41 protein-coding genes, 1 tRNA gene and 1 riboswitch are annotated in these 42,732 nt (G+C 49.2%); of the genes, 32 read left to right on the forward strand and 10 right to left on the reverse strand.

Features of this window, described 5'->3' with window-relative positions:
* The first annotated feature begins 48 nt into the window (after positions 1-48).
* The 4 genes from EKM83_RS10610 (at position 49) to EKM83_RS10625 (ending at position 5,627) form a co-directional block, all read left to right on the forward strand.
* On the forward strand, positions 49-933 hold the full coding sequence (locus EKM83_RS10610) for an MFS transporter (protein ID WP_225418662.1): 885 nt from the start codon (positions 49-51) through the stop codon (positions 931-933).
* Complete coding sequence (locus tag EKM83_RS10615) at positions 920-1,750, forward strand: alpha/beta hydrolase (RefSeq protein WP_125577252.1); 831 nt, start codon at positions 920-922, stop codon at positions 1,748-1,750. Before EKM83_RS10610 ends, EKM83_RS10615 begins: the two co-directional genes overlap by 14 nt.
* A gap of 582 nt (positions 1,751-2,332) precedes the next feature.
* Positions 2,333-3,385, forward strand: a complete 1,053-nt coding sequence (locus EKM83_RS10620) for an alpha/beta hydrolase fold domain-containing protein (RefSeq protein WP_125577254.1) — start codon at positions 2,333-2,335, stop codon at positions 3,383-3,385.
* 37 nt (positions 3,386-3,422) lie between these two features.
* Entirely contained in the window at positions 3,423-5,627 is a 2,205-nt protein-coding gene (locus EKM83_RS10625; protein ID WP_125577256.1) for a glycoside hydrolase family 65 protein, read from the forward strand.
* 76 nt (positions 5,628-5,703) lie between these two features.
* On the opposite strand, the gene EKM83_RS10630 is transcribed toward EKM83_RS10625, so the two are convergent.
* Positions 5,704-5,982 carry a hypothetical protein gene (locus EKM83_RS10630; RefSeq protein WP_164505655.1) on the reverse strand — a complete coding sequence of 93 codons (279 nt, stop codon included), beginning with the start codon at positions 5,980-5,982 and terminating at the stop codon, positions 5,704-5,706.
* Positions 5,966-6,166 (reverse strand): hypothetical protein, encoded by a 201-nt coding sequence (locus EKM83_RS13370; protein ID WP_164505656.1) that lies wholly within the window; start codon positions 6,164-6,166, stop codon positions 5,966-5,968. The genes EKM83_RS10630 and EKM83_RS13370 overlap by 17 nt, the downstream gene beginning before the upstream one ends.
* A 194-nt stretch (positions 6,167-6,360) precedes the next feature.
* On the opposite strand from EKM83_RS13370, the gene EKM83_RS10635 reads away from it, so the two are divergent.
* The 6 genes from EKM83_RS10635 to EKM83_RS10660 all read left to right on the forward strand — a co-directional run bounded on the left by EKM83_RS10635 (position 6,361) and on the right by EKM83_RS10660 (position 10,808).
* A complete protein-coding gene (locus tag EKM83_RS10635) occupies positions 6,361-7,437 on the forward strand; it encodes a hypothetical protein (RefSeq protein ID WP_125577259.1) in 1,077 nt (358 codons plus the stop codon).
* Positions 7,438-7,663: 226 nt separating this feature from the next.
* A complete protein-coding gene (locus tag EKM83_RS10640; RefSeq protein ID WP_225418661.1) occupies positions 7,664-8,494 on the forward strand; it encodes a histidine phosphatase family protein in 831 nt (276 codons plus the stop codon).
* A gap of 84 nt (positions 8,495-8,578) precedes the next feature.
* The gene (locus EKM83_RS10645; RefSeq protein ID WP_125577261.1) at positions 8,579-9,133 is read left to right on the forward strand and encodes a DUF2441 domain-containing protein; all 555 of its coding nucleotides are present in this window, start codon (positions 8,579-8,581) and stop codon (positions 9,131-9,133) included.
* A gap of 178 nt (positions 9,134-9,311) precedes the next feature.
* Positions 9,312-9,740 (forward strand): hypothetical protein, encoded by a 429-nt coding sequence (locus EKM83_RS10650; protein WP_125577263.1) that lies wholly within the window; start codon positions 9,312-9,314, stop codon positions 9,738-9,740.
* A gap of 7 nt (positions 9,741-9,747) precedes the next feature.
* Positions 9,748-10,245, forward strand: a complete 498-nt coding sequence (locus EKM83_RS10655) for a hypothetical protein (protein WP_125577265.1) — start codon at positions 9,748-9,750, stop codon at positions 10,243-10,245.
* A 68-nt stretch (positions 10,246-10,313) separates the two neighbouring features.
* On the forward strand, positions 10,314-10,808 hold the full coding sequence (locus tag EKM83_RS10660) for a GNAT family N-acetyltransferase (RefSeq protein ID WP_125577267.1): 495 nt from the start codon (positions 10,314-10,316) through the stop codon (positions 10,806-10,808).
* Here EKM83_RS10660 and EKM83_RS10665 read toward each other — a convergent pair.
* Positions 10,797-11,111 carry a DMT family transporter gene (locus EKM83_RS10665; protein WP_125577269.1) on the reverse strand — a complete coding sequence of 105 codons (315 nt, stop codon included), beginning with the start codon at positions 11,109-11,111 and terminating at the stop codon, positions 10,797-10,799. The two genes, EKM83_RS10660 and EKM83_RS10665, sit on opposite strands and share 12 nt — an antisense overlap.
* A gap of 2 nt (positions 11,112-11,113) precedes the next feature.
* Entirely contained in the window at positions 11,114-11,437 is a 324-nt protein-coding gene (locus EKM83_RS10670; RefSeq protein ID WP_125577271.1) for a DMT family transporter, read from the reverse strand.
* Positions 11,438-11,493: 56 nt separating this feature from the next.
* A riboswitch (guanidine-I (ykkC/yxkD leader) is annotated at positions 11,494-11,587 on the reverse strand.
* A 182-nt stretch (positions 11,588-11,769) separates the two neighbouring features.
* On the opposite strand from EKM83_RS10670, the gene EKM83_RS10675 reads away from it, so the two are divergent.
* From EKM83_RS10675 to EKM83_RS10700, 6 genes are all read left to right on the forward strand, one after another.
* Positions 11,770-12,882, forward strand: a complete 1,113-nt coding sequence (locus tag EKM83_RS10675; RefSeq protein ID WP_125577273.1) for a glycerol dehydrogenase — start codon at positions 11,770-11,772, stop codon at positions 12,880-12,882.
* A gap of 451 nt (positions 12,883-13,333) precedes the next feature.
* Positions 13,334-14,209: a fructokinase ScrK gene (gene scrK, locus EKM83_RS10680; RefSeq protein ID WP_125577275.1), complete on the forward strand. Its 876-nt coding sequence runs from the start codon at positions 13,334-13,336 to the stop codon at positions 14,207-14,209.
* Between the two features lie 19 nt (positions 14,210-14,228).
* Positions 14,229-15,230, forward strand: a complete 1,002-nt coding sequence (locus EKM83_RS10685; protein WP_125577277.1) for a zinc-dependent alcohol dehydrogenase family protein — start codon at positions 14,229-14,231, stop codon at positions 15,228-15,230.
* 90 nt (positions 15,231-15,320) lie between these two features.
* The gene (locus EKM83_RS10690; protein WP_225418663.1) at positions 15,321-16,028 is read left to right on the forward strand and encodes a fructose permease; all 708 of its coding nucleotides are present in this window, start codon (positions 15,321-15,323) and stop codon (positions 16,026-16,028) included.
* A 13-nt stretch (positions 16,029-16,041) separates the two neighbouring features.
* Positions 16,042-16,434: a VOC family protein gene (locus EKM83_RS10695; RefSeq protein WP_125577281.1), complete on the forward strand. Its 393-nt coding sequence runs from the start codon at positions 16,042-16,044 to the stop codon at positions 16,432-16,434.
* 464 nt (positions 16,435-16,898) lie between these two features.
* Positions 16,899-17,531 carry a pentapeptide repeat-containing protein gene (locus EKM83_RS10700; protein WP_125577283.1) on the forward strand — a complete coding sequence of 211 codons (633 nt, stop codon included), beginning with the start codon at positions 16,899-16,901 and terminating at the stop codon, positions 17,529-17,531.
* Here the strand turns inward: EKM83_RS10700 and EKM83_RS10705 are convergent.
* Positions 17,523-18,500: a LacI family DNA-binding transcriptional regulator gene (locus tag EKM83_RS10705; protein WP_125577284.1), complete on the reverse strand. Its 978-nt coding sequence runs from the start codon at positions 18,498-18,500 to the stop codon at positions 17,523-17,525. The genes EKM83_RS10700 and EKM83_RS10705 overlap by 9 nt on opposite strands.
* Before the next feature lie 206 nt (positions 18,501-18,706).
* Here EKM83_RS10705 and EKM83_RS10710 point away from each other — a divergent pair.
* From EKM83_RS10710 to EKM83_RS10725, 4 genes are all read left to right on the forward strand, one after another.
* A tRNA-Gln gene (locus EKM83_RS10710) sits at positions 18,707-18,778 on the forward strand.
* A gap of 127 nt (positions 18,779-18,905) precedes the next feature.
* The gene (gene rihA, locus EKM83_RS10715; RefSeq protein WP_125577286.1) at positions 18,906-19,841 is read left to right on the forward strand and encodes a pyrimidine-specific ribonucleoside hydrolase RihA; all 936 of its coding nucleotides are present in this window, start codon (positions 18,906-18,908) and stop codon (positions 19,839-19,841) included.
* Between the two features lie 129 nt (positions 19,842-19,970).
* The gene (locus EKM83_RS10720; RefSeq protein WP_125577288.1) at positions 19,971-20,651 is read left to right on the forward strand and encodes a YoaK family protein; all 681 of its coding nucleotides are present in this window, start codon (positions 19,971-19,973) and stop codon (positions 20,649-20,651) included.
* A 225-nt stretch (positions 20,652-20,876) separates the two neighbouring features.
* Positions 20,877-22,793 carry a MucBP domain-containing protein gene (locus EKM83_RS10725; protein ID WP_125577290.1) on the forward strand — a complete coding sequence of 639 codons (1,917 nt, stop codon included), beginning with the start codon at positions 20,877-20,879 and terminating at the stop codon, positions 22,791-22,793.
* 84 nt (positions 22,794-22,877) lie between these two features.
* Here EKM83_RS10725 and EKM83_RS10730 read toward each other — a convergent pair whose 3' ends face one another.
* Positions 22,878-24,620 carry an aryl-sulfate sulfotransferase gene (locus tag EKM83_RS10730; protein ID WP_164505657.1) on the reverse strand — a complete coding sequence of 581 codons (1,743 nt, stop codon included), beginning with the start codon at positions 24,618-24,620 and terminating at the stop codon, positions 22,878-22,880.
* Between the two features lie 336 nt (positions 24,621-24,956).
* On the opposite strand from EKM83_RS10730, the gene EKM83_RS10735 reads away from it, so the two are divergent.
* From EKM83_RS10735 to EKM83_RS10745, 3 genes are read left to right on the forward strand one after another with little or no spacing between them, the layout of a single operon-like run.
* A complete protein-coding gene (locus tag EKM83_RS10735; protein WP_125577292.1) occupies positions 24,957-26,135 on the forward strand; it encodes an acyltransferase in 1,179 nt (392 codons plus the stop codon).
* The gene (locus tag EKM83_RS10740) at positions 26,116-27,642 is read left to right on the forward strand and encodes an AMP-binding protein (RefSeq protein WP_125577294.1); all 1,527 of its coding nucleotides are present in this window, start codon (positions 26,116-26,118) and stop codon (positions 27,640-27,642) included. The genes EKM83_RS10735 and EKM83_RS10740 overlap by 20 nt, the downstream gene beginning before the upstream one ends.
* Positions 27,639-28,625, forward strand: a complete 987-nt coding sequence (locus tag EKM83_RS10745; protein WP_125577296.1) for an aliphatic sulfonate ABC transporter substrate-binding protein — start codon at positions 27,639-27,641, stop codon at positions 28,623-28,625. The genes EKM83_RS10740 and EKM83_RS10745 overlap by 4 nt, the downstream gene beginning before the upstream one ends.
* A 291-nt stretch (positions 28,626-28,916) precedes the next feature.
* On the opposite strand, the gene EKM83_RS10750 is transcribed toward EKM83_RS10745, so the two are convergent.
* On the reverse strand, positions 28,917-29,975 hold the full coding sequence (locus EKM83_RS10750) for a CdaR family transcriptional regulator (RefSeq protein ID WP_125577298.1): 1,059 nt from the start codon (positions 29,973-29,975) through the stop codon (positions 28,917-28,919).
* Positions 29,976-30,536: 561 nt separating this feature from the next.
* Between EKM83_RS10750 and EKM83_RS10755 the strand changes: the two genes are divergently transcribed.
* From EKM83_RS10755 to EKM83_RS10795, 9 genes are all read left to right on the forward strand, one after another.
* On the forward strand, positions 30,537-31,487 hold the full coding sequence (locus EKM83_RS10755; protein ID WP_125577300.1) for a hydroxyacid dehydrogenase: 951 nt from the start codon (positions 30,537-30,539) through the stop codon (positions 31,485-31,487).
* Between the two features lie 29 nt (positions 31,488-31,516).
* Positions 31,517-31,969: a YhcH/YjgK/YiaL family protein gene (locus tag EKM83_RS10760; protein WP_125577302.1), complete on the forward strand. Its 453-nt coding sequence runs from the start codon at positions 31,517-31,519 to the stop codon at positions 31,967-31,969.
* Between the two features lie 54 nt (positions 31,970-32,023).
* A complete protein-coding gene (locus tag EKM83_RS10765) occupies positions 32,024-33,457 on the forward strand; it encodes a DASS family sodium-coupled anion symporter (protein ID WP_164505658.1) in 1,434 nt (477 codons plus the stop codon).
* Positions 33,458-33,667: 210 nt separating this feature from the next.
* Complete coding sequence (gene garR / locus EKM83_RS10770) at positions 33,668-34,549, forward strand: 2-hydroxy-3-oxopropionate reductase (RefSeq protein WP_125577306.1); 882 nt, start codon at positions 33,668-33,670, stop codon at positions 34,547-34,549.
* Between the two features lie 86 nt (positions 34,550-34,635).
* Positions 34,636-35,964, forward strand: a complete 1,329-nt coding sequence (locus EKM83_RS10775; protein WP_125577309.1) for an enolase C-terminal domain-like protein — start codon at positions 34,636-34,638, stop codon at positions 35,962-35,964.
* Between the two features lie 19 nt (positions 35,965-35,983).
* A complete protein-coding gene (locus tag EKM83_RS10780; RefSeq protein ID WP_125577311.1) occupies positions 35,984-36,889 on the forward strand; it encodes a dihydrodipicolinate synthase family protein in 906 nt (301 codons plus the stop codon).
* 10 nt (positions 36,890-36,899) lie between these two features.
* Positions 36,900-38,042 carry a glycerate kinase family protein gene (locus EKM83_RS10785; RefSeq protein WP_125577313.1) on the forward strand — a complete coding sequence of 381 codons (1,143 nt, stop codon included), beginning with the start codon at positions 36,900-36,902 and terminating at the stop codon, positions 38,040-38,042.
* 189 nt (positions 38,043-38,231) lie between these two features.
* Positions 38,232-38,963 carry a MerR family transcriptional regulator gene (locus EKM83_RS10790; protein ID WP_125577315.1) on the forward strand — a complete coding sequence of 244 codons (732 nt, stop codon included), beginning with the start codon at positions 38,232-38,234 and terminating at the stop codon, positions 38,961-38,963.
* A 41-nt stretch (positions 38,964-39,004) separates the two neighbouring features.
* A complete protein-coding gene (locus tag EKM83_RS10795) occupies positions 39,005-39,874 on the forward strand; it encodes an arginase family protein (protein WP_125577317.1) in 870 nt (289 codons plus the stop codon).
* A gap of 56 nt (positions 39,875-39,930) precedes the next feature.
* On the opposite strand, the gene EKM83_RS10800 is transcribed toward EKM83_RS10795, so the two are convergent.
* From EKM83_RS10800 to EKM83_RS10810, 3 genes are all read right to left on the reverse strand, one after another.
* Positions 39,931-40,656 carry an ABC transporter ATP-binding protein gene (locus tag EKM83_RS10800; protein ID WP_125577319.1) on the reverse strand — a complete coding sequence of 242 codons (726 nt, stop codon included), beginning with the start codon at positions 40,654-40,656 and terminating at the stop codon, positions 39,931-39,933.
* A complete protein-coding gene (locus EKM83_RS10805) occupies positions 40,656-41,477 on the reverse strand; it encodes an ABC transporter permease subunit (RefSeq protein ID WP_125577321.1) in 822 nt (273 codons plus the stop codon). Before EKM83_RS10805 ends, EKM83_RS10800 begins: the two co-directional genes overlap by 1 nt.
* Positions 41,478-41,648: 171 nt before the next feature.
* Positions 41,649-42,167, reverse strand: coding sequence for a transcriptional regulator (locus tag EKM83_RS10810; RefSeq protein ID WP_125577323.1), 519 nt, complete (start codon positions 42,165-42,167; stop codon positions 41,649-41,651).
* Positions 42,168-42,732: the final 565 nt, after the last annotated feature.

Here is a 42,732-nt window from a genome sequence, read left to right on the forward strand (position 1 = left end):
CAGCGATAATTTCTGTGGTAAGTTCATTCATGGGGAATGCCTCCTGTGATGTTTTCTGTGGTTACTAAATATCATAAGGGAAGGCATTCCCTATTTCTATACAATTTAGAAATCTTTTGTGCGTTTACACAAGATATTTTACGCTCTCTGTTCTTCGGTGCGTTTGCCAATCTGCGGGAAAAGGATGACATCGCCGATCAATCCGCCGATGCCCCAGAAATCAAAGGTCACCTGTCCATTGGGGAATCCTTGAAGGGCGCCGTTAAGAACAAGCCTTGGGTCGTTTTGAGTCTGAGTTTCATCCTGTTACAGACGTTCTGGGTTATCCGGATGCAAACGGCGGTCTACTACCTGACTTACGTTTACCGGCGGGCTGACCTGGTCGGCGCCTTCAACGGCCTGGTTATCGTCGCGGTCATCGGGAACATTTCCATTCCATTCTTAAGTAAATTTATGAAGCACCGGAACGTTATGATTCTGTCGATGGCGGTCTTTGCGGTTGGTGAAGCCATCATGCACTTCAAGAGTATTCCGCTTCTGTTTGCCGGCAACATCATTGCCTTGATTGCCATGGGGGCAGCGTTCTCCATCTCCTTCGTTATGATTGCGGATACGGTGGAATACGCCCGTTCGGAAATGCACATCGACGAACCCGGGATCCTGTCTTCCGTCCCAATGGTCGGCGCTAAATTAGGCATGGGCTTCGGTGGCCTGGTTTCCGGTTGGCTACTGTCCTGGGGTGGCTTCCAAGCCACGGCCAAGATTCAAGGCGCCAAGGCGTTAACGGCCATCAGTACCAGCTTCGTTTGGTTACCAATCATCTTAGCACTGGCAATCTTGGGCATCCTGTTTGTCTTCTACCAATTGGACGAAGACGAAATTGCCTCCGCCAAGGCAGTTAGTACGGAAAAATTAGACGATGAAGATATTTAACTTCACGCTCGGCCAGCCGGACTTCCCGGTGACCGTCACCTACTATCAACCGGCCGCCATCGCTGACTTTAACCAGCCACCGCGGCGGCCGTTGGTGATTCTACTGCCGGGGGGCGGCTACCGGTTCTACAGTGACCGGGAAAATGAAATCGTGGCGCTCCAGTACTTGGCGGCGGGCTATGCGGTGGCGGTCGTGGCTTACCGGCTAATTGACCAGCCACCGGTCTACCCGACGGCGCTATACCAACTGGCGCAGGTGGTTGCGGCATTTCACCGACACGCTGAGACGTACGCCATCGATGCCCAGCGCATCCTACTCGTTGGCTTCTCGGCCGGGGGGCATTTGGCGGCGTTGTACGCGGACCTGTGGCCGCAGCTAGCGCAAACGTGTCGGGTGCCCAGTCGTGACTGTGCCGTTCAGGCCGTCGTGTTGGCCTATCCGGTCATCGGCTTGCGGCTGGGGTGGCCGCCTGATTCGGCCACGCGCCAAGCAATTAGCGGGACTTGGGACCTCACTGAAGCAGATCAATTGGTCACAAGCCAGAATCCACCGGCGTTCGTGTGGACCACGGCGACCGACGAACTGGTGCCGCCACAAAACGCGCAGGCGTATGTACAAGCGCTCCAGCACGTGGGGGTGCCGGTGGCCTTCCACCTGTATCCGCGCGGGCCGCACGCCTTGAGCCTGGCCCGGTCCATCACGGCCTTTCCGGCGGGGACTGATCAGGATCCCACGTTTGGCGCCCGCTACGTCGAGCCAGAAGTCGCCACCTGGTTCCCAGCGCAACTGGCCTGGCTCCAGCGCGTGTTGGGGTAGATCTGCCTACCGTTCGCCAAATATGGGCTGGAACGCGGTAGGCGGACGGGGCGAGCCAAAGCCCGGTCTCGCCACCTCGCTTTGAGCCGAAGTTCGCGTCTCAAAGACGCCAGTTGCCTAAGCGGCATGAACCGCGCCGCTAAGGCAACTCCTACGGCTGAGCCCATATTTGGCGAACTCTCGGCTACAGTGGTGTGAGTCAAACAGTGGTGAATGAGCCGACAGTCTTGCCGGAGGTCGGCAGGGTGGAGCCAGCTGTGACGACGGTGTTGGCTGAGGTCTTGTCTCAGCCTACAGCGTGGGGCGACTTGGGAGACTGGTGTATTTTGCCAGGCTGCCAAGCGAACCGGAAGCCCGCGCTTGGGCTGCAGGTGTCCCCCATAGCAGGCGGAACCCTGCCAGCCGCAGGCACAGGCGAGGAGCTCAATGAGACACCTGTTGGGTTTACACCAGCAAAAATTGGTGGTAAAACGTAGCCAAGCGCACTAGGCAAATGGGGATTTACTAGGCGCTACCAGTTGGATGGGGCAATTGGCGCGAAACATTTCGGAGTAAAGTCATTTTTGAAAAGGGGTAATCATCATGTTGAATGATACGACAACCAAACAGTCTTTGGGGTACAACGATGAGTTGCAGCGACTGCAGAACATGCGTGTGACGAGCGTGGAAGATGGCGTGACCAGCTGGATCAAAGAGCGGGACCCCATCCATACGTTTGAGCCATTAGTTTGGGAGACTGTGGCGGAGATTGAAGAAAACCCGCAATTACCAACGGATCTCTTCAGCTTGCGGCAAGGGACGGAAACCTCGGGTCAACGGGACCTGACGAATGTAGAAATGAAAGTAGAAATGCAACAAATCGTCTCCATGAACCGCCGTGTCCGGGTCATTCGAATTGCCCGGATGGACCGGCTGACCGCGGATAAGGCGCTGATTTATTTCCACGGTGGCGCTTACTACGGCGGAACGCCCGAGGATGTCTTGCTGGCTTTGAAGTTTGTGGCTGAACAAGCCAATTGCGTGGTCTACAACGTGGATTATGCGTTGGCCCCCGAGCAAGCTTACCCGGCTGGCATTCTCGATGGCTTAGCTGTAGTGGCGGCGATGACCAAGTCCTACTCAGAGATTTCGCTGGGTGGCGACTCTGCTGGCGGTTCGATTGCCTTGGCCGTCAGTCAGCTGTGCAAGTCCATGGGAATTTGCACGATTGCTAGTCACTTGTTGTTCTACCCGACGCTGATTCAGGGGTCGGATCTCAACGGGCCACTGTGGGACGACCGCAGCATTCCTATCATCGACGAGCAGCGAGACGCGTTACACCGCAGTTACCAATTGTTTGAACAGCTGGACACCATCATGAGCGGATACTACGTGGCGGACCAGCCGGTGGATTTGACGGCGCCACTGCTATCACCGTTATTGGCAGACCCCAAGACTTTCCACAAGGTCACGGTGTTGGTCGGCGAATACGATCCGTTCCGGCTACAAGATGAGGCCTTTATCAAGAAGGTCGGCCAAGCCAACGATGACGCGACCTACTTCCGGTACGGCGGCATCAGCCACGCCTTCCTGAATTTCACGGGAAATGTACCAGCAGTGGAAGACGCCTTAGCGACGGCGGCACGATTGATTTAACTATCAGGGCAAGTAACAGTTATTGGGGGAGATTATTTTGACTTTACGCGACTACCATTTGACGTTACATGACGTAGCGGACCACCAACCAGAATACTTGGAAACGATCTTCTCGCTGGCTAACGGGCACTTCGGCGTCCGCGCCAATGACCCGATTACGGGCAATCCCATCACCGGGACGCTCATCAACGGGTTTTACGAAACGGCGCCTATCACGTACGGTGAAGCGGGTATCGGCTACGCCACGCAACACCAGACAATTTTAAATTTACCCGACCTGCGGCACATCCACGTGGCCACCGCGACGGGGCATGACTTCACGACCAGCGAGCGGACCGGTGTCGACCTAGATTTGACGACCGGCGCGCTGGTGGAACATTATACGTTGAAAACATTACAAGGCGAAACGATTACGCTAACGATGAAATCAGCCATCGGCCAAAAGCAAACGTCATTTTGGGCAGCTAGCTACCAGTTCACGGCGGGCAACTATACCGGCGGCCTGGTCGTCAGCAAGGCCATTGCGGTACCCGCCGAGGCTGAAGCCATCGTGTCCGCCGACCCACGGAAGACGCGGATGGCGGGGCTGCCGATTTGTGAGACCAAATTTGTCAGCCGCGACCTGCAGCGCTATCACGTGAAGACGCGGCAAACTAAACAGGCCGTGACGATTTACCTGGGTATTCTGACTGAGGGCGGCAGCCTGTTGCGGCAGGTGGTCGACCTCAGTGATGACAGCGACCACACCTTGACCTATGAAGTCTACGTGGGCGAGATGGGCCAACAAAATACCATCGACCCCGCCGCGCCGTTCATGGCCAATTCCTTGTCCGCGTTGTTGGCGGACAGCCGCGACTTCTGGCAAGACGTGTGGAACCGCAGTGAAGTCACGGTTGGCGGCAATGATGAGTTGGACTTAGCCATCCACTACAACCTGTTCCAGCTGAATCAAGCGGCTGGCCGGGATGGTCGGACCAACATTGCGGCTAAGGGCTTGAGCGGCTCGGGCTACGAAGGCCATTACTTCTGGGACACAGAAATGTACATGTTGCCATACTTCATTTACACGAACCAAAAGATGGCCCGGCAACTCCTGTTATACCGGTATCAAACGCTGCCGAAAGCCCGGCAACGGGCCCGGGCATTGGGCGTTTCACAAGGCGCGCTGTTTGCTTGGCGGACCATCAACGGGGAGGAAGCCTCAGCCTACTTCCCCGCTGGGACCGCCCAGTACCACATTGATGCGGACGTTGCCTACGCCGTGGGCAAGTACTATGAAATCACGCGAGACATCGACTTCATTGAGCAATGTGGCTTTGAAATGGTATTGGAAACGGCCCATTTCTGGGAGTCGTTTGGTTCCTGGCACCAAGTGGGGACGCAAAACCGGTTTGAATTTCACACGGTGACTGGCCCCGACGAGTACACGGCGTTGGTCAATAACAACTATTACACGAATCGGTTAGCTAAGCACAACTTTGAGTTGGTCATCTATTTGGCCCACGAAATCTTAAAGGACGACCCTCACGGTTTGGAGAAATTTGGCATCGGCACGCCGGACCTGGATGTCTTTGAAAATCTGGCCCGACACGTTTACCTGCCATACAGCCAGGAATTACGGATCAACGAGCAGGATGACAGCTTCTTGAGTAAGCCTCGCTGGCCGGTCGACCGGTCAACACCGGAGAATTTCCCACTGTTGCTGCACTATCACCCGTTGACAATTTACCGCTACCAGATCGCCAAGCAAGCGGACACGCTACTAGCAGACTACCTGTTCCCAGAGGACTTGTCGGTCTCCCAATTGAAGCGCGAATACCACTACTATGAGGGCGTTACGACCCATGATTCGTCGTTGTCCCGGTCCATCTTTAGCATCCTGGCCGCGCGGATGGGTGACCCAGAAAAGGCCTACCATTACTTCATGGACACGGCGCAAATGGACCTAGTGAACTTGCAAAAGAATACGGCGGATGGCCTACATTTAGCCAATCTCGGCGGCAGCTGGTTGGCGTTAGTGGCTGGCTTCTCGGGCTTCTACGTCCAAGATGAAGTGGTCCACTTTGCCAATCACTTGCCTAAGGAAATTACCCGTCTGACCTACCGCATGAAGATTGCGGAAAGTGTCTTGGAAATTGAATTGACAGCGACGACCACCAACGTCACGGTCATCAGCGGCCCCATTCCAACGTATGGTGTCAGCGTGAATGGCCATCTGATCTCGCTGGAAAAGGTGAGCTAGTGGCCGGCATAAGTAGAATAGAAATGAAAAGCAGCGACTCTCACGAGATTGGTCGGGAGTGGCTGCTTTGGCGTGGTTAATGAACGCGATAGTAATAGCGAATGGCGTGTTGCATGGGGTGCTTAGGATTGAAAGTTGGGTAGTCGTTTCGCAGTGCTGACCGGCCGTGGTGTTTGACCTTCTTAAGTAAGTGATCGTCATTGCTTTGGCTCAGGCCAACGGACCAATACCCTTTGGCGTTCTTGTGCCTGCTGACGATGAGGGAAGTGATGCCCAGGCGTTTGTTGATCTTGTTACCGCGGGCCGTGTACGAAGCAGCCGTATTTTTGTGACCGTTTTTATGATAATTGGTCACGGTCAACGTGTACTTGGTGATTTTCAACCGGGCTTAAAGTGTTTTGCCGAGTTGTGAGTGAGCCAGGTACCGCGAAGTGACTGGGGGTGGTGACGTAGTGAGCGGCTGTGGCAGAGGTGCTGGTGGTCAGCTCTAAAATTCCCGTAGATAGCAGGACTAGTAGAACGGATCTTAAAAATGTCATGGTGATTTCTCCTCAGATGATAGGCTCAATATACCATAGGAAACTTGATTTCTGAGAAACTAACAAGGGGATTGACTGGACGTCTGGGTCATCAGGTGAGCTGGTAATCTAAATCAGATATGATATACTATTTGCATGAAAAATCAGGCGGTAAGTACCGCAATGGCCCGCCCGAGATAGGAGACCGACGCTTCATGAATGACGTTATCGACTACTTCCAGTCCATTAAGATTCGGGGGATGGGCTGGATTCTATTAGGTTGCTTATATCTATTCGCCAACCAACCCCTCCTGATCATCGTTTACCTCTACATCGCGGCGGTGATGGTCTTGCGTACCTGGCTGGCCAATTTTCCCCACTTAGCCAAGGTTGGCTTGACTGCGGTGTATGGGCTCTTGATGGTGATTCAGATCGTCTTTGTTTCGGTTGGGGTCTTTCCGTTACGCGGCTTCTTTCCCGCTTATTTGCTAGCTAAATTAGTAGGAGTGCTGCTAGTCGTTTTGCCGCTATGGGTGGAACGATTTGTGACGACCAACAATCAGACCGTCTTTTACCTGCCCACGGTGGAGGAGGCCGCTACGGTCAGCTTTGATGAGTTGCGACAGAGCGCTGACAAGCTCAACGACCTCTTTAATAGCGCCACCGAGGCTAGAGAAAAGGTGTCCGTTGACCACGTGAAGACCATCATCGAGGACTTACCGCGCCACAGCGCCGTTCATTACATCAACCACGGGACCTTGACGCCGGCTTACTTTGCCGCGGTTCAGGCCACGATGACGGATGCACGCATCTACTTAGCGGTTTCGAATACCGGGAGTGCGGCTAGCGAGATGATTTCCGTGTTCACGCGCAAGCAGTTCAACCACGTGTCGCTGGCATTTGACCGGGACTTGAAGACCATCATCAGTTACAACGGTGGCGATAACGTCTATCCACCCGGCATGAATGCCGAGACACTGGAGTTTTTCCATCAAAAGGCGGGTGCGTCACTGTTGGTCTACAGCCTACCGGTGACACTTGGCCAAAAGCAGGCCATAGCCGATAAGATTGCCGAAATCAACCGCGAGGGTAGCGCCTACAACATGATTGGCTTGGTATCCAAGCACTCCGCCAAGCCCAATATCATGTTTTGCTCGCAGTTCGTGTACACGATGCTCAAACAAGCGGGGGTCGCCTATTTCGAGATGAAACCTGGTGAGGTCCGCCCGACGGATTTGATTGAACAAGATTATTATAAAAAATTGAAATTTGAGTATGAATTAAAATTTTAAGTGCAGTCAATCATGTGTGTCGCCAACGCCCAGTTGGTTACACACGTTTTTTGGCGAATTGGAAGCACAGAGGTGGGTGGAATTTTTGGCAAATAGGCGTTGTGCTCCGGTAGACTTTATGCTAAATTTATACATGTAAGCGCTTGCTAAAACGTTTAACCTGGCTGACTAAGCCGGCAATTTTAGTGATAGTTCTTATAATTTTATACATATACGGAGGAGATTCATGATGAAGTTCGGTAAGCAAGTCCTGAGTGTCTTAGCAGTTACAGCGGGGGCCGTGGCCATGATTGGTGGCACCACCACTGCGCAAGCCAAGAAAAAGACGACGACCAAGCCCGTTACCATTTACTTGACCCGCCACGGGGAAACGACTGGGAACGTGATGGGCCGGGTCCAAGGCTGGAGTGACTTCCCACTGACCAAGAACGGGACCAAGGTGGCCAACGACCTCGGCCGCGGATTAAAGGGCAAGAAGTTTGTCGCTGCTTACGCTGGGAACCTGACGCGCCAACAAGTCACGGCTAAGCACGCCCTGAAGTACTCGGGCAACAAGAAGGTCAAAGTCAACGTTTCCAAGTACCTGCGTGAAGGTGGCTACGGTAGCTTTGAAGGTGACAGCATTGCTGCTGACAACGCCTTGATCGCCGGCGTTTATGGCTTCAAGAACGGTGACGAAATGATGGCTAAGCAAGGTAAGAACTACTGGACCAAGCTCCAAGACGCTTACTACAAGTTGGACAAGAAGAACAGTCAAAAGACGAAGTTGGTCAAGGCTGACCGTGCCGAAAGTTCCAAGCAAGTTGAAAAGCGGATGGCTAAGGAAATGAAGACCATCGCCAAGGCTACCAAGAAGCGCGGTGGCGGTAACGTGCTGGTCGTTAGCTCCGGGATGTCCATCAACGAATACCTCTCAACGGTTACCAAGAAGTACAAGGGCACGCCGCTGAAGAACGTTTCCGTAACCAAGCTGGTTTACAAGAACGGTAAGCTCAGCGTTTCTGGGAACATCGGCTCCATGTACTACGCCAACAAGGGTGCTAAGCTCGCCAAATAAATAAATTCATAAAAGCGCGTGACCAGATCCCTGGCCCGCGTTTTTGCGTATAATGGAATTAATTATTTAAGCGAGGTGAGGGTCATGCCAGTCTTCTATCATTTAATCACGCGCCAAGCCGTCCATGAGCGGCAGGTCTTTGATTTTTCACAGGGTCAGGCCAACATTCAGGCCAAAGTGTTTTGGGGTCACGGTGACCAGCTGCCGTGGGACCAGCTACTCAAGACGCCGCGGTTAGCGCTGACGCCGACGCAGACTACGCAGTTGCGCCGCGACCGGGATCGCCAAGTCCATGCCTTGCGAGAAACGGTGTTGGAATTGGTCCGGTTGCGCGACCACTCCGACTACCCGTCCCGGTTAGCTTGCTTGTTTGCCGCGCGGACCTATGATCATGCGCTGGCGTGGCGTGATTTATTTGAAAAGAACGGCCGTCACGTCTTGCAAATGGTCCAGGTCACCACGACCGGGCCTACGTTTGCCGGGGATGTCAGCCTGTTGCCGAGAATTGATGGAGCTGCGGTGAAGGATCAGCTGGCGCAAGCTCAGCACTATTGGGACGCGCCAGCCGCTAAGGAACAGCTCAGCGAGGTGCTGTTGGGCGGGCGTAGTGTCGTGACACGGGTCGTGCGGACGTTTTAACGATAACAGAATTTGTGGGTCGGTTTATACCGGCCTTTTATATTGATTATTAATCTCATGTATAGCCGGAATATTATAAAATTTATGGAGTGAAATGCTTGCTAATCGCTAGCCAGTCACTTAAGATAGTAAACATCAAGTGTCGTGGTAGCCTGGATTTTGAGAGGAGCTGGCGAGTTTGCAAATGAAACGAGTATTGTGGTTAAGCCTATTGATGACAGTGTTGGGGAGCGTGGGGGTCACGACTGGCGCCCAAGCGGCCACCTGGCATCATGGCACGCCGAAAGTTTTACGGGGCCTGTACCAATCGACTACCCCGGTTGGCAAGTATTCGGCGGCGGGATTTGCGCCGATAATTACGGTTACGGCGAAGAGTTTTGGCCTGAGTATCTCGAACGATCCGCTCCAATTAGTGAAGCACCTCAAGTATCAACACGTGCATGGCCATTACCAATTTAAGGGGATGCTCCAGCACATCGGTTTTGTGAAGGGTGGCAAGGTGACATTCGGCCTGAAGAAGAAGGGGCACAGTCTGTACTTCATGCAGCAGCGCAGCAATAATTTTGCGATGCCGGACCGTTTTAAACGCACCGCGCACGTGAAGTGATAGACTGATGAAACGCTATATTAGCTTACTCTTATTACTGGCGGCCTTGGGCGGTGGCCTAACCACCACGCAGCCGGCGATGGCCCAAGGAAAACGGACGTTGCGCTACTTTCCCCAACGATTTCGGGGGACTTGGTATACTTACGATGGTGGTCGGTACTACCAGGTGAAAATAACAGCAACAAAAATGCGGAGTAGCAATTGGACTTATGATCTGCATTCAAGGCCGGTAACTGTGGCGGGGGACCCCCGATCTAAACGGTATCAACACTGGATTATTGCGATGGTCGGAAAAAAGTGGCTGTGGACCTACGGCTGGAATCAAGGTGCTGGTGCTGGCAGTTATTATAGTGAACGTCACCATCGTATTCACGGCAAGACTTACGATACCTTACAAATAGCTAGTGGCGCTGGTGCCTGGGTCGATGATTACGCCTATCGTAGCAAATTTGCAGCTAAACATTTTGCGAATAAACGATTTGGTGATGAAAATTACCGTTCTTAATTCATAATCCTATGGGTGCTCTGGTTCGGTGTATACTAATGCCAGATAATCTTTAGGAGGAAATACGCATGACTGTCACCATTAATCCCGCACAACCGCAAGACCTCGCGCAAATCATGGCCATTGAAAAAGCTGGCTTCACTCCCGCCGAGGCGGCCAGCGAAACCAGCATGGCTGAACGGATTCAGTTGATTGCGGACACCTTTTTGGTCGCTAAGGAAAGCGACGTGGTGCTCGGCTACATTGTTGGTCCAGCCTTTGATCAGCGCTATTTGACCGATGCCTTATTTGAAAAATCAACGCCCAACAACGTTACGGACCCGTACCAGACGGTGTTGAGCTTGGCGGTTAGTCCGGATTACCGCCAAGCGGGGTTAGGTAGCCAATTGCTCACAGCACTGGCGCAAGTTTCGCGGCACCAGCACCGCCAAGCCATCACCTTGACTTGCCTACAACGGTTAGTCCCGTTTTACGAACGCAACGGCTACGTCAACGAGGGCGTTTCCGCTTCGGCGCATGCTGGTGAGACTTGGTACAACCTGGTGTTGCCGTTAACCGATTAGCTTGAGGCCAATCGTTGCGCCCAGAATTACGGCGACCCAGAGGAGCTTACGCCAGTCCTTGGATTCGTGGAAAAATAACATTCCCGTGATAACGCCGCCTGCCGCACCAATACCGGTCCAAATTGCGTAGGCCGTGCCCATGGGAAGTGTCTTTAGCGCCAATTCTAGACCACCAAAGCTGCAGGCAAAGGCAATGATCATTAAGGCCCATAGCCACCCTTTCTTCGCGTGCAAGGCCCAGTTCATGAAGGTCACGCCAAGCATTTCGCTCAGCCCAGCAAAAATCAAGAATAACCATGCCATGATTAGCGACCACCTTTCGTGGTAAATTGCAACCCGCCGATGCCGATGAGTAAGAGGCCAATCAAGGCAATCTTTGCCAGACTGACGGGTTCACCAAAGGCGAGCATGCCCACACTGGTGGTCCCCAAGGTACCTAGTCCGACAAAGATGGCGTAGGCCGTACCAGCGGGAATGTGTCGGCTGGCTCGAATCAGAAAATAAAAACTTAAATAAACGGCGATAGCGGTCAGTAACCATTCCCATAGCGTTGTCGCGTGCTTGAACCCCACGACCCAACTGACTTCAAAGACCGCACCAAAAATGACGGTCACCCAATGTTGCCACATAAAAAGATCCTCCTTGTACAGAAAAAGCCCGAGAAATTTTGTCAGTCATTGACAAAATCTCCCAGGCTTTTTCCCTTCCGTGTCTGCGGCTTCAGCCACAGGTTCTCTCTCGGACCAGACCCAATTGGCGGAACCCTAGAGAACAAAAGTATTCAGTTTGATTCAGTAGCGCTAGTCTAGCACATCTGAGAAAATGAGGCAAGGACATTGGAAAATGTTTGATGTTAACCGTTTTCATCTTTATAATAGAAGATGTTGTGAATAACCTCACACAAAAAAACTAGCATTCAACCAATCACAACTATCACAAAAACAGTTAGGAGCGATTTTAAATGACACAAATGTTTGGGAGTCCCGCTTCATATGTTCAAGGTAAGGGTGTTTTGTTTGATAGTGTTCAATACTTAGAAAAATTAGGGCGCAAACCCATTTTGATGGCGGACACCGCTGTCTACAAAATCGTTGGGGATCAGTTCAAAGATTACCTCACTGAAAATAAATTTGACGTACACAAGGTCATCTTCCGCGGTGAGGCTTCACCAGAGGAAATCGACCGGATCACGGGCATCGGGAGCGATTTTGGCGCCGATGTCGTGATTGGTTTAGGTGGTGGGAAGGCTTTGGATTCGGCCAAGGCCATCGCTGACAACTTGAAGGTGCCAGTGGCCATTTTGCCATCACTGGCTTCGACGGATGCGCCATGCTCACGGCTGTCGGTTATTTACCATGAAGACGGCTCCTTTAAGGCTTACCGGTTCTATGACAAGAACCCTGATTTAGTCTTGATCGATACTCGTTTGGTGGCCGGTGCGCCAGCCCGGTTATTGGCTTCCGGGATTGCGGATGCCTTAGCCACCAACGTTGAAGCCCAAGCTGTGGCCAAAGGAAATAGCGACAACATGTTGGGCGCTAAGCAGACCTTGGTCGGTAACGCGATTGCCCAAAAATGTGAAGAGACGCTGTTCAAATACGGCCGGTTAGCGGTGGCTTCCGTCAAGCAACACGCCGTTACCAATGCCTTGAACAAGATCGTTGAAGCCAACACCTTGATGAGTGGGGTGGGCTTTGAAAGTGGCGGTCTGTCCGCAGCCCACGCCATTCATGATGGCTTGACGGCGCTGGATGGTCCCATCCACGAACTGACCCACGGGGAAAAGGTTGCTTACGGCACCTTGACACAGCTCTTCTTGGAAGGCCGGTCTGAAGAAGAATTCGACCGGTACTTGGCCTTTGACCTGTCCTTAGGCCTGCCAACGACCTTGGCCGACTTGAAGATCCCGGATGTGACCGATGAAGAACTCTTGAAGGTCGGTGAACAAGCCACGGCACCAGCAGATACCATGGACCGGATGCCATTCGAAGTCACCCCAGACGACGTGGCCCAAGCCATGCGTGGGGTCGACGCTTACAGTCGGGCTTATCAAGCAAGAAAAAGTGCGGAATAGGGCAGTTAGCTAGCGAGTGTTAACGGCTTAAGCCAATGGCCCTGAACTCGGGTCGCTTACCTAGTGGCGTTAAGCAAAACCAGTTGCTCTAAGGAGCCCATTATGGCACCCCCCAACCACAACTTAAAAGTAGCATCACCAAAGCGTTTCGCCCCAACCGGCGGAGCGCTTTTTGCGATGGAAACGAAATGAAAGCGTTACCAGAAGCTGAACAACTTTGCCAATTTCGTCGAATAAGTGACTAATTTCACGATAAATACAATCGTTTGTATTTCGATAATCATGCGATTTTGGCGCGTTTTCTGAAAATTTCGATCGCAAAAACGCCTTAAAAATCCGCCGGGAGGTTGCTATACTGAAAACGATTTAAAAATGACTGTATCAGTCATCATAACTTAGATAAAAGGTGCCGCGGGTCACGGCCCCCGGCGTAAATATGGAGGTAGCAAATATGCAACTCGGAAGTATTGAAGCTGGGGGAACCAAGTTTGTTTGTGCAATCGGTAACGAAGATTATCAGACCAAAGACAAGGTACGGATTCCAACCACGACCCCGGAAGAAACCTTAAGCAAGACCATCGCGTACTTTAAACAGTTCCCGGAACTAAAGGCGATTGCCATTTCATCTTTTGGTCCCATCGAACTGCGGCGCAACTCGCCAAAGTACGGATATATCACCAACACGCCTAAGCCCGGCTGGGCCAACACGGATTTCGTGGGTCGACTCAAGCAGGAGTTAGACGTGCCGATGTACTGGACGTCTGACGTGAATGGGTCAGCGTACGGTGAATACGTGATGTCCACTCTGTTCAACGAAAATATCAACTCGTTAGTTTACTTCACGATTGGGACCGGCGTGGGGGCCGGCGCCATCATTAACGGACATTTCGTTGGCAGTCTGGGCCATCCAGAAATGGGTCACGTCCGGTTGAAACGCCATCCCGACGATTTGGATTTCGCGGGGATCTGCCCGTTTCACGGAGATTGCTTGGAGGGCTTGGTCAGCGGGCCAACGTTCGACGCGCGGCTGGGGAAACCCGGTAAGGACGTTCCATTGACCGACCATGTTTGGGACATCATGGCTTACTACGTTGCGCAAGCAGCTTTGCAAGTCACGTTGATGATGCGGCCTGACAAAATCGTCTTTGGTGGCGGGGTTGTCAGTGAAGCCTTCCTGAAAAAGGTGCGGCACGAATTTTCTGAGTTATTGAATGATTATGTCAATGTCGGTAAGCTCACGGATTACATCGTGATGCCGAGTGTCAAAGACAATGGTTCAGCCACGCTAGGCGATTTTGCCTTAGCGCTTAACGAGTACAACAAGTAAGAGAGGGAGAATTTTAATTATGAAAGCCTTAGTTTTAACTGGAACCAAAAAGATGGAGATCCAAGACGTTGCCAAGCCAGAAGTTAAGGCCAACGAAGTGTTGGTCAACACCGCTTACGCTGGAATTTGTGGGACTGACCGGGCCCTTTACGCCGGCCTGCCTGGCTCCGCGGATGCTGTGCCGCCAATCGTGTTAGGTCATGAAAACTCCGGGATCGTTGCGGCTATCGGTAGTGACGTCACCAACGTAAAAGTCGGCGACCGCGTCACGGTTGACCCTAACATTTACTGTGGCCAATGTGAATACTGCCGGACTGACCGTCCAGAACTGTGTGACAACCTGTCCGCCGTTGGGGTTACTCGCGATGGTGGTTTGGAAGAATCCTTCACGGCACCTTCATCCGTCGTTTACCCAATTCCTGACAACGTGTCCTTAAAGGCCGCTGCCACGACTGAACCCATCTCCTGCGCGGTTCACGGGATGAGCTTACTGAGCGTTAAGCCTTACCAAAAGGCATTGGTCATCGGCGATGGTTTCATGGGGCAATTATTCGTTCAATTATTACAAGCTTACGGGGTGCACCAAGTTGATTTCGCCGGTATCGTTGACGAAAAGCTGGCCTTCAACAAGGAAAAATTTGGCGTGACTAACACCTACAACACCACGCGTGACAGCATTCCTGCCGACTACGACGTTGTGATTGAAGCCGTTGGTTTGCCACAGACCCAAGAACAAGCCGTTGAAGCAACTAAGAAGGGCGCCCAAGTCCTGATGTTTGGTGTGGGTAAGCCTAACCAAACCTTCTCCATGAACACTTACGAAGTTTACCAAAAGCAATTGAAGATCCAAGGCGCCTTCATCAACCCATACGCCTTTGAAGATGGGATTGCTCTGTTATCCAGTGGCCAATTGGATGTTGAATCCTTGATCAGCCACGAAGTTAGTTTGGAACAAGTTGAGGATGTCTTAAACGGCAAGGTCGCTGGTGTCAGCAAGGCCGTCGTTAAAGTCAGTGACTAGTAAAGGTAAGGGATTATTGTGAAAGTTGAAGCAGCAAGCGATTTGAATACGGGTGCCGACGTTACGGTAAGTAACCAGCGGACGATTTCCATGTCCAAGGCGATTGCCTACTTCGCACTGTCACTGGTCATTAACTCGGCCGGTAACGTGTTGACGTTGGTCACGAGCGCTAAGATTCACCCGTCCTTCTTGGGGGCGGCCTACTGGTCCGCAGCCGAAGCCAACTTGGGAACGGCCTTCCACTGGAACCTGTTCTGGGCATTTCTGATCATGGGCTTCTTGACGGCGGTGTTAAATGCCATCTTGATTCACCACTGGGATTGGAAACGAATCGCCGGGAACATGGTCTTCATGGTGCCATTCTCCGCGTTGATTCAAGTGTTTGAGGACTTCTTTGATGGCAAATACCCGGCGTTGTTCGCGGGCTTACCAGAAGCGCACGGCACGGGGATGGTTATCCTGTACGTGGCCTTGAACTTCCTGGGAGTTGCGTTCATCGCGGTCGCTATTTCCATCTACCAACGGGTCAACCTGGTGTTGCACCCCGCGGATGACTTGATGCAGATCCTGCGTTTCCGCTACTTCAAGGGCCAAGCAGCCAAAGCGATGTGGGCGTCATACATTCCGCCGACCATCATGGCCATCATTGCTTTGGTCGTCACGCGGCAATTTACCAACTTCGGTTTAGGAACGGTCTTTGCCTTCCTGGCCCAAGGTGGGATTACCGGGGTCGCCGACAGAGTGATCTTCCCGAAGCTGAAACACCAAGCCGTTGATGTCGGCCAAAAGATTGAATAGGAGAAAATGCAAAATGGCAGTTCAAGATTTTATTACTGGAATTCAACACGTGGGTATTCCCACGGCAGACTTAGACAAGACGATGGCGTTTTACGAATCGTTAGGCTTTGAACGTGCGGGCTTATTCCCCAACGGTGACAACCGGTGCGCCTTCATGCGCCTGGGCAACCTGACGATTGAAACGTGGGAAGGCGACCCAACCAATCCAACGGCTGGCGCCATCAACCACATTTCATTGAACACCACCGATGTCGACAAGGCCTTCGCCGCCGCTAAGGAACAAGGCTTAGACTTGGTCAACGACGAAATCCAATCCATCCCATCATTCTGGGATAAGGGGATTCGGTTCTTCAACATCTTGGGACCGAACCACGAAACGATTGAATTTTGTGAGATTTTGAAATAAGAGTGTGGAGCGGAACCAGCTGCCCTGAGGAACACGTTTCAAAAGCCGCCAGTTTCCGGATATGCAGGTCGAGAGTGGCCATAATGCACTGAACCAGCGCCGTCGAGCCACTCCCGACCGCCGTCAATCAACAGTAACAACCTCACCAATCCCTTTTCCAAGCACCTCATCAATCTTGTGAAAAAGTAAGTCCACTCCCTTCGCGTGGACGAATTGGTGAGTATACTAAAAGCGAGCTACCCCAGCCAGGGTGGTTCGCTTTTTTTCGGGATTTTTCCTGATGAGTCTTAGTTTACGGGATGCTTGGATGGATGGCAAGCGGAGATGGGATAGCCAGGAATTGGTTGAATTAGAAGACAATTTGACCGCTCAGACTATCGTTGGCCGAGTCATTTGTGACGGCGGAAAAGGGGTTCCAGTTTCTCCCAACCTCCCGTATACTAGACCCCAAAGGAGCTGAAAACATGAACGCACCTAAAATTCCCACCGAAACCCTGATACCTCAGTCTTTTTCGACTATCGCTCAGGCTGAGGACCACCTGTTGGCCCAGGTCGCAATGAAACAAGAAACCATCACGGCACAACGCCTGGAACACCCGCTGATCGACCAATCAACGCTGACTGGCATGGTGTTCAGGGGCGACGTCTTCAGCCGCTTTGAAGTGACCGACACCATTTTTCACAACTGTACGCTGGTCAACTGCGACTTTGACGGCATCAGCCTGTTTCGCGTGCGTTTTGAGAACTGCAAACTGGTCGGCACGACCCTGGATCACGGCACACTAAAAGAGGTCACGTTTGTGGACTGTGACCTCTCGCTGACAAATTTTAATGAAGCTAAGCTCACCCAGGTCGCGTTCCAGCGGAGCAAGCTCACGGAACTGAACTGCTTGGAGAGTACGCTGAAACAGTGTCAATTCAGCGATTGCAACTTGGACCAGGCCGACTTTTCAGCAACGTCGTTGAAACACCATGACCTGAGCACCTGTCGTTTTGACACGCTACGGGTCACCGATTGGGCGGTCCGGGGCTGTCGGTTCAATGACACCCAGGCAGCGTACCTGGCCCGGCTATTTCTCGGCATTACCTTAGCGTGAAATGGTCGTTGCGGCCAACCGAATTTCCTCTGGCAACAGGTCGGGGTCGTCGATCTTAGCGACTAGCCGGTCAATGGCCGTTTGGCCCAACTCGGCAATGGGTTGCCGGGCCGTGACGATGCGCTGGGGCAGAAAGTCAAACCAGTCTTGATCATCGAAGCCGCCCAACTGGAGATTGGGGACGTCCAGGTCGGGGAGCTTGCGCAAGACGCTTTGCATGATGGTATTGTCCGCAACGAATAGACCATCACATTTCTGATTGACCACTAACTGTCGGGTCATCTGCTGGACATTGCTGTTGTCCGTGCGGGCGGTGGCCTCGATAGCCGCGTCCGGTTCAATACCAGCCGCGGTCAGTGCCTCTTGGTAGCCTGTCAACCGCTCACTAGCGGTAAAGGAAACGGCGCTATTGATAATGCCGACGCGCTGGGCACCTTGGTTGATCAGCTGGGTGACGATGGCGCGGGTGCCCTGGACGTTGTCGACCAACACCCGGTCGTATGGTGCGTGATTGGGGGTCGGGGGCATGCGGTCCACGAAGACGGCCGGGGTAGGGCCCAGGATGGCGGCATAGTCGGTGGGGCCACCCGCACTGGTAATAATCACGCCGTCAACTTGCTTTTCTAATAATAAGTTAAGGCCGCTGGCTTCCTTGGCTAGATTCTCATCCGTGTTGACCAAAATCACGTCGTATCCCGCGCGTGAGGCCGCATCTTCAATGGCCCGACTCAGATGGGTGAAGAAGGCATTGAGAATGTCGGGGATGATCAGGCCGAGCGTGTGCGTTTGCTGGACCCGTATGCTGCGCGCCAAATCATTGGGGTGGTACCCCAGATTACTGGCAATATTTTGAATCTTTTGGCTCGTGTCTCGCTTGACCCGCGGACTGTGGCTCAGCGCTCGTGAGACGGTTGCTTCTGAAACGCCCGCTGCTTTGGCAACATCTTTAATCGTAACTTTTCCAGTCAATGTCTTCACCTCATATAATTAATAATCGTTTATCAATATTAATAATAGTGGTCATTGGTCCCATTTTGCTTACATAATTTATGGTAACGGTTTGATTTGACCGGCGCAACTAAATTTGTCGGCAAAAATTTTCAAAAAAGACTTGCGTTATCCCCCTACTTAATGATAAAATTTATTTCTGTTGGGTCAGTGATGACTACAATTCTTGGGCTATAGCCAAGTGGTAAGGCAACGGGTTTTGATCCCGTGATGCGCTGGTTCGAACCCAGCTAGCCCAATCAGATAGAAGTATGTGGGTCCTCGTCGTGACGGTGCGTTGCGATGAGGATTTTTTTGACCGCCAGTGGAAAGCACTGTCATTTTCCTTTAAAATGGACTTAGTAATCCACAGAGGAGCGAAGATTGATGACAACCAAGATTATTTTAGACTGCGACCCCGGCCATGATGACGCCTTAGCGATGATGCTGGCGCTGGCCAATCCAGAAATTGAACTGCTCGCCGTGACCACCTCGGCCGGCAACCAGACGCCGGAGAAGACGTTAAACAACGCCATGCGCCTGTTGACGCTGATGCACCACCAAGAAATCCCGGTGGCTGGCGGCAACCGAACACCGCTGTTAAAACCGCTAGAAACGGCTGGCAATGTCCACGGTAAAAGTGGGCTGGACGGCGCCGAGCTACCTGACCCAGATTTTGCCGTGCAGGACATGACCGCTATCGAGTTGATGGCCCAGACGTTGCGCGCAAGTGCCGAACCGGTGACGATGGTCGTGACCGGACCGATGACCAATTTGGCCTTGTTCCTCCGCGTTTACCCCGAATTAAAGGCCAAGATCGCCCGCGTCGTCTTCATGGGCGGAGCCATGGGGCTGGGCAACTGGACGCCGTCGGTCGAATTTAACATTTACGTTGACCCCGAGGCCGCCAAAATCGTGTTGAACGCCGGTATCCCGCTGACGATGGCACCACTCAACGTGACCCACAAGGCTCAAATTTTAAAGCCAGAGATCGAAGCCATCGGCAAAATTGCTAATCCGGTCGCCCACGCGTTTTACGGCTTACTGAACTTCTTTGAGCTGTACCATGAAAATCCCAAATGGGGCTTCAAAGGCGCGCCGCTTCACGACCCGTGCACGATTGCCTGGTTATTACACCCGGACATGTTCCAGAGCGAGTTGATGAACGTGGACGTTGAAACGCAAGGTGAACTGGTTCGTGGCGAAACGGTTTGTGATTACTACGAGCTGACCGGTAAACCGAAAAATACCGACGTGCTTTTAAATCTCGACCGGGAAGCCTTTATTCGGTTGATTACCACGTCTTTAGAAACTTTTAACTAGCCACGCTAACCCTTGGCCCACCAGTGACGACTGCCCGTTATCGGTGGGCTTTTTGGCTGTCCTGAGAAAAACTTAAACAATTTCCCTTATACTGAAAGAACGAAATTTTTGTGTAGAGGAGGAAGTTAAGTGAGACAGAAAGCTTTTCCAGCACATGAGGAGTTGATCTTCGGCAGTGGGTTGACCATGTTGGCCGGGGCGCTCGATGCTTACTCTTACTTGGAACACGGCGCCGTGTTTGCCGGCCTCCAGACGGGAAACCTGATTCTGTTGGGCATCAACTTTGGACATTTACAACTGGCACAAATGGGTCGGTACTTGACGGCGTTATTGGCCTTTGCCTTAGGGACGGCGCTGGCCCGCTTATTGCAGCATTTTTTAGCCCAACGAAAGTTGAGTCCACAGAGCGTGGCGTTATGGCTTGAGTTTGCCATTTTAATCATTGCTTTAGCCACGACTAACGTGATTCCGGATTGGGCGGCCACGGCGCTACTGTCCTTGGCGGCGGCCGTGGAACTCCAGGAATTTCGCCGCATCAAGGGGGCGCCGTTCACGCCACTGATGATGACCGGTAATCTGCGCACGGCTACAGAGTCATTGGTCGACGGCTTCCGCTACCACGACCGAGAAGCCCGCGGTAAGGCCAAGGATACCTTTGCCGTGCTGGGGAGTTTCATCGTCGGCGCCGTGTTGGTCGCGGCCTTCAGTCACCTGCTGGCCGGGTACACTATTTTGGTGCCCATCTTGTTGGTGGCCGCGCTGATTTTTTGGCTTTACCAGCAGAACCATCGGCGACGGTGGAAACATTGATTGGTAGTTCATCGAGAGGGTTAAAAGGTGCCTTTAATTAGGCCATCTATAAATCTATAAATTTGAAATTGGCTAAAAATTTTCTTGGGGCATAAAATTTTTAGCCGTTTTTTTGCGCAAATTATTAAATGTAACTTTAATCTACATGACTAATTGGTGCTATTATAAAAATGTAATTAATATTAAAATGTTGATGGGTAACGTTCATCAAAAAGGGGTGGCGTTTTGAACTGGAAGAAAGGAATATTCGTTTATGTTTTTGCTGTTTTTTTATTAGGTCTTGTTGGCGGATTTAGCCAGATTCAGAATGGACCGACATTTTTAGGAGAGGTAACAGCAAACGCTGATACTGTGAATCAGGCTGAGGGGGTTGATGGAACCTGTCAGTGGTATTTAACACAGGATGGCGTTTTACATATTGGTGCAGGGAAGTTAGCAGAAACAGCTTCCAAACTCGAAACGATGGATGCCAGTCAGATTGGGTATGTAATTGCTCAGTCGCTACCAGGGGAATCAGGCGAACCGACAGACAAAGAAGCAATGGCTGCAGCAATGTTAGTGAAACGAGTCGTTTTGGATGGTAAGGTACAGGCGCCAGTTAATTCAGCCTATCTGTTTGCCCAAATGGGAAATGTAACTGGGTTTGATAATTTATCGGATTTGGATACCAGTCAAACGACTGACATGTCACATATGTTTTGTAATAATTTTTCCTCAACGGGAACGGATGTGCTAACTACACTAGACCTTTCAAGCTTCAATACAGCAAAGGTAACTAATATGGAACTGATGTTTTATGGTTTGGGCCTGTATCACATTGATTTATCCAGTTTTGTTACATCGAAGGTAACCAGTATGATGTCAATGTTTAATCATGATTCTAATTTACAAACTGTAAATCTATCCAGTTTCGATGGTTCTAGTTTTGAAGGTCAGGCAACTTATTTCATGTTTTATAATGACAAATCTCTTAAAAAGATTGTGCTAGGACCAAAGATGGTATTTGACGCAGATAGTCCATATCTGAATAGTATGAGTAGTGATCGCACTACCTACACTGGTAAATGGCAAGCGGTAGGTACGGGCTCAGACCGGAACCCATTGGGGACGAAATTCGATTCATCTACAGATATTGTTAACCTATACAAGGGGAGTTCGCGGCCCTCTGAAATTGAAACCTATGTTTGGGAACCGGTAACGCGGCAAACACGGGTTACCGCCAAATATGTGAACGAAAGTGGCAAGCAAATTGCTGATGATGCTGCGACGACGTATGGGGTAATTGGTGAAAATAATCCCGGATACACAACAAAGCAGTTAGCCATAAAGGGCTATACCTTCGATAAGGTTGTGGGTGACGCGAGTGGTGCGTACCCGAATATCGATACAACCGTGACCTATGTTTATAAAAAAAGCGCAGTAGCGACCTCAGCAACTGGTTCTAACACGGCGTTGGTAGCCGAGCCGGTAACTGTTCAGTTCATGGATGAGAATGGGCAGAAATTGGCGGCAAGCGAAACGCTCACGGGTAGTTGTGGGGCGACTTATCAGGCAAGTCAGCGTAGTCTAAAGGGCTATACCTTAATGAAGGACTCAGGGAACACAACAGGAGAATTCACAACTGAACCACAAATAGTTACGTATATTTATCGGCGTGTGCAACCACTTAAGGCAAGTCGAGGATATACAGTCGTTTCTCCTGTTAAGACGATAGGTTTGTACCGCACCAAGAACTTTAAAGCTAAGCGACGTATCCACTGGTACTTACAAAAGCCACGAACAAAGTGGCCGATGTTTATCGTGACTAGTGAATCGATTTCTAACCAGGGACATTTACGTTATCACGTTAGGGATGTGAACCACGGTTCAAAGACCTTTGGCAAAACCGGCTACATCACTGCCAAAGCTCAGTACGTCGTTTCAACGTATTATGAGCGTGTCCCGCAAACTGTGAAAGTATTGAGAACATCAGGATTGAATAGCTATCGGCAAGCCGGTTTAAAGAAACGCGTTCATCATTCTCGTAGCAAACAGGTTTTGAAGGTAAAGAAGCTTGTTCACTATCACCGAACGACGCGCTTTCAGCTCACGAATGGCCAATATGTTTCAGCTAATAAAAAGCTGGTAAAAGCTATCAAATAATTTTCAAGATTAAATAAATTTCAATCCAACCCAAAAAACACCCCTGAGAAAAATTCTCAGGGGTGTTTCACGTGAAACAAAATATTATTTTGTAGCGTCAAATTGGTAATCGGCACTGTAGAATGGTACCCGGTAAGCCCGGTAGGCGTAGGCCTTGTCCGCCGCACTCTTCATCGTGGCGTTGAAGACTTGCTTGCCTGACTTGGTGACTTCGATGACGTTACTTTGCGCACCGTTGTGCTTGTAACCGAAGTCAATCAGCGTGTTGCCATTTGGCTGCCGTTCGGCGTAACCGATGACGTAGGTGAAATTGTCCTTCCCCAGTGACTTCCCGTAAGACCAGGTCGTCTTGATGGTCATCTTCTTGGCGTCCACGTGATATTGCACGGCTTGGGAGTACTTCCCAGACGTCTGCTTATTCCCGTTCGTAACGGCAATGTTGTTGTCGTACAACAGGAAGTCTTCGCTGTTCGCGGAGTTCTTACCGCCGTTGTTCAACAGGTAGATCCCGTGTTGACCACCGGTGATGACCGTGCCCTTTTCTGGCTTCAACAGGTATGGCCGATAAGCCTTAGGCCAAGTGGACTTCTTCTTACCAGAGTAGATCCACTTGATGTGGTCGGTCTTGTAGTCCAGCTTCATGATCATGTCTTGGTTCCGGCTAGAAATGACGATGGACTTGTCATTCTTGTCATAGTCCACGGCGTTTTGGTGGAGCCAGTCAATCTTCCCGTCGGCGCCCTTCGCGTACTTGGTCCACATGGATTTCGGCAATAATTTCTTCATGTCGATGACCTTCACTATTTTTCCCGTCTTGTGGGAAACTTCGACCATGGTGTCTTCCTTGTACTTGGACCCGTCAGAAACGGTGGCTAAGAAGTTATGGTTGGGCAGTTCGACCAAGTCATGGTGAATGACCGTGGTTTCGCTGTTGGCCTTGGCCGCAGCCTTACTGATGCTGGCGGCGTCAGAACTACTGGTGTTGGCGGCAAAACTGTATTCTTTGTAGACCCGACCTAAGTAGTCGGTTTCAAGTAAATCGTTATAAACGTCGGAGTTGACGTCCTTCTTCGACAGCATCATGATGTGACCGCCTGTCCACTGTTCAATCGTGTGTTGGGAGTAGTCGGTGCTGTACCACCGCACGGCGCCGTCTGCGTCAATCGCAAAGGGTTGCTTGGTGGTCCGGTTCATGATGGTCAGCTTGTTTTTGCCGATTTCCATCTTAGATTTGTCCACGTTTTTAGTTGTAATCGTGGCGTTGGCGACGTAGGTCGGTAATTTACCCGTCTGCATCTTCAGCGTCTTGGTCTGGGTCTTGCCATCTTTGTTGGTGGCGGTAATCTTCACCGTGTTGTTGGTAGCCGCGTACAGGCCGACGACCGGAACTTGGTGCGTCGTGGTGTAGCCACCCTTAACGGTGTTGGTGATCGACGTTTTGTCGGACTTGCCCACGACCGTGTAGCTGACCTTTTCGGCGTCTTTCGTTTTAAATGTCACTAAGGCGGACAGGGGGGACGTCTTGTACGGGTTGACCTTGACGTAAGGACTGTCCAATGTGTACTTACTGTTTTGCGCTGCTGCTTTATAGGTTGCGGTCAAACTTTTCTGACTGTCTTGACGCGTCGTGATGAGCTTGGTATCCAGATTCTTCTTGATCTGGGTATCCGTCAACACGGACTTATTCGTCTTGATCTTGTAGCTCGCCGCCGATGAGGTTGACGCGCTCTCGGAACTAGAACAACCGGCCAAACCGACTGTCAGAACTGCCAGGGAGGCAACAGCAAGCGTTACCATCCGGGGGTGTTTGAATTGCAAATGAGCCATCTCCTTTAAAAATTGTCGAAAAAATGGGGGAGTGGTCACTAAGACCAAGCTCCCCCAACGCTATGTAACACTTAACAATATAACACTTTTGCCGACGGCACTTTGTTAATAAAAACTGACTCTTTTGTGAACAAATTGTGAACTTTATGAATTCTACTATAACTAGCGGATTATAAAGCGTAATGTAAAACTTGACTGGTCTTTTTAAGCAAGAAATAACGTTATCTAAGAAATTCTTATTTTCTGTTTAGAAAACCATCAGGACGTCAGGGTTAATCAGATGATATAACTAAAGACGTATTAATTACGGGGCGACCCGTTAGAAGAGGTGAGACCGTGGCCGAACGGAAAAAACGGCGGTATTTACATGAAGTTGATCTCATGCGGGTCATGTTTATCGGTGGGGTGTTGCTCAATCACACCACGACGGCATTTGAGAACCGCTTAGTCGATACCACGAATAGTCAATTACTGTTGGAAGCGACCCACTTGGCCCTGCATTTTACCCGGATGGGCTTTATGTTCATGACGGGGTTGGTGTTGGTCCTCAATTATTACAACCGTGACCATCAATGGCTGCGCTTTTGGAAGAAACGTTACATCAGTTCAGGGATCCCCTATATTGCCTGGAACGCGATCATCATGATCGTGGCGACGTTGATTGCGAGTGGCGGCATTGATTGGCCGAAATATTGGGCCCATTTGGGGAACGCGTTGCAGTATGGGAATGAGTATTACATGTATTATATTGTGGTGACTTTCCAGCTGTACCTGCTGTTCCCGGCAATCGTGTATATGTTCAAGAAATTGCCGACCCACCATCTGGCCATCATTGGAATCAGTGGGGCCGTGCAGTTGTTCTTGATCACTGGGATCAAGTACTGGTTGCCCCACATTGATACCAGCAATTGGCTGTGGTGGTTCCGAGCTTACGGCAACAACGTATTTGTTTACCAGTTCTACTTCGTGGTGGGGGGCTTCGTGGCCATTCACTACGACGACGTGGTGGCCTTCATTGAGAAGAACCACAAGTTCATCAACTGGATGGCGGGCCTACTGGCGATTGGCACGGTCTTCTTATTCTTCGGTGACCGCGATATCTTACAGTTGAGCCGCAAAGCCGTCTTCTCCGTGCACCAGCCGTTCATCTTCATTTACGACTGCTTTATGATTTTATTTGTTCTCTGGTTCGGCCTGCAGTACGCCAAAGCGCGCCAACACGGCTTACCAGACTGGCTAGACAACCTGATTCAGGCCTTCTCCAAGGTTTCCTTCGGGATTTATCTCTGTCAAAGTTTACCGATCTTTGCCTTAAATGCCATTTTGGCCCACATCAGCTTGCCCGCTTGGGTCTTACTACTCTTGCTGCCTGTCGGTTACCTGTTCGTAGCCGGTGGTGCGCTGCTGATTTCATGGTTCTGCTTCAAGGTACCGCCATTCGGTATCCTGATTGGCCGGCCCCAATGGCACTTGTTCTCGAAAGGAGCACGTTCACATGTCAAAAGTAACGCTTAAATTAACCAATCAATTAAAAATGCACGCTAACGACCAAATCATCAAGGATGAGGCCCGCGACCAATGGTATACCGGTGCGGAACTCGCGGCTGACGTCGATCAACTCGACGACCAGTTACGCGGCCTGCACGTGGGCCACGGTGACGTGGTTTACGTTTGCCTGCCAAACTCGGGGATGTATCCCGTCTTGACGCAAGCCATCTGGGAAATCGGCGCCATCATGAACCCGGTTTCGGCCAACACACCAGCGGCAGAAATGTTAGCTGACTTGAAGGAACACGACTACGCCGCTGTTATTGTGGCCGATGACTTAGTCGACGCCGTGTTAGCTGACCGGCAGACGCAACGGGCTGATTTGAAATTAAACACGGCCGACAACTTGACGGTCATTCGCGACACCCAGGTAGCCGGTCACGTGGCCGCAACGCCAACCGAAGAGGATCTGGCCTTGATTTTGCACACGTCTGGGACGACTGGTAAGCCTAAGCGGGTTGGCTTGACCCATGACTTGATTCGGCACGGCGCCCAACACGATATCGACGCCCACCGGTTAACGGCCGCCGACACGACGCTGATTACCATGCCAATGTTCCACATCAACGCACAGGTCGTCTCCGTCTTATCGACACGCCTGTCTGACGGTAAAATGGTCATCACGCCGAAGTTCTCCGCGAGTCGTTTCTGGCTACAGGTTCAAAACAACGGTGTCACTTGGGCTTCCGTGGTCCCAACGATCATTAACATCCTGCTCTTAAACGACAAGGCCAAGGCGGCTTACAACGACCAAACCCATTTGCGCTTCGTACGTTGTTCTTCCTTCTCCTTGCCACTCGAAAAGCTGACCGACTTCGAAGACACGTACCACACGCGCATCTTGGAAGGTTACGGCATGACCGAGACTGCCAGTCAATGCACGTTGAATCCCTTTGATAAGCCGAAGGTTGGTTCCGTGGGGTTACCCGTGGGCACTGACATGGCCATCTTGATCGACGGTAAATTTACTACGACACCCGGTCAATCCGGTGAGATTGCGGTGCGGGGTGATCACGTCATCAAGTCTTACCTTGATCCCCATCCAGATTCCTTCAAGGATGGCTGGTTCCTGACTGGTGATTTGGGTTACTTCGATGACGACGGTTACCTCTACATCAACGGCCGGAAGAAGGACATCATCAGCGTTGGTGGCGAAAAGGTCGCCCCAGCACGGGTGGAAAACGTCTTGAGTGAACTGGACTTCATCAAGGAAATCACGGTCATTGGGACGCCCGACGACCTGTACGGTGAAGCTGTGACGGCGGTCGTTATCAGCCGGCCAAACAGCGGCAGTCAAGCGGACCAAGAACAGGCCATCTTCGACCAAGCCAAGAAGGCGTTGGCCGGTTACGAACAACCCAAGCACGTCCTCTTCGTTCGCGACTACCCACGTAACGCGACGGGGAAGGTCGTTCGGCCGAAGTTGCGCGACCTGGTCGTTAACGATCCGGTGAAGTTGGGTGCTAGCGCATGAGTCGGACCAAGCGGACATTTTTAAAATGGCTGGTCGGCATCGTGCTGGTCTTGTGGGTTGGTGTGGCCTTTTACGGCTACCAACAAACGGACGGCGCCAAAAGCAGCCACACCAACGGCTTGACGACGGTGACGGTTGGGTATCAGAAGGGCGATCCTTTTGATATCGCCAAGCAACGTGGCAAGTTGGTCAAGAAGATGAAAGCCAAGGGCTACCGGCTGGTGCTCAAGCAATTCCAAGACGGGAACGCATTGATGCAGGCTTTGAAATCCGGAAGTATCGACTATGCCCGAGCCGGGGATACGCCGCCCGTTACGGCCCAATCCGCGGGCACCAAGCTGGCTTACGTCGGCGTGGGGTCCACGAAGGCTAAGGGGTCGGGTATCCTGGTCAAGAAGAACAGTGGCATCAATTCCCTGAAGGATTTGAAGGGCAAGAAGATTGCCTACACCAAGGGGACCAGTTCCCAGTACCTGCTGCTCCAACTGCTGGTCAAGGCCGGTCTGGAGGTTCATGACGTCGATTGGGTCAACATGGACCAATCAGCGGCCAGTGTCGCCTTTGCCAAGGGCAAAATCGATGCGTGGGTCACTTGGGATCCGTATACGGCCCAAGCAGAGCTGACGCAAAACGCCAAGGCCCTGAGTAATGGGGTCGGCATGAGTAATAACCGGGACTACATTTTGTCCATGCAGACCTATGCCAAGTCGCATAAGACTGTGTCGAAGTACCTGGTGGATTACTTGGAAGACGATATGCACTGGGCTGATACCCACCATAAACAACTGACGACCATGCTCAGCAAGTCGCTGAAACTGAAGAGGTCAGTCGTGAAAAAGATGGTGGACCGCCGTCGCTACAGCATTCGCGGCATGTACAACAGTGTTATCAAGGAACAACAAGAAATGGCCGATAATTTCTATAAGAACGGCATTACGACCAAGAAAATTAACGTTAAAAGCGCCGTGACCTACTTGAAGTAGGTTAGGCAGGGGTCGCCAATCAGTGAGTTGGCGGCCTTTTTCTGATTAGGAGGACTGAGTGGCGATCACTCAGCCCTTTTTGGCTTTGCCAAAAAGGGGCCGTTACTGTTACTAACGAAATTGGCGGGTGATTTGTGCGGGATTTTGGGAAAGTTAAGGGATGTTTAAGGTTATCTGATGATAAATGATGGTGAGATAAGAAAAACAAGAAACAGCCAAATCGTATTTTGAGGATAGAGGTGGTGCCGAAGCGAAAACTTTTAACAGTTATTAAAAACTAGAAGGAAATCCTTATTTAAGTTCAATGTGATAAAGATTATTCATGAAGTAGAGGTATCCAAGATAAAGTTCGAATAATTCTACCGTGTTACGTGGATCAAGATTAAAGATTTCCTTGATGCGTTCTAGGCGATAGCTAAGTGTGTTTCTATGGATATGTAGCGCTTTTGCAGTATTAACCATACTTCCATTGTTATCAATAAATGTACTAAGAGTTTGAATGAGTTCATTACCAGATTCGGATCTATGTTCTTTCTTAAATGTGATTTCAAGCGAAGGGAGAGGTAGTTCACTACTTAAAAGCTTATCGACAAAAGCGATTTGTTGATAATAAATTTGGTCTGAACGATTAAAGATTGTACTAATCTTGAGTGCTTGTGTTGCCTGATGAATAGATGTGCCAATATCTTTGGTTGCTAGACCAACTCCGATTCGAATTTTTTTGGCTTGGCAGTACTTAACAAGACGTTCAATGGTGTCTTTTAATCTAGTCAGAATAATCGTTGTCTTAGCATCTAGAATCACCTTGTAATCGGTCCCATCCATAATTCCCATAGGGAGGTCTTGCTTCTCAATAGCAATTGCGGTTCGTGGTTTTAGAATGTCAATTTTTAATTGACTGGCCTCTAAGAGAAGTTCAGTTTTTGCTTCAATATTGCTTGTAACTTGCGACCATTGATAAAGAAATCGATTAAGTGTATTTTCTCTTTGCTTTTCTCTTAAATTACTTTCATTTTGACTTAGCAATAATTCTGTTGCGATTCTTAACAGAGAGGCCAAAGGAGTAACCTTTTTCGGATCGCCTGTGATTCCGATAACGCCAACAATTTCGTTATCGAAAAAGATTGGCATATTTATTCCGGGTTGTCCATGCTGTCCGAATGATCGGGCCATTGGTAGCGTCTTTTTCTGCTCAATAGCATCGAGTGCACCCACGTGTAGTGTGTTGATTCTAGAGCTATCCCCGCTAGCGATAACATAGCCATTTTGGTCCATTAGATTAACATTATAAGGAATTTGGGCCATCATTTTGTTAACGATAGATTGCGCTAATGCTGGATCAATTTTCATAAGATTACCTACCTTCATTCATAACTTAATATAGTCGATAATTAGACAGGGTGTGAATATAGCGGTCACAACTAATCAACTAATTTGGTCTAGCAAAGTTGTGCAAGTGACAAAACATTGGCTAATGCCGTAATATAAAATGACTGGATATGTTGATTATCGATAATGTAACCGCCTCCATTATTCTAAACGCATAAGTGCAACTTTTTCAAGCTGATTTACTACGGGTAGGCTCTGATTATACTTGAAAATTGTAGGTGATCAATGTGGTTAAATGAAAATATGAAATGTCTAAAAAGGAGATATATCACGCTTTTAAGGGATACTGAAGTGGTTGGTACAAGAGAAGTATCTGGCTAACTTGAGTGTTTAACCAAAGTTTGATATTTAAAGTTTGTGCAACTGCATACATGAATGAACTTACTTATGTAATACACTAAGACTTGTAAAAACGAACTGGAAATTTTTCTAGATGAGTGTGTTCATAATTTCACTTTTTACAGAAGAGGTGTTAGGCCTATGTCTCTTCTGAACTTTGGAAAGAAAGAAGTGTAGTAAGGTATGACAAAAGTTGTGTATATTCCAGAAGACATTGCCAATGTAGGTAAGGAGTACTTGGTAAACAAGGGGTATAGCGTAGTCGTGGGAACGGGAACTGACAAACGGACAATCTTAAAAGAAGGGAAAGATGCAGAAGGAATTATCTTACGGACATCAGAATTTGGAAAAGATATTATTGATAGCTTGCCAAGTGCAAAAATTATTGCGCGACACGGAGTAGGCTTTGATAACGTTGATGTGAAGGCGGCAACGACAGCTGGAAAATGGGTAACTAATACACCACTAGCTAATGCGAGTTCAGTAGCAGAAACTGCGACAAGTTTATTATTGGCGCTTGCTAAGAATTTAAAGAACGATATTAATCATATGGCTAATGATGACTTCTTTTATAAAAACTCACATAAAGGAATGGATCTAGAGGGTAAAACTTTAGGAATCGTTGGTTACGGTAAGATTGGAAAGATGTTTGCTAAAAAAGTTCAAGGTTTAGACATGAACATTTTGATTTACGACCCATTTGTTTCGAAAACGGAAATTGGTAAGTTGGTTTCTCGTGAGGAACTTCTGACAACATCGGACTTTGTTTCGCTACATTTACCTGCCAATGATCAAACAAAGGAATCGTTTGGCGAAGGTGAATTCAAGCTGATGAAGAATTCAGCTTATTTGATTAATTTATCGCGAGGTAGTGTCATTAATGAAAGCGCTTTAATAGAGGCGCTTGAAGCAAAACAAATCGCTGGTGCAGCGCTTGATGTGTACTCTCAAGAACCGCTACCAATGGATAGTCCTCTGTTTAATTTAGAAAACGTTACCTTGACACCGCATATTGCTTCTAATACGAGTGAAACAATGGATCGAATGGCTTTACATGCAGCAATGGAAGTGGATCGAGTTTTATCAGGTAACAAGCCTAAGTGGCCGGTTAATCAAGTGCTTGTTGAAGAATAGATTGATAATTAATTTATGGAGATGACATTATGATTTACGATACGATTAAAAGTTTTGAAGAAAACAAATTATATGATGACAAGACTAAGTTGGTCCTGGATTATGTGAAGAGTCATGATATTTCAAAGTTAGAAGTAGGTAGCCATCAAATTGACGGTAATAACTTTTATGTGAATGTTTTGAGCTATGATACAGAGAATGCTGAAAACCGCTCTTGGGAAAGTCATGATAAATATATTGATGTCCACGTATTGGCTTCAGGGATTGAAGGACTGGCCCTAAATGATACTTCTAACATGCAGCGTCTTGAATATAATATCAAGAAAGATAAGGCGACGTTGACGGGAAGTGAGAATGTTACTTTATCTCTGAGACCTGACGAAATTTTAATTTGTTATCCTGAGGACGGTCATAAAACAGGTATTCAAGTGACTGAACAACCTAGCCATTTAAAGAAGTGTGTTTTCAAAGTTAAGCTTTAAGTGGGTCGCTAAGCAGAATTAAGGATCATCAAATATGAAACGGGGTTCTCAGTTTTGGAAGATGCTAAGAAAGAAAAATCATTTAATAAGAAACGTTGGATTTCGGTATTGATTAGTGTTGTATTGGGAATAATTATCTGGTTTATTCCAGTTCCAGGTGCGTTTTCAGTCAACGCTTGGCATTTATTTGCCATCTTTGTTGCCACTGCATTTGGGTTTATGTTGCGTCCGTTTCCTTCAGGCGTTGTTACACTGATTGCGTTGACCGCGACGATGGTGACAGGCATTTTACAAGTTCCAGAAGCTTTTGAAGGATTCAGTTCAGATACGATTTGGTTGATTGTTTCAGCATTTCTATTCTCTCGTGGTTTAATTAAGACTGGTCTTGGGCGTCGAATAGCTTACTTTTTAATGGCTCGGTTTGGCTCAAGTTCTTTGAAATTAAGTTATTCGCTGTCGTTAGGGGACCTTATTATCAGTGCATTTGTTCCTTCAAACACTGCTCGTTCTGGTGGAATTATGTATCCAATCGTTCGAAGTATTGCGAGCGTTGCAGGTTCTGAACCTGATAAAGAACCGCGTAAAATTGGGGCCTATCTTATTATGTCCCTGGTACATAATGATAATATTGCAAGTGGGCTGACGATGACGGCATGCGCAGGGAACTTGCTAGTGGTAACTTTTGCGGCAAAGATTGCTAATATTCATTTGTCCTGGTTTTCCTGGTTTCTGATGGCTTCAGTTCCGGCGCTAGTTGCGTTTATTGCAACGCCTTGGGTATTATATAAAATTTTCCCACCGACTATGAAAAAAACACCTGAAGCGCGTATTGCTGCGCAACAAGCTCTGGGTGATATGGGAAAAATGAGTGCCGAGGAAAAGCTATTATCACTGATTTTTGCGATTACCATTATTGGTTGGGCAACTACAGGGATTACTGGTTTAAGTTCAACGGTGGTTGCTTTAGTTGGACTGTCGTTGATGACGTTAACTGGCATTTTGAAATGGCAGGATATTACCACTGAAAAAGGAGCATGGGATGTTATGTTCTGGATGGGTGGTATGTATAGTTTAGCTGATAATTTATCAAAAATGAATTTCTTTAAGATTTTTGCGCGTTACGTTGCACGAGATCTCCATGGCATTAGTTGGCCATTGGGGTTAGCAATTTTAATCTTTATCTTTATTGCAACTACGTATGGTTTTGCTAGCGGAATTTCTCATCTTTTGGCAATGTACCCAGTGTTCCTAACTGTGGCTATCGGGATTGGTGTACCACCATTCTTGGCAGTTATGTCATTAGGAATTTGTACAGTTCTTTATCAAACGTTGACGCATTATGCTTCAGGTCCAGCGGCTGTTTACTTTGGTGGCGGCTATGTTGAGCAAGGAACTTGGTGGCGTTTGGGACTTGAGATGTTACTCATGAACTTTGTTATCTGGGGATTTGTTGGGTTTACTTGGTGGAAGATTCTGGGACTTTGGTAAAAGGAAAGTTGGTTCACTCTGCAGGTAGCTGTAGAGTGAACCAATTTTCGCTATTGACCGATAAAGTTGCAGCTATCAAAGTATGAAAGCGATATTATTTGTTTAATTGCACAAATAATCTGTAGTAAGTTAGAGACTTTGGGTAATATATTTGTGTGAAATTTATCTTATACTCATAAGTGTAGAAAAGTTGAAAGGGGTTCATTTATTATGAAATTAGGATTTATTGGATTAGGTATTATGGGTAAGCCAATGGCAAAGAACTTGGTTCGTGCAGGCCACGACCTGACTGTCTTCGACTTTAAAGATGACGCTGTGCAGGAATTAGTAGACCTTGGTGCTACCGCCGCTAAGGATGGCAAGACTGTTGCTGAAAAATCCGATATCATCTTCACTATGGTTCCTAACTCACCTAACGTTGAAGCCGCTCTGTTTAATGAAGGTGGTGTGGCTGAAGGATTGAGTGCCGGCAAGACGGTTATTGATATGAGTTCAATCAACCCATTGGCTAGCCAAGGATTTGCTAAGCGCTTGGCTAAATTAAACGTTGGTTTCTTGGATGCCCCTGTTTCAGGTGGTGAACCTAAAGCTATCGATGGTTCTATTGCCTTCATGGTTGGTGGGGACAAGGATCTCTTTGACAAAAACAAGGAATTGTTAGACGTCATGGGTGGTTCTGTCACCTACGTTGGTGCTGTTGGTGCTGGTAACACGACGAAGTTAGCTAACCAAGTCATTGTTGCGTTAAATATCGCTGCTGTCAGTGAAGGGTTTGCCCTTGCTAAGAAAGCTGGTTTGGATCCAAAGATGGTCTTTGATGCTATCCACACTGGCTTAGCTGGTAGCACGGTTATGGATGCTAAGGTGCCAATGATGATTGCTCGGAACTTCGAACCAGGCTTCCGTGTTGATTTGCACATCAAGGACTTGCAAAATGCCTTGGATACATCTCACTCATTGCACGTTGGGTTACCATTGACTGCTGAAGTTATGGAAATCTTGCAATCTGTTAAGAACGACGGTAATGGTAGTGATGACCATTCAGCTATTGCTAAGTTCTACGAAAAGATGAACGATTTGACTATTGAATAGTTAGAACAATTAATCTGGCAATTAAAGGAAATGGGATTTTAGGACATCCCTTTTTCTTTTACGCCAAATGTGAAAGGGAGGGTAATATGTCAATTCCTAAGATTGTTAAAATGGACGTATATCCGGTTGCCGGATATGACAGTATGTTATTGAATCTAAGTGGGGCACACGGACCATACTTTACTAGAAACATCGTTATTTTAACTACAGATACAGATGAGATTGGTGTTGGCGAGGTTCCCGGTGGCAAGAAGATTACTGATACGTTGAATGAATCTAAGCCGTTGATTCTAGGTAAAAGTTTAGGTGAATATAAAGATGTTTTACAAACCGTTCGAGACAAATTTTCGGATCGAGATTCTGGTGGTCGCGGATTACAAACTTTTGATCTGAGGACAACTATTCATGTCGTGACGGCAGTCGAAGCAGCGTTTTTGGACCTTTTGGGCAAACACTTACACGTGCCAGTCGCTGCGCTATTAGGTGATGGTCAACAACGGGAAAAGGTAGATGTTTTAGGATATCTTTTTTACGTTGGTGATAAATCGAAGACAGATTTAGACTACATCAGTCATGATGATGATTCTGACGAATGGGGCCGCGTACGACGTGAGCCTGCTTTGACGCCAGAAGCTATTGTTAAGCAAGCACAAGCTGCTTATGACCGTTATGGGTTTAAGACCTTTAAGCTTAAGGGCGGTGTCTTCGATGGTGAACAAGAAGTTGCTGCAATTAAAGCATTGCATAAGGCCTTTCCACAGGCTAAGTTAGATCTTGATCCAAATGGATCTTGGTCACTGAAAAAGGCGATTCATTATGCATCTGAACTTAAAGGAATATTGACCTATGCAGAAGACCCTTGCGGTGCGGAAGACGGTTTCTCTGGGCGTGAAATCCTATCAGAATTCCGGAAAGCGACATTCTTACCCACGGCTACTAACATGGTTGATACAGACTGGCGGCAGATGGCTCATGCTATTGCCTTAGATAGCGTTTCCGTCCCGTTAGCTGACCCGCATTTTTGGACTATGGAAGGCTCTGTCCGGGTTGCTCAACTTTGTCATGAATTTGGGTTGAACTGGGGTATTCATTCTAACAATCACTTTGATATTTCCTTAGCGATGGTTGCTAATACAGCAGCTGCTGCTCCTGGTGATATTTATGCGATTGATACGCATTGGATCTGGCAAGACGGTCAAAATTTGACTAAAAATCCTTATCAAATTAAAGCGGGCCAACTTACGGTACCGGCTTCTAACGAAGGTTTAGGTATTGAAATTGATTTGGAGGCAATCAAGGAAGCAAATAAACTCTATATTGAAAAGAACCTAGGTGCTCGGGATGATTCCAAGACCATGCAATACTTGATTCCTAACTGGCATTTTGATCCTAAAAAGCCGGCATTAGTTCGTTAGAAAGGGAAGGAAAATAATTATGGACATTAGTCGAATTAAAGGTATTATTGTACCGTTGCTGATTCCAGTAAATGATGATGAAAGTGTGAATGAATCTAAACTGCGAGAAGTTGTTGACCACGTTATTGATGGTGGTGTACAAGGTATCTTGGCATTTGGTAGTAATTCAGAATTCTACATGTTCACTGATGAAGAAATGACTGAAATCTTTAAGATCATCGTTGACGAAACAAACGGTAGAGTTCCTGTCTTCTTCGGAATGGGTCCAATTCGGACCAGCCATGGGGTTAAATTGGCCAAGCTGGCTGAAAAGCTGGGTGCTGACGGGATTTCTGTTCTGCAACCGATGTTCCTCAAGCCAACTGATGAGGAATTGTATGGCCACTTTAAGACGATTGCCAATACTGTGCCAAACTTACCAATGCTGTTGTACAATAACCCACGGGTGGGCTACCGCTTGAATGCCTCCTTGGTTAGTGACTTAGCCCACAATGTTGAAAACATTATTGGTGTTAAGGATTCCAGTGGTGACATGACTTACTTCAGTGAAGTTGTTCGGTTAACACAAGATATTGAGTTCCGTGCGTTCACTGGTAAAGACACATTAATTTACTTAGGATTGTGTGCAGGTTCATGGGGCAGTGTCTGCTCAACGGCTAACGGCTTAGTCAAAGAAGTTGTTGATATTTACGACAAGTTCGAAACCGGTGACTACAAGGGTTCTCGTGAAGCACAGTATAAGTTTAATCCAGCACGACTGGTTCAAAATAAGGCTAGCTTCCCAGTAGCAACTAAGGATATGGCTAATTTGCTTGGCATGAATGTCGGTAAGCCAATCCTCCCAAGTCTGCCATCTAACCAAGAAGTACTTGACGGCATGAAGACGGAAATTGATAAACTGGTGGGGACTAAGACCACGAATTGAGGTTTTTCTTATGACAAGGGTACTAATTGCATCGGATTCGTTTAAAGGAAGTGCAACGTCAAACGAGGTAGCTGATTATATCGCAACGGGGGCTCACCAAGCTGACCCTACAATTCAGGTCACAACCGTTCCAATTGCAGATGGTGGCGAAGGCACAGTCAATAGCGTGTTAGCTGCTGTCGGCGGTCAAGCCTATACAGCTTCAGTTGTTGGTCCGCTAGGCCAGACGGTTGAAGCCCAATGGGGAATGATTGATCAGGAGACGGCGATTGTTGAGGTTGCTGAAGCCGCTGGATTAAATCTAGCCAAGAGTGATCTTGATCCCATGTTGACGACGACTTATGGTGTTGGCCAAATGATTCAAGCTGCTTTGAATCGTGGTGCTTCTAAAATCTATATTGGTCTCGGTGGCAGTGCCACCAACGATGGCGGCATTGGGATGGCTCAAGCACTCGGTGGACACTTCTATGACAGCGCCAACCATGAGTTAGCTTATGGTGGTAATGGATTAATGCAGTTAGATCATATAGACCTATCTCAAATGGACCAGCGTTTAAAGAACACAGTTATTGTAGGGTTAACGGATGTAGCTAATCCATTAACTGGTCCCCAAGGTGCTGCTAAGGTTTTTGGCCCTCAAAAAGGTGCTAATAAAGAAATGATTCAATTGCTGGATCAGGGGCTAAGTTTGTTAGATCAAACATTGCAGGCTCAGCTCACTATTGACTGCGGTGAAGTTCCAGGTGCCGGTGCTGCTGGTGGGACTGGATTTGGAATCCTTAGTTTTCTTGGTGGTCAATTAAAGCCAGGTATCGAGGAAATTATGCGACTAGTTAAGTTAGATGCACGAATTTCTAAATCGGATTTAGTAATTACTGGTGAAGGCCAGATTGATGGCCAATCGCTAATGGGAAAAGCACCAATAGGGATTGCACATCTGGCAAAGCAACATGGGTTACCAGTTATCTTAATTGCTGGTAGCATTGGGGATAATATTCAAGCGGTTTATGCATCAGGCGTCGACTTGGTTCTTTCATCGACAGCATCGCCAATGAGTGTGAATCGCGCAATTGCTAATGTACGGCCGCTGTTAACCCAAGCGGGGTATACGGCAATGCGAGCTTTCAACCTTAATCGAGTTCTTATTGATTAGTTCAGAGCAATACGATTTGATCCTTCAGATAAATACGTAACAAGATTGCTTTAATTGGCAATTCGCGTTAATAACCTGGGAAATATTAGCTTATTTTAATATTTCCCGGGTTATTTCAATGTAATATCAGAAAATCCTTGCTCATCACGCCGCGTCATCCGCTATAACTAGACTCAGGAGGTGAGATTCATGTCAACTTACACGACGGGCGAACTTGCTAAAAGCGTCGGGGTTTCGGTGCGGACGCTCCAGTACTATGACCAAAAGCACTTACTGAAGCCAACCGCCACGACTGACGGTGGTCGGCGCATTTATACCGAGGCGGATGCAGACACGCTCAAGCTGATTTTACTACTGAAGAGTATGGGCTTGAAGTTAGCCGCGATTCGCGAAATTCTGGCGAGTGACAATGCGCAACCGGTTTTGGAATTGCTCCTGGCAGAACAAGCCAAGCGATTGACTCGGGAACGCGACCAAGCGACGACGCAGTTGCGAACGGTGACAGCGGTCCAACAAAGCTTAACGGGTGCGGCGGGTTTGTCCCTCAAATCCATTAAAGACATGGATCGACTGATGAATAATCAACAGTCTTTGAAGCGGGTGCACGGCCGACTAGTCGCTGGTGGGTTACTGATGGATGCGCTGGAGATTGCTGGACTGGTCTATGCCTGGCTTACCGGCAATTGGTGGGTCTTCGCTGGGGTGATGGTCGTGGCCATCGTGGTCGCCGCGGGCTTGACCCGTCACTATTTCCAACAGGTGGCCTACACCTGTCCTCACTGTCACACGACCTTTAAACCGCGTTTCTGGCAGGCGTTTTGGGCAGGGCACAGTCCCCGAACTCGTAAACTGACTTGCCCGCACTGTGGCCAAACGGATTACTGTGTCGAAGTGTTTGCTGAATCAAGTAAATTGTCCTAAACTGTGACTAGTTAAGATGTTCACAGAAGGGTGGAATTTTGATGAATGAGCAACGAACCGTACGTTTGATCTTGCCGCAATGGCAAGGCGGCGTCAATCCGGATTATTTGTTTGGAGCGGAACTACTGGCACAAATCTTGCCGCCAGATGACCAGGCCGAAACAATTCACGTGCCGGTCTCAGCGGATTTAGCAGCCAGTCAAACGGCGACGGACGGTGTGGCTGGTAAGCCCATCTTGTTGCGGCAGATGGCCGAGACCAAGTCAATTTTGGCCGTCAAACAACCAGACCGGGTGATTACGGCTGGCGGTGACTGTTCTATTTCAGAAGCGCCCTTCGATTACCTTAGCGGCAAGTACGGTGAGAGCTTGGGGGTCTTGTGGTTGGACGTCCATCCGGATATTGCGGATCCTAGTACGTCGCAACACGCGCATGAAATGGTCGTCGCCAACCTGCTGGGCAAGGGGGACCCAGACTTCAGTCAAGCGGTCGCTCATCCCATTTTGCCACGTCAGTTGATGTACGGCGGGTTAGACCACCGGGCGTTGCGGCCAATGGATCAAGCGGTCGACACGTTGGGGATTCGCTACGCTACGCCGGAAGAGCTGGCCAGTGATAGTCAGTCGATTCTGGATTGGCTGGCTGCCGAAAAGCTGACCCATCTGGCGGTTCATCTGGATCTGGACGTCTTGACGCCGGCTGATTTCCGGTCCATCTTACCGGCGCAACCGCACACGGATGTGAATAACTTCGGGGCCGCTGTTGGTCAGCTGGCCTTGCGCCAAATTGTGCGGGTCATGCAGGATGTCAGCCAGCACGCGGATGTCGTGGGCTTCAGCATTGCCGAGCATATGCCGTGGGATGCGATTAATCTGCGGCATGCGTTAAGCGAGATTTCGATTTTTAAATAAGCGTCAAAAATCCCCAGCCACCGGCAATCTGCCAGCGACTGGGGGTTTTTCAAATTCTAAGATTCAACCTTATCATGTAAAATTGCGTCCAACACGTCTTCGGCGACCAGGCCGACTTGGCCGGCGTCGTGGCGGTCGGTGGGGCCGTTGAATTCGGCGTAGTTGGTCTCGTGCTTCATGACCACGATGCGGTCCGCCATGCGGGCGGCTTCGTTGACGTCGTGGGTGACCAGGATGGTCGTGAGCTGTTGTTGCTCACAGATGTGTAGGATCAGGTCCTGCATTTTCCGCCGGGTCAAGGCGTCCAAGGCACCCAGGGGTTCGTCGAGCAACAAGACTTGGGGATGGGACATCAATGCCCGGGCCAAGGCGACCCGCTGCTTTTGCCCACCGGACAATTGGTTCGGGAACTGTTGGGCGTATTCGTCGAGGTCGACCAGGTGCAAGAGCTTCTTGGCTTCGGCCTGTTGCTGGGCGTCGTGGCTCTTGAACGACAGATTGTCGAGCACCGTCATCCACGGCAACAGCCGGTCTTCTTGAAACATCACGCGAATCACGACCGCGGAATCTTCACGGGTCTCGTGGTTGAACAAGACTTGACCGCGCGTGGGTGTTTCCAAGCCGGCAATCATGCGCAGCAGGGTACTTTTCCCGCCCCCACTCATGCCGACCAGCGCGAGAAATTCGCCGGGTTCGATGTTAAAGCTAACGTCGCCCAAGGCGGTGATTTGACCGTAGTCCTTGCCGATGTGGTCGATGGTAATTTCTGGTTTTGTCGTCATTACTTACTGCTCCTTCCCAGCGTCTGCCAGTCGAGGAAGAGCGTTTCAAAGCTCTTGGCGACCAGGTCAGAAATCTTCCCGAGGATGGCGTAGATCACGATACACAAGATGACCGTTTCCATGTCCACGAAGTCTTCGGCGTTGGTTGACATGTAGCCGATACCGGAGTTGGCGGAAATGGTTTCGGCCACGATTAAAGTGGTCCACATGACCCCTAAGGCGTAGCGCACGCCGACTAGCACTTGTGGCAGGGCAGCGGGGAAGATGATTTTTTGAAAGAGTTCACGTTTGGATAAATTGTAGGACTGACCCATTTCAATCAGGTCCGGGTCCACGTTGCGAATCCCGTTGAAGGTGTTGATGTAGACCGGGAACATGGTCCCGATGGCTACCAGCGAAATCTTGGCAGATTCGTTGATTCCCAGCCAGATGATGATCAGTGGAATCAGCGCCAAATGGGGCACGTTGCGGACCATTTGAATTGAAGAGTCGAACAGCAGGCGTGCGGTATTGGACATCCCGTTGACAAAGCCTAAGACGAAGCCCAAGCCCCCACCGATGACCAGGCCTAACGTTGCCCGATACAGGCTAATACTCATGTTCTTCGGCAGTTCGCCACTTTGCGTCAGCTTGACGCCATCTTGTAAGACGGCCCACGGTGACGGCAAAATGTTGGTCGACAGCCAGCCCAGACTACTACTGAGTTGCCAGATGGCTACGACGAGTACGGGAATTAAAAATGGCAAGAACCCTTTAAATGAGAAGGACCGCGTCTTCGGTTTCGGCGGAAGCGCGGGGGACAGTGCAACAGTTTTTTGCATGAAAATGAGCCTCCTAGGCAGGAATAATCAAAATTAAGTGATGCGGCGGGATTGATACTTACCGCCAGCCTACCCGTAGTTTACAAGTAATTTTGGGTCACAACTATTGCCGTTTTCTAAGTGTTAAATAAGAATTTCTTAGAAAGGTGGGGTGGGAGGCTCGCTGGACCGTCATTGGGGTAGTGGTAGGTGTAATTTGGCGAATAGTTTTCTAGCATCGAGCGACTGTTGCATGGCCCGTGACACAAACAGTTGCTGGTGTTGGCGAACGTGCTGGGCGAGTGCGGCCGGTTGGGTGAGCAGGCGTAACTTGATCTCTTGATCGAGTGACTGTACGACCAGGTTATTTTTAATATTGGATAGCGTACTAGAACTCATAGCCAGCAATAACGCCGTTTCACGGAGCGTTAACCCCAGTTTTGCGCGGGCAGTCTTGATTTCTTCTGGGAATAAAAAGCCATATTGTTCCCGATAAAGCTGATAATCAGTGTCCAAGTTCTGTTCAATCTGATCGAGCGGTTCCAGATAATTAGCGGTGTCGTTTAGGTCGGCACCAGCCGTAACCCAGTAATAATGTGTATTTTCCAGGGGGTCACCGGCAATCATGGCAGTCTCTTGAACTGCAATGACGGTATAGGCAATCTTGTTGCCAGTGATATTGGTTGACGTGACGTAGTTGATGATTTTCATGAGAGGCCTCTTTTCTAGGGATGGGAGAACCAAGTGATGTTGAGTGGCTTTCCTTGTGGATGGTAAGATTCGAGTTGAGTGAAGTCAGGGCCAATATTAAATTTGACGTACATTGACTTAAATAAAAATAATTTGGTTTGTTACTGTGAAATAACAAGTTTAGTCAAGAAATACTATTAAACTGAGGGTTGAAAGATAAATATCAGTTAGAAGCACTGTTACCACGCGACTGATGACGTAAAAATTAGTCGTTTATAGCATCCTAGTAAGGACTGGCCGCCTACCGTCAGCCAACTATGGGTTGGAACGCGGTGGGCGGACCGGACCGAGCCTGAGAACCGGTCTCGGCCTCGCTTTGAGCCGAAGGTCACGTCTCAAAGACGCTAGTTGTCTAAGCGGCATGAACCACGCCGCTAAGACAACTCCCACGGCTGAACCCATATTTGGCGGACTCTCGGCTACAAGTGTGCTTGCTAGTAACAGTTGGTTTAGCCACAGGTGGCGATTGATTGGGCAACTAATCTTTAACTAAGACAGTGTTGCTGATAATCGCCAACTCGCCGGA

It is taken from the genome of Levilactobacillus angrenensis (assembly GCF_003946085.1).
Taxonomy (GTDB): domain Bacteria; phylum Bacillota; class Bacilli; order Lactobacillales; family Lactobacillaceae; genus Levilactobacillus; species Levilactobacillus angrenensis.

Coding starts and splice junctions, on each gene's coding strand:
- EKM83_RS10655 (WP_125577265.1), top strand. CDS start 9,748: ATGAAACGCTATATTAGCTTACTCTTATTACTGGCGGCCTTGGGCGGT.
- EKM83_RS10775 (WP_125577309.1), top strand. CDS start 34,636: ATGTCAATTCCTAAGATTGTTAAAATGGACGTATATCCGGTTGCCGGA.
- EKM83_RS10615 (WP_125577252.1), top strand. CDS start 920: ATGAAGATATTTAACTTCACGCTCGGCCAGCCGGACTTCCCGGTGACC.
- EKM83_RS10780 (WP_125577311.1), top strand. CDS start 35,984: ATGGACATTAGTCGAATTAAAGGTATTATTGTACCGTTGCTGATTCCA.
- EKM83_RS10755 (WP_125577300.1), top strand. CDS start 30,537: ATGACAAAAGTTGTGTATATTCCAGAAGACATTGCCAATGTAGGTAAG.
- rihA (WP_125577286.1), top strand. CDS start 18,906: ATGACAACCAAGATTATTTTAGACTGCGACCCCGGCCATGATGACGCC.
- EKM83_RS13370 (WP_164505656.1), bottom strand. CDS start 6,166: ATGACATTTTTAAGATCCGTTCTACTAGTCCTGCTATCTACGGGAATT.
- EKM83_RS10750 (WP_125577298.1), bottom strand. CDS start 29,975: ATGAAAATTGATCCAGCATTAGCGCAATCTATCGTTAACAAAATGATG.
- scrK (WP_125577275.1), top strand. CDS start 13,334: ATGCAACTCGGAAGTATTGAAGCTGGGGGAACCAAGTTTGTTTGTGCA.
- EKM83_RS10795 (WP_125577317.1), top strand. CDS start 39,005: ATGAATGAGCAACGAACCGTACGTTTGATCTTGCCGCAATGGCAAGGC.
- EKM83_RS10790 (WP_125577315.1), top strand. CDS start 38,232: ATGTCAACTTACACGACGGGCGAACTTGCTAAAAGCGTCGGGGTTTCG.
- EKM83_RS10695 (WP_125577281.1), top strand. CDS start 16,042: ATGGCAGTTCAAGATTTTATTACTGGAATTCAACACGTGGGTATTCCC.
- EKM83_RS10690 (WP_225418663.1), top strand. CDS start 15,321: ATGTCCAAGGCGATTGCCTACTTCGCACTGTCACTGGTCATTAACTCG.
- EKM83_RS10660 (WP_125577267.1), top strand. CDS start 10,314: ATGACTGTCACCATTAATCCCGCACAACCGCAAGACCTCGCGCAAATC.
- EKM83_RS10800 (WP_125577319.1), bottom strand. CDS start 40,656: ATGACGACAAAACCAGAAATTACCATCGACCACATCGGCAAGGACTAC.
- EKM83_RS10745 (WP_125577296.1), top strand. CDS start 27,639: ATGAGTCGGACCAAGCGGACATTTTTAAAATGGCTGGTCGGCATCGTG.
- EKM83_RS10670 (WP_125577271.1), bottom strand. CDS start 11,437: ATGTGGCAACATTGGGTGACCGTCATTTTTGGTGCGGTCTTTGAAGTC.
- garR (WP_125577306.1), top strand. CDS start 33,668: ATGAAATTAGGATTTATTGGATTAGGTATTATGGGTAAGCCAATGGCA.
- EKM83_RS10785 (WP_125577313.1), top strand. CDS start 36,900: ATGACAAGGGTACTAATTGCATCGGATTCGTTTAAAGGAAGTGCAACG.
- EKM83_RS10810 (WP_125577323.1), bottom strand. CDS start 42,167: ATGAAAATCATCAACTACGTCACGTCAACCAATATCACTGGCAACAAG.
- EKM83_RS10760 (WP_125577302.1), top strand. CDS start 31,517: ATGATTTACGATACGATTAAAAGTTTTGAAGAAAACAAATTATATGAT.
- EKM83_RS10730 (WP_164505657.1), bottom strand. CDS start 24,620: ATGGCTCATTTGCAATTCAAACACCCCCGGATGGTAACGCTTGCTGTT.
- EKM83_RS10635 (WP_125577259.1), top strand. CDS start 6,361: ATGAATGACGTTATCGACTACTTCCAGTCCATTAAGATTCGGGGGATG.
- EKM83_RS10640 (WP_225418661.1), top strand. CDS start 7,664: ATGATGAAGTTCGGTAAGCAAGTCCTGAGTGTCTTAGCAGTTACAGCG.
- EKM83_RS10665 (WP_125577269.1), bottom strand. CDS start 11,111: ATGGCATGGTTATTCTTGATTTTTGCTGGGCTGAGCGAAATGCTTGGC.
- EKM83_RS10805 (WP_125577321.1), bottom strand. CDS start 41,477: ATGCAAAAAACTGTTGCACTGTCCCCCGCGCTTCCGCCGAAACCGAAG.
- EKM83_RS10645 (WP_125577261.1), top strand. CDS start 8,579: ATGCCAGTCTTCTATCATTTAATCACGCGCCAAGCCGTCCATGAGCGG.
- EKM83_RS10700 (WP_125577283.1), top strand. CDS start 16,899: ATGAACGCACCTAAAATTCCCACCGAAACCCTGATACCTCAGTCTTTT.
- EKM83_RS10620 (WP_125577254.1), top strand. CDS start 2,333: ATGTTGAATGATACGACAACCAAACAGTCTTTGGGGTACAACGATGAG.
- EKM83_RS10685 (WP_125577277.1), top strand. CDS start 14,229: ATGAAAGCCTTAGTTTTAACTGGAACCAAAAAGATGGAGATCCAAGAC.
- EKM83_RS10675 (WP_125577273.1), top strand. CDS start 11,770: ATGACACAAATGTTTGGGAGTCCCGCTTCATATGTTCAAGGTAAGGGT.
- EKM83_RS10740 (WP_125577294.1), top strand. CDS start 26,116: ATGTCAAAAGTAACGCTTAAATTAACCAATCAATTAAAAATGCACGCT.
- EKM83_RS10610 (WP_225418662.1), top strand. CDS start 49: ATGTTTTCTGTGGTTACTAAATATCATAAGGGAAGGCATTCCCTATTT.